Source organism: Stenotrophomonas sp. G106K1, assembly GCF_037969685.1.
Classification (GTDB): domain Bacteria; phylum Pseudomonadota; class Gammaproteobacteria; order Xanthomonadales; family Xanthomonadaceae; genus Stenotrophomonas; species Stenotrophomonas lactitubi.
Genome location: NZ_JBBPFR010000004.1, coordinates 115,343 through 171,022, shown reverse-complemented (window position 1 = coordinate 171,022; position 55,680 = coordinate 115,343). Strand labels below are relative to the sequence as shown.

54 protein-coding genes (2 of these 54 only partly in view) are annotated in these 55,680 nt (G+C 65.8%); 20 read left to right on the top strand and 34 right to left on the bottom strand.

The window, feature by feature from the left end; all coding sequences use genetic code 11:
• The 17 genes from WKB25_RS06055 to WKB25_RS05975 form a co-directional block, all read right to left on the bottom strand.
• Positions 1-149 carry the 5' portion of a cation diffusion facilitator family transporter gene (locus WKB25_RS06055; protein WP_340569364.1) on the bottom strand. 811 nt of this gene lie to the left of the window's left edge, so 149 of the gene's 960 nt are visible here — the first part of the coding sequence; the start codon lies at positions 147-149; its stop codon lies off the left edge, out of view.
• Positions 150-246: 97 nt separating this feature from the next.
• Positions 247-1,479 (bottom strand): hypothetical protein, encoded by a 1,233-nt coding sequence (locus WKB25_RS06050; protein WP_340569362.1) that lies wholly within the window; start codon positions 1,477-1,479, stop codon positions 247-249.
• Between the two features lie 128 nt (positions 1,480-1,607).
• Positions 1,608-2,267 carry an AprI/Inh family metalloprotease inhibitor gene (locus WKB25_RS06045; RefSeq protein ID WP_340569360.1) on the bottom strand — a complete coding sequence of 220 codons (660 nt, stop codon included), beginning with the start codon at positions 2,265-2,267 and terminating at the stop codon, positions 1,608-1,610.
• 177 nt (positions 2,268-2,444) lie between these two features.
• Entirely contained in the window at positions 2,445-4,103 is a 1,659-nt protein-coding gene (locus WKB25_RS06040) for a tyrosinase family protein (protein ID WP_340569358.1), read from the bottom strand.
• Positions 4,104-4,322: 219 nt separating this feature from the next.
• Positions 4,323-4,583 (bottom strand): hypothetical protein, encoded by a 261-nt coding sequence (locus tag WKB25_RS06035; RefSeq protein WP_165377239.1) that lies wholly within the window; start codon positions 4,581-4,583, stop codon positions 4,323-4,325.
• On the bottom strand, positions 4,580-5,929 hold the full coding sequence (locus tag WKB25_RS06030) for a TFIIB-type zinc ribbon-containing protein (protein WP_340569354.1): 1,350 nt from the start codon (positions 5,927-5,929) through the stop codon (positions 4,580-4,582). Before WKB25_RS06030 ends, WKB25_RS06035 begins: the two co-directional genes overlap by 4 nt.
• Positions 5,930-5,953: 24 nt before the next feature.
• The gene (locus tag WKB25_RS06025) at positions 5,954-7,102 is read right to left on the bottom strand and encodes an SPFH domain-containing protein (protein ID WP_340569353.1); all 1,149 of its coding nucleotides are present in this window, start codon (positions 7,100-7,102) and stop codon (positions 5,954-5,956) included.
• Positions 7,103-7,288: 186 nt separating this feature from the next.
• Positions 7,289-9,640: an aminotransferase class V-fold PLP-dependent enzyme gene (locus WKB25_RS06020; protein WP_340569352.1), complete on the bottom strand. Its 2,352-nt coding sequence runs from the start codon at positions 9,638-9,640 to the stop codon at positions 7,289-7,291.
• Positions 9,641-9,929: 289 nt separating this feature from the next.
• Positions 9,930-10,463: a lipocalin family protein gene (locus tag WKB25_RS06015; protein WP_340569349.1), complete on the bottom strand. Its 534-nt coding sequence runs from the start codon at positions 10,461-10,463 to the stop codon at positions 9,930-9,932.
• Positions 10,464-10,477: 14 nt separating this feature from the next.
• Positions 10,478-11,554, bottom strand: coding sequence for a class I SAM-dependent methyltransferase (locus WKB25_RS06010; protein ID WP_340569348.1), 1,077 nt, complete (start codon positions 11,552-11,554; stop codon positions 10,478-10,480).
• 5 nt (positions 11,555-11,559) lie between these two features.
• Positions 11,560-12,336 carry a DUF1295 domain-containing protein gene (locus tag WKB25_RS06005; RefSeq protein WP_340569346.1) on the bottom strand — a complete coding sequence of 259 codons (777 nt, stop codon included), beginning with the start codon at positions 12,334-12,336 and terminating at the stop codon, positions 11,560-11,562.
• Positions 12,336-12,878, bottom strand: a complete 543-nt coding sequence (locus WKB25_RS06000) for a DUF2878 domain-containing protein (protein ID WP_340569344.1) — start codon at positions 12,876-12,878, stop codon at positions 12,336-12,338. Before WKB25_RS06000 ends, WKB25_RS06005 begins: the two co-directional genes overlap by 1 nt.
• Before the next feature lies 1 nt (position 12,879).
• On the bottom strand, positions 12,880-14,145 hold the full coding sequence (locus WKB25_RS05995; protein WP_340569342.1) for a cyclopropane-fatty-acyl-phospholipid synthase family protein: 1,266 nt from the start codon (positions 14,143-14,145) through the stop codon (positions 12,880-12,882).
• Positions 14,142-14,909, bottom strand: a complete 768-nt coding sequence (locus WKB25_RS05990; RefSeq protein WP_340569340.1) for a DUF1365 domain-containing protein — start codon at positions 14,907-14,909, stop codon at positions 14,142-14,144. Before WKB25_RS05990 ends, WKB25_RS05995 begins: the two co-directional genes overlap by 4 nt.
• Positions 14,906-16,183 (bottom strand): FAD-dependent oxidoreductase, encoded by a 1,278-nt coding sequence (locus WKB25_RS05985; RefSeq protein WP_340569338.1) that lies wholly within the window; start codon positions 16,181-16,183, stop codon positions 14,906-14,908. The genes WKB25_RS05990 and WKB25_RS05985 overlap by 4 nt, the downstream gene beginning before the upstream one ends.
• Position 16,184: 1 nt before the next feature.
• The gene (locus WKB25_RS05980; RefSeq protein ID WP_340569336.1) at positions 16,185-17,141 is read right to left on the bottom strand and encodes an acyl-CoA desaturase; all 957 of its coding nucleotides are present in this window, start codon (positions 17,139-17,141) and stop codon (positions 16,185-16,187) included.
• An 84-nt stretch (positions 17,142-17,225) separates the two neighbouring features.
• Entirely contained in the window at positions 17,226-17,993 is a 768-nt protein-coding gene (locus WKB25_RS05975; RefSeq protein ID WP_340569335.1) for a hypothetical protein, read from the bottom strand.
• Between the two features lie 144 nt (positions 17,994-18,137).
• Between WKB25_RS05975 and WKB25_RS05970 the strand changes: the two genes are divergently transcribed.
• From WKB25_RS05970 to WKB25_RS05955, 4 genes are all read left to right on the top strand, one after another.
• The gene (locus WKB25_RS05970) at positions 18,138-18,761 is read left to right on the top strand and encodes a sigma-70 family RNA polymerase sigma factor (protein WP_180167174.1); all 624 of its coding nucleotides are present in this window, start codon (positions 18,138-18,140) and stop codon (positions 18,759-18,761) included.
• On the top strand, positions 18,758-19,432 hold the full coding sequence (locus tag WKB25_RS05965) for a ChrR family anti-sigma-E factor (RefSeq protein WP_340569333.1): 675 nt from the start codon (positions 18,758-18,760) through the stop codon (positions 19,430-19,432). Before WKB25_RS05970 ends, WKB25_RS05965 begins: the two co-directional genes overlap by 4 nt.
• A gap of 19 nt (positions 19,433-19,451) precedes the next feature.
• Positions 19,452-20,135 (top strand): NAD(P)H-binding protein, encoded by a 684-nt coding sequence (locus tag WKB25_RS05960; protein WP_340569330.1) that lies wholly within the window; start codon positions 19,452-19,454, stop codon positions 20,133-20,135.
• Between the two features lie 71 nt (positions 20,136-20,206).
• Positions 20,207-20,518, top strand: a complete 312-nt coding sequence (locus WKB25_RS05955; protein WP_340569329.1) for a hypothetical protein — start codon at positions 20,207-20,209, stop codon at positions 20,516-20,518.
• On the opposite strand, the gene WKB25_RS05950 is transcribed toward WKB25_RS05955, so the two are convergent.
• On the bottom strand, positions 20,515-21,000 hold the full coding sequence (locus WKB25_RS05950) for a TspO/MBR family protein (RefSeq protein ID WP_340569328.1): 486 nt from the start codon (positions 20,998-21,000) through the stop codon (positions 20,515-20,517). The genes WKB25_RS05955 and WKB25_RS05950 overlap by 4 nt on opposite strands.
• Positions 21,001-21,080: 80 nt before the next feature.
• The gene (locus tag WKB25_RS05945) at positions 21,081-23,276 is read right to left on the bottom strand and encodes a hypothetical protein (RefSeq protein WP_340569326.1); all 2,196 of its coding nucleotides are present in this window, start codon (positions 23,274-23,276) and stop codon (positions 21,081-21,083) included.
• A gap of 120 nt (positions 23,277-23,396) precedes the next feature.
• Here WKB25_RS05945 and WKB25_RS05940 point away from each other — a divergent pair, with 120 nt between their 5' ends.
• Positions 23,397-25,244, top strand: coding sequence for an XVIPCD domain-containing protein (locus WKB25_RS05940; protein WP_340569324.1), 1,848 nt, complete (start codon positions 23,397-23,399; stop codon positions 25,242-25,244).
• 34 nt (positions 25,245-25,278) lie between these two features.
• Here WKB25_RS05940 and WKB25_RS05935 read toward each other — a convergent pair whose 3' ends face one another.
• Positions 25,279-25,788, bottom strand: a complete 510-nt coding sequence (locus WKB25_RS05935; protein WP_340569322.1) for a hypothetical protein — start codon at positions 25,786-25,788, stop codon at positions 25,279-25,281.
• Positions 25,776-25,970 carry a hypothetical protein gene (locus WKB25_RS05930; RefSeq protein WP_340569320.1) on the bottom strand — a complete coding sequence of 65 codons (195 nt, stop codon included), beginning with the start codon at positions 25,968-25,970 and terminating at the stop codon, positions 25,776-25,778. The genes WKB25_RS05935 and WKB25_RS05930 overlap by 13 nt, the downstream gene beginning before the upstream one ends.
• A gap of 120 nt (positions 25,971-26,090) precedes the next feature.
• Here WKB25_RS05930 and WKB25_RS05925 point away from each other — a divergent pair, with 120 nt between their 5' ends.
• Genes WKB25_RS05925 through WKB25_RS05915 form a run of 3 tightly spaced genes read left to right on the top strand, consistent with a single transcriptional unit; the run spans position 26,091 to position 27,222 of the window.
• Positions 26,091-26,552, top strand: a complete 462-nt coding sequence (locus tag WKB25_RS05925; protein WP_340569319.1) for an AraC family transcriptional regulator — start codon at positions 26,091-26,093, stop codon at positions 26,550-26,552.
• 11 nt (positions 26,553-26,563) lie between these two features.
• The gene (locus WKB25_RS05920) at positions 26,564-26,995 is read left to right on the top strand and encodes a VOC family protein (protein WP_340569318.1); all 432 of its coding nucleotides are present in this window, start codon (positions 26,564-26,566) and stop codon (positions 26,993-26,995) included.
• Complete coding sequence (locus WKB25_RS05915) at positions 26,992-27,222, top strand: hypothetical protein (protein WP_340569317.1); 231 nt, start codon at positions 26,992-26,994, stop codon at positions 27,220-27,222. The genes WKB25_RS05920 and WKB25_RS05915 overlap by 4 nt, the downstream gene beginning before the upstream one ends.
• Positions 27,223-27,304: 82 nt before the next feature.
• On the opposite strand, the gene WKB25_RS05910 is transcribed toward WKB25_RS05915, so the two are convergent.
• Entirely contained in the window at positions 27,305-28,045 is a 741-nt protein-coding gene (locus tag WKB25_RS05910) for a DNA/RNA non-specific endonuclease (RefSeq protein ID WP_340569315.1), read from the bottom strand.
• Positions 28,046-28,576: 531 nt separating this feature from the next.
• Here WKB25_RS05910 and WKB25_RS05905 point away from each other — a divergent pair.
• From WKB25_RS05905 to WKB25_RS05895, 3 genes are all read left to right on the top strand, one after another.
• Entirely contained in the window at positions 28,577-28,933 is a 357-nt protein-coding gene (locus tag WKB25_RS05905) for a hypothetical protein (protein WP_340569313.1), read from the top strand.
• Positions 28,934-29,055: 122 nt separating this feature from the next.
• Complete coding sequence (locus tag WKB25_RS05900) at positions 29,056-29,820, top strand: DUF72 domain-containing protein (protein WP_340569311.1); 765 nt, start codon at positions 29,056-29,058, stop codon at positions 29,818-29,820.
• Positions 29,813-30,151, top strand: coding sequence for a hypothetical protein (locus WKB25_RS05895; protein ID WP_340569310.1), 339 nt, complete (start codon positions 29,813-29,815; stop codon positions 30,149-30,151). The genes WKB25_RS05900 and WKB25_RS05895 overlap by 8 nt, the downstream gene beginning before the upstream one ends.
• A 93-nt stretch (positions 30,152-30,244) precedes the next feature.
• Here WKB25_RS05895 and WKB25_RS05890 read toward each other — a convergent pair whose 3' ends face one another.
• The 3 genes from WKB25_RS05890 to WKB25_RS05880 form a co-directional block, all read right to left on the bottom strand.
• Positions 30,245-30,742, bottom strand: coding sequence for a ferritin-like domain-containing protein (locus WKB25_RS05890; RefSeq protein ID WP_340569308.1), 498 nt, complete (start codon positions 30,740-30,742; stop codon positions 30,245-30,247).
• Positions 30,743-30,888: 146 nt separating this feature from the next.
• Positions 30,889-31,188, bottom strand: a complete 300-nt coding sequence (locus tag WKB25_RS05885) for a hypothetical protein (protein ID WP_340569306.1) — start codon at positions 31,186-31,188, stop codon at positions 30,889-30,891.
• 183 nt (positions 31,189-31,371) lie between these two features.
• A complete protein-coding gene (locus tag WKB25_RS05880) occupies positions 31,372-31,611 on the bottom strand; it encodes a hypothetical protein (RefSeq protein ID WP_340569304.1) in 240 nt (79 codons plus the stop codon).
• Positions 31,612-31,858: 247 nt separating this feature from the next.
• Here WKB25_RS05880 and WKB25_RS05875 point away from each other — a divergent pair, with 247 nt between their 5' ends.
• From WKB25_RS05875 to WKB25_RS05855, 5 genes are all read left to right on the top strand, one after another.
• Positions 31,859-32,392 carry a sugar dehydrogenase complex small subunit gene (locus tag WKB25_RS05875; protein WP_340569302.1) on the top strand — a complete coding sequence of 178 codons (534 nt, stop codon included), beginning with the start codon at positions 31,859-31,861 and terminating at the stop codon, positions 32,390-32,392.
• A 43-nt stretch (positions 32,393-32,435) separates the two neighbouring features.
• A complete protein-coding gene (locus WKB25_RS05870) occupies positions 32,436-34,076 on the top strand; it encodes a GMC family oxidoreductase (protein ID WP_340569301.1) in 1,641 nt (546 codons plus the stop codon).
• Positions 34,073-35,470 carry a cytochrome c gene (locus WKB25_RS05865; RefSeq protein ID WP_340569300.1) on the top strand — a complete coding sequence of 466 codons (1,398 nt, stop codon included), beginning with the start codon at positions 34,073-34,075 and terminating at the stop codon, positions 35,468-35,470. Before WKB25_RS05870 ends, WKB25_RS05865 begins: the two co-directional genes overlap by 4 nt.
• Positions 35,467-36,738, top strand: coding sequence for a carbohydrate porin (locus WKB25_RS05860; protein ID WP_340569299.1), 1,272 nt, complete (start codon positions 35,467-35,469; stop codon positions 36,736-36,738). The genes WKB25_RS05865 and WKB25_RS05860 overlap by 4 nt, the downstream gene beginning before the upstream one ends.
• Positions 36,739-36,863: 125 nt before the next feature.
• A complete protein-coding gene (locus tag WKB25_RS05855) occupies positions 36,864-38,438 on the top strand; it encodes an alpha/beta fold hydrolase (protein ID WP_340569297.1) in 1,575 nt (524 codons plus the stop codon).
• Between the two features lie 126 nt (positions 38,439-38,564).
• On the opposite strand, the gene WKB25_RS05850 is transcribed toward WKB25_RS05855, so the two are convergent.
• Positions 38,565-40,226, bottom strand: a complete 1,662-nt coding sequence (locus tag WKB25_RS05850) for a fatty acid--CoA ligase (protein WP_340569296.1) — start codon at positions 40,224-40,226, stop codon at positions 38,565-38,567.
• Positions 40,227-40,252: 26 nt separating this feature from the next.
• Positions 40,253-42,106: a 3-hydroxybutyrate oligomer hydrolase family protein gene (locus WKB25_RS05845; protein ID WP_340569295.1), complete on the bottom strand. Its 1,854-nt coding sequence runs from the start codon at positions 42,104-42,106 to the stop codon at positions 40,253-40,255.
• A gap of 88 nt (positions 42,107-42,194) precedes the next feature.
• Here WKB25_RS05845 and WKB25_RS05840 point away from each other — a divergent pair, with 88 nt between their 5' ends.
• Entirely contained in the window at positions 42,195-42,869 is a 675-nt protein-coding gene (locus tag WKB25_RS05840) for a response regulator transcription factor (RefSeq protein ID WP_251474999.1), read from the top strand.
• 7 nt (positions 42,870-42,876) lie between these two features.
• Here the strand turns inward: WKB25_RS05840 and WKB25_RS05835 are convergent, their stop codons facing one another.
• From WKB25_RS05835 to WKB25_RS05820, 4 genes are read right to left on the bottom strand one after another with little or no spacing between them, the layout of a single operon-like run.
• On the bottom strand, positions 42,877-46,209 hold the full coding sequence (locus WKB25_RS05835; RefSeq protein WP_340569293.1) for a PAS-domain containing protein: 3,333 nt from the start codon (positions 46,207-46,209) through the stop codon (positions 42,877-42,879).
• Positions 46,210-46,255: 46 nt separating this feature from the next.
• Positions 46,256-46,741: a MaoC family dehydratase gene (locus tag WKB25_RS05830; protein WP_340569292.1), complete on the bottom strand. Its 486-nt coding sequence runs from the start codon at positions 46,739-46,741 to the stop codon at positions 46,256-46,258.
• Positions 46,738-47,616, bottom strand: a complete 879-nt coding sequence (locus WKB25_RS05825; protein ID WP_340569291.1) for an alpha/beta hydrolase — start codon at positions 47,614-47,616, stop codon at positions 46,738-46,740. The genes WKB25_RS05830 and WKB25_RS05825 overlap by 4 nt, the downstream gene beginning before the upstream one ends.
• An 11-nt stretch (positions 47,617-47,627) precedes the next feature.
• Positions 47,628-49,802 carry a TonB-dependent receptor gene (locus tag WKB25_RS05820; RefSeq protein ID WP_340569488.1) on the bottom strand — a complete coding sequence of 725 codons (2,175 nt, stop codon included), beginning with the start codon at positions 49,800-49,802 and terminating at the stop codon, positions 47,628-47,630.
• A gap of 170 nt (positions 49,803-49,972) precedes the next feature.
• Between WKB25_RS05820 and WKB25_RS05815 the strand changes: the two genes are divergently transcribed.
• Positions 49,973-51,376 carry a GntP family permease gene (locus tag WKB25_RS05815; RefSeq protein ID WP_340569289.1) on the top strand — a complete coding sequence of 468 codons (1,404 nt, stop codon included), beginning with the start codon at positions 49,973-49,975 and terminating at the stop codon, positions 51,374-51,376.
• A gap of 87 nt (positions 51,377-51,463) precedes the next feature.
• Complete coding sequence (locus WKB25_RS05810) at positions 51,464-52,468, top strand: PHB depolymerase family esterase (RefSeq protein WP_340569287.1); 1,005 nt, start codon at positions 51,464-51,466, stop codon at positions 52,466-52,468.
• A 116-nt stretch (positions 52,469-52,584) separates the two neighbouring features.
• On the opposite strand, the gene WKB25_RS05805 is transcribed toward WKB25_RS05810, so the two are convergent.
• From WKB25_RS05805 to msuE, 3 genes are read right to left on the bottom strand one after another with little or no spacing between them, the layout of a single operon-like run.
• Positions 52,585-53,625, bottom strand: coding sequence for a methionine synthase (locus WKB25_RS05805; protein ID WP_340569285.1), 1,041 nt, complete (start codon positions 53,623-53,625; stop codon positions 52,585-52,587).
• A gap of 40 nt (positions 53,626-53,665) precedes the next feature.
• Positions 53,666-54,643, bottom strand: a complete 978-nt coding sequence (locus WKB25_RS05800) for a DUF1852 domain-containing protein (RefSeq protein WP_340569284.1) — start codon at positions 54,641-54,643, stop codon at positions 53,666-53,668.
• A gap of 57 nt (positions 54,644-54,700) precedes the next feature.
• A complete protein-coding gene (msuE, locus tag WKB25_RS05795; RefSeq protein ID WP_340569282.1) occupies positions 54,701-55,282 on the bottom strand; it encodes an FMN reductase in 582 nt (193 codons plus the stop codon).
• A 176-nt stretch (positions 55,283-55,458) separates the two neighbouring features.
• Here msuE and WKB25_RS05790 point away from each other — a divergent pair, with 176 nt between their 5' ends.
• On the top strand, positions 55,459-55,680 hold the 5' portion of the coding sequence (locus WKB25_RS05790; protein WP_340569281.1) for a LysR family transcriptional regulator. It continues 693 nt past the right edge of the window; 222 of the gene's 915 nt are visible here — the first part of the coding sequence; its start codon is at positions 55,459-55,461; the stop codon falls past the right edge of the window.

The window sequence follows — 55,680 nt, the reverse complement described above, 5'->3', positions numbered from 1 at the left end:
TTTAGGGTATCGACCAGCGAGTGCACGCCCTCGCTGAGCATGGCCGAGCTGCCGGACAGGCCAGCGGCGATGAACTTGGCAATGGCGATGGCGAGATTGCCTGCCAGTGCAGCGTAGATGACGAGGCGGGAGCCGGTGGGCGAGGACATGGCAGAGAGAAGGCGGCGCGGAACACTGATGATCGCGTCCACCTTGTCCCCTGCGTGTGCAGGGCGAACGCCGTTCGCAGCCCTGCGCGCGGCCGGGTCAGCAGGCAGGAGCCCTTTGCCGCGGCCTTGATCTGCGCACCGCGCCGGAGGAAGGCTTTATCGGGGGTGGCGGTGTGAGGGACGCTGGCGCGGGAGGTTGCGGAGGCAGCGACAGGGGAGGTGCATGGGGAGGTTCAGGAGTCGTGTACCAGGTGAACACTTCGCTGCTGGGCAGGGGGATCGACCGGGCTCGGGTCTCCGGTGTCCAGCCCGGCTCGGCGATGACGGTGTGGCTGCCAAGGCGATTGAGCATGAAGACGTCCCGGATTTCGTACAGCTCCTTGCCGGGGCCGTCGATTCTGCGGCAGTTGCCTGACACCCCGGATGCCCGAACCATCCTGCAGCCCTCGCTCGATACCACCATGCTCTGGTGGGGCAGCATCCCCAGCTGGAACGTGCTGGCAGCGCGGTCGAGTGACTCGAACAGGGTGCCGGCAAAGAGCAGGATCTGGGCGACTACCAAGGCAAGTGCGACCACCCGGGACCAGAGCGGGAGTGTCCTGATGCCCAGGATGAACAAGTGAAAGAGCGGCAGCCCGAGCGACACCAGAAGCACTTCCCAGCCGCTCATCTTGGCGGCTGCGGAATGGGTGCCGAAGACCACCAGCGCGATCAAGGGGAGCGTGAACAGGTAGAGGCAAGCGGACAGCGCAGTCAGCCTCAGTGCCCACCAGATCTTCTTCTTCCGCAGAACGCTGCCGACGGGTTCATCAATGGGTTTGAGTTTCATGCCCATCGGTGCGAAGGCGCCGGCGGCACCGATCAGGATGGCGACTGCGAACACGATGGGTGCTGCGTCGCCGAGCGGAGTGAAAAGCCAGACATACATCCAGCCTGTTGCCAGGCCCGCGCCCAGCATGGCCATGACCATGCTGAGGCCTGCGGATGCCAGCCACTGGGTCTGAGATGCGCGGACGCTGCTTCTGTCGGTGATGAATCCTGACTTCTGCCACTCGACCAGCACAGCGGCGGGGAGCATGAGCGTAAGGATGACCACGATGACCATCACGACCGAAAAGAAGACGATGGCCGCCGCCACCAGAGCGATATCAGTCAATGCAAGGCTGGGCAGGTAGTGGATCCGCCAGAAGAAGACGACCATCGCAAGGGTCCCCGCCAGCGCGAACAACGCCTTGTGAGCGTAGAGGTCGGTCAGGACTTTGGACACCGCCGGCCAAGGCGAGGCGGAAGGAGGCGACAGGCTGTCGGGTCGGGGGTCTTGCAACGGCATCGCGCATCTTCCATGAGTCGGGCTTCACCTCCGGGTATCGGCCGTTCGCGAAAGCGCTTGAATCGAAATCCGGATCCACACGTATGCTTGCGTGGACAAAACGCGGCCCTTCAGGGCAGCATCAGGTCTCAGCGACCGTCTGGATTCAGATACAGCCGCGCGCCATCCGATTCGCGCCGCCCTGACCAGCGCCCGCCATCCGTCTGTCGGAATCTCCCGATTACCCTGTTGTCGCCATTGGTAATCAGCAGGTGGTTGCCTGAAAGCAGCCAGCGATTGGCCGAGAAGAAATCGTCCGGGCACCCGGCCGGCACCCATGCACCATAGCCACCAAACCAGGGGTTGTCCTTCAGTTCGATGGTGCAGCTCTTGCCGTTCTCCTGGCCCAGCGTCCAACGGCCGAACATATCGCTGTCGATCACCCTGCTGCCACCGCGACGGCGGTCGTTGCTTCCGCCATCGTTGTTGCTGTCATCAAAGCTGATATCGATCCCGACGTCCTTGCTCTCGCTGCGGGATTGGGAATGCGCGCTGCTGTTGCTGTTGGACTGCATCGTTATCGACCCGAAGTTGCCGAAGGCCGAATCGCCATTGTTGTTCCCGGCCGTGTCATCGCTGGTTGACCCGGAGGTCGAACGGGTGGTTTCCGTGGTCTGCGATGCGCTGGACGACTGCGTACTGCTGGAGTGCTGGCCGAAGCCGATGGACGCGTTCTGGGCAAGGGTGGTAGCGGGGGCGGCGAGGCTGCACAGCGCCAGCAGCCCGAAGCGGGGAAGCACGGTTGCCATCGTCGAATCCTCGTTGGGAACAACGGAAACAGCGGGTGTGTGCGCGCGAGCATAGGCCCGGCAGGGCAGGGGCGGTGTGACGAGGCCCCGACGCTGGCGTTGCCTTGGTGTGCAGTCACATTTCCCGGGTGCCCCGGCTGGCATCGCCGCGTGGCGACGCCAGCCGCCGAGGGTGCGCTAGTTCGGGGACACCAGGATCGCAGCGTCGAGCACCGGGAACGATTGCGGTTCCTGGCCCGACGAAGCGACCAGGCGGATCTCAAGCGTTGTCGAGCCGCCGCCGGCAGCATCCGCGCGCAGCGCCCCCAGCGTCTGCGGCAATGGCACGGCGAACGTCGTTGGATGATCGTGACCCATGGCCGCCATGCTCGGCCCGAAGAACGAGACCGTGCCGGCGTAGTACGGACTGTCCGCGCTCACCGAGGTGACACCTGCCGGTGCATTGATCAGTACGTCGAACTCGCGCGTGTTGTGCAGCCCACGGGGACGCTCGAGGGTAACCTCCGCGATCAGCACGCGCGGGCCGGTAGCTGCCAGATGCGCACGAACCGCATCGTTGGGCACAGCCACACGCACGGCGCCGTCAGTCCGCTTGCCGCGCACCAGTCGCGCGGCCTTGGCGGTGGTTGGAGCCGTTGCGGCCTGCTCCGCGGCACGGACACCGCGGCCATAGACGTAGTCATAGTCGAACGCGGTGGTGGAGAAGAATTCCGCGGCCGGGCGCGTGCCGACGTAGCGGCCCTGGCCATTGACGAAGAAGCGGAACGGTTCGTCCATGAACTGCCGGCGCTCGGCGGCGTCGGTCGGCATGATCGGGCGGCCGAAGGCCTGTTGCCTGCGGGTCCACACATCCCACAGACGGTCCATGTTGGCGTGGTGCAGGTAGAAGATCGGATCCAGCGGCGACAGGAAGTTGGTCATGTTGCCGTAGGGGCCGGGATCGACGGCGCCGACGCCGCCAATGCAGTTGTGCACCTTGTTGTGCGGGAAGCCTTCCAGCACCGAGAACTTGGTGGCCCCGTCAGGCTGCAGCACGTGCGAGGTGGTGCGCGAGCTGGTGAAGCTGCGGCTGATGTCGGGGTTGTTGAACTCCACCGGTGACAGGCCTGCACGGATGGTGTCGGCAGACACGGCGGAGGCCGTCTTCGGGTCGAAGCCCAGATGCTCGCGCCAGAGATAGCGGGCGCCACAGGTAACCGCGTACGCCGCATTGCCGGAAATGCCGGTCTGTTCCTTGGCGTTGTAGCCGGTGACGTCGTTCCAGACGTCTTCGGCGCTGTTGTAACCACGCAGCGACAGCTGCTGCCGCTGCCCACTGTCCAGAGTGTTCCAGTGGCGCTGCAACGCAGGCTTCATGAACTGGGTGAACACGGCCAGGTTGCGGGTGTAGGGCGTATAGGCCTTGTCGGTCGGGTTCAACAGACCGTCGAACATCGCAACCGGAATCTGCGGAAGTTCAGTCCAGTCCCAGTACGGCATGGCGAACTGGCGGTCGCCGCTGAGCTCGCGGATGGTCTGCTCGAAGTAGCCGACGTAGCCGCGGTGCCAGACATAGAACCACCAGTTGCCGTGTGGGCAATCCATCAGGTGCACGAACGCATTGCGGAACCAGTTGCGCGGGTCGTCAGCCGGCAGCGCCAGCATTGCCTGGATGCCGCGCGCATAACTGGCCAGCATTCGCTGGCCTTCCGGGCTGGTGACGTTGTAACGGTGGAAGCGCGCCACTGCGGTACCGTCGGTCGCGCTCTGGCCGCTGGCCAGGGCACTGGGCGCGAACAGCGATGCCAATGAGGCTGTGGCAGTGGTTGCTAGGAAATCACGGCGTGTGTAACGCATAGCGTCCTCCCTGGTGATTGGTTCAACCGCGTCGGGTTACGAATCACTGCAAGGGCCCGCGGCGGCTGCCACGGGCCGGACGGGGACATCCAGCCCCGCCGCCCGGATCGACGGGCGCGAACGCGCCGCCGCACCAGGCGGCAGCAGTATAGGCACGGCATTGCGCCCTGATCTGGGCAGTACGCCACACTCATGGCCGGCCCTGGCCGGCCGGATCGACTATTCCGGGCCGGTCTTCACCCGCGCCACACGCTTTCGGTACTCATACACGTTGTCACCGCGGATCCGCTTTTCCTGCGTCCCGCTGATGCTGTCCACGCGACGATCCGAGCCGGTCACCGGCTGCGCATCGACAGCGGTTTCATGTTCGAACGAATGCGATTTGTCGGTGTTGCGGTAGAACCGGTACAGCGCCCAGTACAACGCGGTTGCGCCGGCCGGGCCTGCAGCCAACAACCAAAGACCACTGTCATCACTCATGTGCTGGCCACCAGGAAGGCAATTGCGAGGGCTTCGATGATCGTGCCGGCGGTCAGCGCGGCCAGCAGCATCTTCCACTGCTGCACGGGTACGCTGCCCATGGTTTCACCGGTCCGGCCGTTCACCGCGATGTAGTGCAGCATGCCGCCGTTCTTTCCGGGCTGGTGGTACGAATAAAGCCATACCGGCAGGTACATGGCCACCCAGCGGGTGCCGTGCACCTCCAGCTGCTCCTGCTCCCAGCGCACGCCACGGTCGTAACGGCGCACCGTGCCTTCCACCTGCGCGCGGGCGATCGACAGCAGCTGGTCTTCCAGCCGCGGCCGCAGCTTTTCGACGTCCAGGTTGCGCTTTTCCGAGGTAAAGCCTGCCAGGTAGGAGGCGTTCCACTTCACCGCATTCTTGGTGTCGAACGGCAGGATGGTGTTGATGATGTTGTTGGTGTTGGCGCGCGTGTCCAGATTCCCGCGCTCGGCCGACGATTCCAGCGGCAGGTCGTCCACGGTGAAATCGACCTGGCGTTCCACCTGGTAGACATCGGCGTCGTAGTAGGTCTGCTTGTTCTTCTCGCTGCCACGGGTGTACTCGCGCGTCTTGATCTCGCCCTTGCCGGCCACGGCCGCGCTGACATTGCCGTCGACGATCATATAGGGCAGGTACACACCCACCACGTTTTCCGGGGTGAACTGCTCCTTGAACGCCTTGAGCGCGAACATCCGGCGCTTGTCGACGAACTGGCGGATGCGCGCGACCGCATCCTCCTTCTTGATATGGAACGGCAGCACTGCGTCGGGCACCGCGCCGTTGGCGATCTGTTCGTTCACGCCGAACACGTGCCGGCACCAGTGGCAGCGCGCCGTCATCGTGCTTTCGGTGTTGACCGTGACTTCGGCGCCGCAACCGGTGCACTTGAAGGTCATCAGTGCAGAGGTGTCGGCGTCGATATCGCGTGCGCCCGATGCGATGACGGTGCCACGCAGCTGGTCGATGGCTTCACCCAGCGCGAATTCCTCCTCCACCCGTGCGCCATGCCATTCGTGACGGCAGTACAGGCAGACCAGGATATCGGTGCCCAGCTTGGGCCGGATATCGGTAGCGCCGCACTTGGGGCAGCGGTTGAGGCCGTCTTTCAGTTCGGCCGCAGAGGTATCGATGGCGACCGGGTCGGGCGCCTCGATCTCATTGCGGATGGCCTCAGGCAGCTTGGACGTATCGAGCGGGAAGCTGCCGGGCAGGGGAGGGACGTCCTGCGGCGAACCCGGCCCGTCCAGCACCGCCGCCGGCAGGGGCGGCGGTGCTGAAGCAGATCGAGGCAGCGGCGGAGGCGTGTTTCTGGGATCGGACATGGTGGTTGCGCGTCCTGCGTCTGCTTACAGTCCCAGCGCCTTGGCCTTCAGCGCGTCGTAGTCGGTCTGGGTGATCAGGCCCAGATCCAGCATTTCCTTTGCCTTCTTCAGCTTGGCCACCGGGTCGTCGGCAGCCGGAGCGGCCGGGGTTGCAGGCTGCTGCAGATTGCCCGCGCCGAACATGCCCGATGCCATGCCCACGCCGACAAGGCCGGCGGCACCGCCGTTCTCACCTGCGGACTGGATGCCCTGGGCAACGCTGGCCTGCAGGTTGGAATTGCCGCGCGAGCCGGACAGGGCATCGGCGCGCTGCACGGTCTTCAGCAGTTCGCGGGTGTTGGCGTCGTACTCGATCGAAACAATGGCGGTCTTGACGATGGCCAGGCCACGGTCGGACTTCCACTGGTAGCCCTGCTCGACGGCGGCCGACAGGCTCTGCGCAAAACCCAGCGAATCCTGCTGCAGCTTGGTGATGCGGTTGCCCTTGCCCGGATCGTTGGTGTACAGGCTGAACGCCGGCGCCAGCGAACCCACCACTTCATTGAACAGCTGGCTGGCAGCGGCGTTGTCCAGATCGGTGAAGTCGAACACCTGGCCCGGCCGCAGGTAGCTGGCCGGAACGAAGTTCTTCACGAACAGGATCGGGTCGATGATCTTCAGCGTGTACGAACCACGGGTGACCGCGCCGACCTGGGTGTTGAGGAAGCCGTCGTCCCAGTAGATTTCCGACTGGGTGCCGAAGCGGTTGTCCGGCAGTTCCTTCAGCGAAACGAAGAAGGCGGCCTGCTGCGAGCCCGGCTGGCCGCCGAACTTGAAGCGCTCCCAGCTCTGCTTGATGAAGGTGCTGACCAGGCCGTCGCCGGCGAAGATCGACTGTGAGTTCAGATCATCCGAGCGCCACTCGTAGCCACCCGGCTCGGCGACGAAGGCGGTGATCGCGCCATCCTGGAACAGCAGCAGGCCGTAGCCTTCCGGCACGACGATCTTCGAGCCGTTGCTGATGATGTTGGAGGAGCCACTGGTGTTCGAACCGCGCCCGGCATTGGTGCCCTGCGGCACTGCCGCGAACAGGGCTGCCGTGGACGGCAGGCCGGTCGGCACGGTGTAGAAGTCCTTCCATTGGTCAGCCAGCACGCCGCCGACTGCACCCTTCACCGCTTGTACCAGACCCATGACCCACTCCCTGTAGTTGCCGGACAGGCACCACGCCTGTCGTGCCCGGCTGACTATAGAGGAGGCAGGCTACGCGCCGCTAGCGGGCGGGCGAGCCCCCATTCATGTCGCGTCCCAGGCAAGGTGCGGTTGATCAGGCCGTGGCCGATCAGCGGCACCCGTTCCGTCGCAAGGCCCCGCAGCGGCTCAAGCCTGCATGGTGCTGGCAACCGGTGTTTCCTTGGCTGGTGCCGACGATTGCTCCATCGCACGTTCCAGGCCTGATGCGTCCGTATCCAGCAGGCAGGTGGCGAACAGCAGGAAGCGATAGGCATCGGTGAAATTCGATCCCAGCCCGAACGAAATCCTGACCGCACCGCAATCACCCTTTTCCAGGATCTTCTCGTCGAATGCCGTGCAGTCGAGAATCTTCCCGGTCTTGTCCAGTTCACAGTGCTCGGCGCCTGCGGTAGCGTAGGTCGCCTGCTGGACGGCGCCCAGGTTGCAGAAGCAGCCATTGCGCAGGGTGATGCCGAAGCGGTCTGCGGCGCGCTTGATGCGCGCGTGCGGCAGGATGGAGCCATGGCAGTCGAAGAAATTCAGCATCAGCGTTGCGCCCCGCTGCGCAGCGGGCGGGCCATAGATCCGGCACAGCGGCAACTCGCCACCGATGTGGTGGCGAAGCGAAGACAGCTGCGCCTGCAGCCACTCGGCCAACGCACGCGAGCGCAATGCAACCGCCTCCACGCCGCCCAGCGCGGCCACGAATTCAAAGCCTCTGGCGATGGCCGGGAAGGCCGCGTAGTTGGGCGTACCGACTTCGAATCGCTGGCCCGCATCGCGGTACAGCAGTCGATCGGTGGGTGACCACGGCCCGGAGTAGTAGCACACGCCACCACCGGCAAACGACGGCGGTTTCAGCAGGTCGAGTGCGGCCCGCCGGGCGAGCAGGCAACCCGCGCCGGTGGGATAGCCGAATATCTTGTAGAACGACGCCACCACGAAATCGGGGTGATGAAGGCCGCAGTCAAGCCGGAATTGTGGCACCAGGGCCGCAGCGTCACACAGCACCGTCGCGCCGTGCGCCTGGGCCCGCGCGATCCAGGCAAGATCGTGGCGGGCGCCGGTCGCATTGGATTGCGCGGGAAAGGCGAGCAGATGCGGCGCGCCGGGCTGCAGCCGCTGCAACGCGCGCCACATCAGCCCTTCATGCAACAGCAGCTCGTCATCCAGCGGAATGTACTTGACCTGTGCACCCTTCGCCGTGGCGTACTCGCGCAAGCCGTGTACCGAGGTGTGATTGTCCTTGGTCAGCAGTGCCTGCGACCCGGCCTGGAACGGGAATGACTCGGCCACCAAGCGGATTGCGCTGCTTGCATTGGCGGTGAACAGTATCTCGTACTCCTCCGGTGTGGTTCCGAAGAAGGCGTGGATCTGCTCGCACGCCCCATGAAGTGCGTCCTGGGATGCTTTCGATCCGCTGTGCGGATTGCCGAGAATGGTCCGCTTGAGTGCCTGGTAATCCTGCTCGAGCAGGCTGTCGGGGGGCAATGCTCCGCCCACGTGATCCAGATAGGTCACGTGTTGCTCATCCAGTCGCGCATATTCCTGCTGGCGCATGGCCTCGACCTGGTCATGGGGATAATCGGGGTGGTCGGCGAGGAACTGTGCGCGAGCGCTTTCGAAGTCGCGCATCGCCCGCGCATCCTGCTGCAGCGGCAGGTGGAACGACAGCAGGGGGGAGAAATCCGGCGCCCGGATGGCGGCCTGCGCGGGGGTGTGTGCAGCATCCACACGGCCGCGCAGCAACCAGGCTTCCACCTGGTAGCGCCGGTCTGGCACTGCTGCATGGACTGCGTCCATCATCGCGTCCAGATAGCGCTCCCTGCTGGGGGCGTCGCACTGGTTGAACTCCTCCAGAAGGATGCAGGCGTTGAACAGGAACTCGCGCGCATCGGCGTCCGCCATGGCAAACGCAAGGGGCCGCAGCTCAGCCATGCCGCCCTCGCGCGGGGAAAGTCCTTCGATCGCGAACGCGCGTGTGATCGGCGACGGGTCGGTCAGGCTCAGGGCCGCATCCATCAGCCGGGAGGGCATGCCGAAGTGCTGCCGTGACTGCTCGCGGGCCAGCTCGAACAGCTGGTTGTAGTGGAATGCCGTGGCATACACCCGTCCGCCAGGGCGGAGCACGCGCCTGAACTCGCGGGCGACGCGCGCCTTGTCCGGCGGGAACATCAGGCCGAACCCGCATACGATGACGTCGAAGCTGGCGTCGGCGAAGGGCAGCTCCGCCATGTCCACGTCGGCAAGCAGGGGCACGTTGCGCTGCAGCTCATCGCTCAGCACGCTGCGTGCCACGCTCACGGCGATCGCCGACAAATCGGTGGCGACCAACCGCAGGCCGAGGGGCCTGGTCAGGTGCTGGTAAAGGTTCGCGGTGATGACCCCGGTACCGCAGGCGACCTCCAGGACGTCGGACGCGCTGAAACCGGCCTGGATGTCGCCAGCGATCTCCTCGGCCAGCAGCTTTCCGTAGGGACCGAAAATGCGCTGGCTCAATACGCGCTCATAGAACTCCATGAACGTACTGAGGGACCATTTCCGTTCGGATACAACCTTGCACTGATGTGGCGAGACATCCTGCATGGCACGCTCCATGTGGCCGGAGGCCGGTGAATCTTCGCCGCCTTTATTGCATGGGAGTAAATGTCTTTAAGTGATATTAATCACATAAAGCAGGATTGATAATCCGTGAAGGGACGGGCAGCCATCCCTTCCCCCATTCATGGGGCAACAGCGCCATTTGGCCCTTGCATCATTCTGTTCTGGACCCTCGCTTCGCGCAGGCTCAGCGCACCGACTGCGGCACACGGCGCAGCTTGCCGGTGTCGTATCCCATTGCCTTGATGCGGGCGACCGCTTGCTGGTAATCGGCCTCGCTCACCTGCGGAGTACGCGCCATGTACCAGACGTAGTCACGCTTGCTGCGGGCCACGATGGTCTGGGTGTAGCCCTCATCCAGCCAGGCAATGAGGTACTCGGCCTGGATGGGCCAGATGAACTGCATGCCCCAGACCGCGCCATTGCCGTGTTTTTCCACCCGACCTACCGGGTGCATCGACTTCTGTGGAGACTGGAAGCTGCCCTTGCGGTAAGTGAAGGTGGTCTGGATGCGCCCATCGGCCTGCAGCGTGTAGCTTTCCACGGCATCGAAGGCTTCGCGCTCGGGCCGCGACGGAATATGGGCGATGACATACCAGTCGCCCATGAAACGGGGCACGTCGACCTTCGGCGGCAGCGGGATGGGGCGGGTGTCGTGGCTGCTGCAGCCTGCACCGAACAGGGCCACGGCCAGCAGCGTGAACAGTGGGGCGATACGCATGGTGGCAGTCTCCTTCAGCGCGGGCGGAACAGGTAGTGGGCGACCAGCCATTGCTGGCCGTCGTCGTAGCCGAACAGCTCGGCGCAGGCCATCCAGAACATGCGCCAGCGCTGCCACCAGATGCGTGCAGCGGCTTCGTCGCCATAGGTCTGCGCCAGGATCGGCAGCAGCTGCTCGCGGGCGGCATCCTGGTTGGCCAGCCAATGGTTGGCGGTACGCTGGTAGTGGGTGCCGTCCAGCAGCCAGCGCTGGTCCAGCACCAGGTCGCGCTGGAAGTGCAGCAGTGTGTCCGCTGCGGGCATCAGGCCGCCGGTGAAGAAGTGCCGGCCCATCCAGTTGTCGTCGCCCTCGGTCTCGAACGGATACATCAGCGTGCGATGGGCGAAGATGTGCACGAACAGGGCACCGTCCGGCTTCAGCCAGCGGGCAATGCGGCCCAGCAGGCGGTCGTAGTTGCGGACATGCTCGAACATCTCCACCGACACGCAGCGGTCAAATGCAGCGGCAGGGAGGTCCAGCTGGTTGACGTCGCGGGTGAGCACCTCGACGTTGCCGAATCCGCGCGCATCGCACTGCGCCAGGATATGGCTGCGCTGGCTGTGCGAGTTGGAGACGGCGGTGATGCGCGCATCCGGGTAGCGCTCGGCCATCCACAGCGTCAGCGAGCCCCAGCCGCAGCCCAGCTCAAGAATGTCCTGGCCGTCGGCCAATCCGGCGCGCTGCCCATACAGCTCCAGCATGGCCTCCTCTGCCTGGTCCAGCGTCTCGTGGCCGGTGTGGTAGTAGCAGCTGCTGTACTTCAGGCGGCGCCCCAGGCAGCCATGGAAAAAGGCGGCGGGAACCTCGTAGTGCTGGCGGTTGGCCGCATCCACATGCAGGGCCAGCGGGCTGCTGGCCAGTTCGGCGATGCGGCGGCTGAAGCGCTGCGACTGCTCCTCCATGCTGCCGGCCAACTCTTCGGCCAGGCGTTGTGCGCACAGGCGACGGATGCCCGCGCGCAGCGCCGCATCAGGCAGCCAGCCACGCTCGGCCCAGCCGGTGAGTCCGCCCTCGGTATCGGCAACCGGAGCAAGGGACGGGGTGCTGTTCATCGGAATCACTCCTTGGGGCTGCGCGGAAACCACGGGAAGAACATCGAGGTGCTGCGCTGGTAGTCACGGTAGTCATCACCGCGACTGCGCAGCGCCTGCTTCTCGGTGAAGGGAACGCCACTGAGGTAGCGCAGGAATACATACATCAGCACCGGCCCGGACCAGGCCAGCCACCACAGGGGCGACCCTGCCGCCAGCAGCACATAGGTGAACCAGTGCAGCCACTCGAAGAAGTAGTTGGGGTGGCGCGTATACCGCCACAGCCCTTCGCGGCAGGTGCGGCCCTTGTTGGCCGGGTCGGCTCGGAAGTGGGCCAGCTGGCGGTCGGCGAGTGCCTCGCCACCCACGCTGAGCAGCCACACCACAACTGCCGCTGCGATCCAGCCAGGCATGTCGCTGCGTGGGTTGCTGGCCACGGCCACGAACGGCAGTGCAAACAGCACCACCAACGCTGCCTGTGCCATGAAAAAGCCGAAGATCTTTCCCTGGTGGCCGTGCCAGTGCTCACGTAGATAGCGGTAGCGACCGTCTTCCGCCTCGCTGCGCACGCGGCGCCACAGATGCAGGGCAAGTCGGCTTCCCCACAGGCCACCCAGCAGCGCCAGCGCGATGCGGGGCTGCAGCGCGCCATCGCCCAGCCATGCAAGCAGCAGCGCGCCTGCCGCCACACCCTTTGCCCAGAGGACATCGACGATACCGATGTTCTGGTGCCTGCGCTGCCACGCCCAGCCCCACGCCATGATCAGCACGGCGTACATCAGTACCCACCACGAGCTGCTCATCAGGTTGCTCCGATCAATGGGGTGTCTTGGTTGCCCGGCGTTCCGCGACGGGCAACCGCGCACAACAGCGACAGCGCCACGCACCAGCCCAGCGCCAGTGTTGCCACGCCCTGCCAGACCGGGGGCGTGAAATGCACCGCCTGGAATCCGCGCGCTGCAGATAGATACGCCAGAGGCGCCAGCAAGCCGAGTGCCACCGGAAGCAGCCAGTGCCGCTGCAGGAATGCCATCGACGCAGTCAGCGTCATCGCAAAGGCAGCCCACAGGGCGAAAATCCACGGTGGCGGCATCCAACCCAGCGGTGCGGCGGCGTAGTGCACGCCACCGCTGGCGGCCGCGCTGCCATCCACCAGGCATGCGCATGCCAGCGCGAGCAGCAACAAGCGCAGATCCAGACGGGGCTGCGATGAGGTGAGCAGCTGGCTGCCGATGTACACAGTGGCTGACAGCATTGCCGGCCATTGCCAGCCTCGGCCGGCGCCGGAAACGGCGCACAGCCATACCAGCTGGTTGCCGATCACGTTGACCCAGGTGCGGCGCATGTCAGCCGGTCCGTTCGCCATGGGCATGCGCTTCAGGGCGGTAGCCAGGGCGTGCCAGCAGCAGGTGGGAAACGCCGATGGAGCGCTCCAGGAAGCCGCCCTCGCAGTAGGCCAGGTAGAATTCCCACAGCCTGCAGAAGCGCTCATCGAAGCCCTGCGCGCGCACCGCGGGCAACTGTGCGAGGAAGCGCTGCCGCCACGTGCGCAGAGTCAATGCATAGGAATGGCCGAAGTCCTGCTGTGCGATCAGCTGCAGGTCGCAGGCCCGGGTCTTGGCGGTCAGGATGGCGTTGATCGAGGGAATGAAGCTGCCCGGAAACACGAAGCGCTTGATGTAGTCCACGCTGCGCCGCGCCTGTTCATAGCGCTGGTCCTCGATGGTGATGGCCTGCAGCAGGGCTGCCCCATCAGGCTTCAGCAGCCGCTGCAGGGTGGCCATGTAGGTGTCCAGGTATTCGGCACCGATGGCCTCGATCATCTCGATGGACACCAGTTTGTCGAACTGTCCCTGCAGATCGCGATAGTCCTGCATCAGCAACGTCACCCGATCCTGCAGGCCCGCATCGACCACGCGCTGTGCGGCCAACGCATGCTGTTCGGCGGAGATGGTGGTGGTGGTGACATGGCAGCCGTAGTGCTGCGCGGCATGCACGGCGAAACCACCCCAGCCGGTGCCGATCTCGACCACGCGATCGCCCGGCTGCAGTCGCAGCTGCTGGCAGATGCGGTCCAGCTTGCGTCGTGACGCGCTTTCCAGCGAGTCACCGGCATCGGTGAACAGCGCCGAGGAGTACATCAGGTCCGGCGACAGGAACAGGGCGAAGAAATCATTGCCCAGGTCATAGTGGGCGGCGATGTTGCGACGGCTGCCTTCGCGGCTGTTGCGCCGCAGCCGGTTCCAGCCGCGCAGCAGCCAGCCGCCGATGCGCGCCGGCCCGCGTTCCATGCCGTCCAGCAGGTCACGGTTGCGTACCAGCAGCCGCACCAGCGCCACCAGGTCATCGCAGCGCCAATCACCGTTGATGTAGCTCTCGCCAGCGCCAACGCTGCCGTTCGCCGCCACCTTGCGGTAGAACGCCGGGTCATCGATGGTCACGGTGACCTGCAGGTCGCTTCCTGCGTTGCCCAGCTGCACTTCTCCAAACGCATCGCGCACGCACAGACGCCCGTTGTGCAGCGGCGCAAGCTGGGCCAGCAGGCGTCGGCGCAGGAACGCGTCCAGGGTGCCGGGCAGGGGCAGGGCGGCCGAGGGAGTCATTTCGTTCATCGTGGTTTCTCGGCAAGGGAAGGATGGTCGTGCACGGGGTTGCGCTTGAGCCAGAGCCGCAATGCCTGCCAGTGGATGGCGGTGACCACCTGCGCGCTCATCAGCGGGTAGCAGGCCAGTACCCGGGAAAGCCCACGGCCATCGATGGGCCGCCGCTGCATGCTCTGGGTCGCATCGAACTGGCGCTGGCCGTTGCGCCAGACCTGCATGTGCACGCGCAGGTCGTCCGCGGGCGCGGTGAAGCGCCAGTCATACGCACAATCCATCGGCATGAAGGGTGAAACGTGAAAGGCCTTGTCGAACTGCCAGCGCAGGGCGCGACCCTGCTGCACCGCGGTTGCGACCGGCAGCACGTAGGCGTGCCGCTCCTTCCAGGGGGTATTGGTGATCTCGGCGACGATGCAGTCCAGGGTTTCCCCGTCAGCCTGGTAGCAGTAGTAGAAGCTGACCGGGTTGAACACGTGGCCGCCGAAACGCAGGTGGGTCAGCAGGCGCACCGGGCCGTCGGGGCGCCGCCCGAGTACCGTGGCGGCATGATCACGCACTGCGTCGGCCAGGGAGAGGGCGGGATCACCGAAGTAGTCGCTGCGGCGGAACTCTGCCAGGTTGCGGCGCCCGACCGACCACAGCCAGCGCCCGGCAAATACCTGGTCCAGCTCGTCGAGGTCCAGCAGCAGCTGCGCGATCGGGTAGCGGAACGCGTGCGCATGCGGGTGGTACCGGCGATGCTCGACATGGCCGAAGTAGATGGCGCTGGCGCTCACGCAGGCACCTCCATCTGCTGCGCCATGCCGCTGTGGAACGAGCGCGCCTGCAGCGCGTCGACCACGCGGCGGGCACTGCGGATGCCGTCCTCGTGAAAGCCCCAGCCCCAGTAGGCACCGGCAAACCAGGTGTGCCGATGGCCCTGCACCTCGCCCCAGCGCTGCTGTGCCTGTACCGCAACATGGTCATGTATCGGATGTGCGTACTGCAGGCGGCGCAGTACCTTGGCCGGATCGATGGCCTCGCTGCGGTTGAGGGTCACCACCAACGGAGTGTCGCCGGGCAGCCCCTGCAGCAGATTCATGCAGTAGCTGACCGTGCAGGGCGCGGCGGGATCGCGCGGCACATGCGCGTTCCAGGCCGCCCAGGCCTTGCGGTTGGCGGGCAGCAGCGAGGCATCGGTGTGCAGCACCGCCTCGTTGGGCTGGTAGCGGATCGCACCGAGCACCGCCTGCTCAACCGGATCGGCGTCGGCCAGCAGCGCCAGGGCCTGGTCGCTGTGGCAGGCCAGGATCACTTCATCGAAGCCTTCAATGCCGTTGGCCGTGTGCACGCGCGCCCCCCAGGGCATGCGCTCGACTGCGTGCACGGGGCATTCCAGCCGCTCGTGTACCCGCCAGCGCGCACGCAGCGCATCGACGTAGCGGGCCGAGCCACCCTTGACAACGCGCCAGGACGCGCGTCCGGTCATCTGCAGCATCTGGTGGTTGGCCATGAACTGCACCAGGTAGCGCGCCGGAAAGTCCAGCACCTGTGCGGTCGGTGATGACCACAGCGCTGAGGCCATCGGCAGCAGATGCTCCTGCACGAACGCCTCGCCATAGCGCTGGCCGTGCAGGTACTGGCCCAGCGTAGGTCCCTGCTCCTGGCCGAGCAGCAGGGGGGCGTCACGATAGAAGCGCCGCAGGTCGGCCAGCATGCCCCAGAAGCGCGGGGACACCAGGTTTCTTCGTTGGCAGAACAGGCCGTCCAGCGAAGTGGCGTTGTACTCCACGCCGCTGCGTTCGCTGTGCATCGAGAAGCTCATCGTGGTGGGCTGCGAGGCTACGCCAAGTTCATCGAACAGGGCCGACAACAGCGGGTAGTGGTGCGGATTGAAGACGATGAATCCGGTGTCGACCGCCATCCTGCGTCTGTCCACCGTCACGTCGTGGGTGTGGGTGTGGCCGCCCAGGTAGTCGTTGGCCTCGAACAGGGTGACGTCATGCTCGCCGTCCAGCCACCACGCGCTGGCCAGGCCGGCGATGCCGGAACCGATGATCGCGATGCGCATGTCAGTGCCTCGCCTTGGCCAGCACCCAGGCCGGGATCGGCTTGAGGCCCTTCACCAGGCCCAGCGCGGCCATCACCCGCAGGCCATACCAGCTGATGTCGATCTCCCACCAGCGGAAGCCCTGGCGCGCGGTGCCGGGGAAGAAGTGATGGTTGTTGTGCCAGCCCTCGCCGAAGGTCAGCAGGGCCAGCCACAGGTTGTTGCGGCTGTCATCGCGGGTCTCGAAGCGGCGCCGGCCGAAGCGGTGCGCCAGCGAATTGATGGTGACCGTGGCATGGAACAGCACAACGGTGGAGATGAAGAAGCCCCATACCAGCAGCTGCGGGCCGCTGGTGTGCAGCGCCGGGGCCACGCGCTCCAGTACCGCACCGAGGCCGTACAGCGCAGCGGCCAGCAACACGGGCACCACGGTGTCGAACCGGTCCAGCCAGCGCAGCTCGGGGTACCGGGCCAGATCGGGAATACGCTGCAGATCGGTGGCAAAGGCGCCGCGGGTGAGGAACCATCCCATGTGGCTGCGCCAGAATCCGCCCTGGCGTGGGGAATGCGGGTCCTGCGGTTGATCCGCGTGGCGGTGGTGATGGCGGTGGTGGGCTGCCCACCAGAGGGGGCCACGCTGCACGCTGGCGGCACCGATGACGGCGAACACGAACTGCACGGTGCGCGATGCCTCGAAGGTGCGGTGAGAGAAGTAGCGGTGATAGAACGCAGTGATGGCGAACATCCTGATTGCGTACAGGAACACTGCGATCGCAACCGCCGTCCAGGACACACCCACCCAGATCACCCCGAGGCAGGCCACATGCAGCAGCGCGAAGGGCAGGGCGCGCAGCCAGTCGATGCGGTCACCCTGACCGCCGTCGGCCGCCACTTCGCTTCCGGCATCGGTATCGAACCAGCGCTGGAAGGTGCGCAACAGGCGCGAACGTCTGCGGAGTGGAGGCGCTGCGGATGCCATGGACGGAAGCCCGAGGGAGTCGATTGCCTACCTCTACGTGTTGTGGTGCCGGTTGGATGCAGACAATTGCACTCGACTACGTTTTCACTTGGCCGTAACAACGCAGCTCGATACCAGCGGTCGCTGCAGCTCGTTGCGCCAGCGCTGCTCCGGTTGTTCCGTTGCGGGTGCCGAGAAACGCACGGTCACCTGCGGATAATCGCCACGTGCATCGCGCAGATTGCTTGTACCTCGGAACTCCAGTAGACGGCGATCGGCATCGGCGTAGACGAGCGAAAGACGCGGCGCCACCGCCCCGAACCAGGTGTCAAGGCGGACATCCACCGCATGGGCGGCAAGCCCTTGCCAGCGCATCGGGCCGCGGTACTGCACCTGCACGGGATAGAAGCGCTGCCGCCCGGGCACCAGAAAAGGCAGGCTGACCGGCGTACCACCCATCAGCGTCCGCCAGTGGGCCCGTACGGCGGCATCGAAACCGGCATCTATCACGGCATCCGGCGGTAGAGGCAGCTGCTTCGTTCGTGAAGGCGCGGACCTGTCTTCTTTCCAGTCGACCTGGACACCGTCGCGGCTGACCACCACGCGGGCCGCTTGACCGCTGCGGGCGTCCTGCAGCACATAGCCCCGCGCCTGGGCCCGCACGGCGGCGGGCATCTGCTTGCGGGCGAAAGGCTGCCCAGCAGGGCACAGGTATTCCACCCAGCGCTCGCTGCCATCGCCGGCCCCGCGCTGCCAATGCACTTCGCGGTAGGCGGTGGTTCCATTGGGCAGGGTGGCAACGCCCTCCGAACGCAACAGCGGCGCCGCACCGACGGCGCAGGGGGCGACCATCAACAACCAGGCAGCACGCATCGGGACGATCCATGGGAGACTTGCCCGCCTGTACGGGCGCCGGCACCGACTGGATGCACGCTGGCGCCCATCCCGGGTGCATCCAACTGGCGCTGCTGTGCGTAGAGACAAACACTCCTCTTCACTCAACGGCTGCCCCCGCCGATGTACCGTCCACCCGCCAGCCCCTCTCTTTCCTTCGACACCGCGCGGATCGTGTCCAGTTCACAGCAGCCCAGCAACGAGCCGACGAACTGGAATGGCGAGATGGACGGTGTCGCCCGGCTGCGCGACCGTGACTGTTTCATGCGCATCTACGACCATTTCATGCCGCGCCTGTGCATCTACCTGCGCGGCCTTGGCGCACCTGCAGCGGTGGCCGAAGAGCTGGCCCAGGAGTGCCTGCTGCGCCTTTGGCTGCGTGCGTCAGAATTCGACCCTGCGCAGGGCGCGCTGAGCACCTGGCTGTACCGCATCGGCCGCAACCTGCACATCGACCGCGTGCGCCGTGAGCGCAGCTGGATGCAGGTGCAGGAGGCGGTGGAGGATGCTGCCGCTGGAGATGTCAGCGAACGCAGCAGCGCCGAGCAGTTTGCCGACCATGCCCGCCTGCGCCAGCGCATCAATGAACTGCCAGCCACGCAGGCGCGCCTGGTGCGGATGTCCTATTTCGAGGCCAAGAGCCACAGCGAGATCGCACAGGCGCTGGGCATGCCGCTGGGTACGGTCAAATCGCACCTGCGACGAGCGTTCCTGCAGTTGCAGTCGAAGGTCGGGGGTGCACCATGAATCCGCGCCACCATCTGCATGAGTCGACACTGATGAGCTACGCCGCCGGCGCCCTGCCGACGCCCTTGAGCATCGTCGCCGGTACGCATCTGGAACAGTGCCCGCACTGCCGCCAGCGCCTGCGTGAGGCCGAGGCCATCGGTGCTGCACTGCTGGAGCAGACCCAGCCGCCGGCAGCTGAGGCGCGGAGGGCAGGGCTGCGCGAGGCAATGCTTGCGCAGCTCGGTGGGGACCACGCAGGCATCGTACCGAGCCCGCCGCGATCGATGCCGCCGGAACGGCCCGAGGCCGACCCGGACCATCTGCCGAAGTCGCTGCATCCTTACTTTGGCAATTCGCTGGGTCGGCTGCACTGGCGCTGGATGGCCCCCGGTGTGCATTGCATCCGTGCCGAGCAGATGCCTTCGCTGATCATGCTGAAGATCGCGCCGGGCAAATGCCTGCCGATGCACAGCCATGGCCGCAGCGAACTCACCCAGATCCTGCGAGGTTCCTACAATGATGCGCTGGGGTTGTTCGCGCCCGGCGATGTTGCCGACCTGGATGAGGACGTCGAACACCAGCCGGTAACGGCGCCAGGCGTATCGTGCATCTGCGTGTCCGCGCTGGATGCGCCGCTGGTGTTCAGTGGTTGGCTGGCACGGAAGATCCAGCGCTTCGTGAAACTCTAGGCTTCTTCAAGGTCAACGCATGCACCAGACACGTCCGCTGCGGATTCTGCTGACCGGTGCGACCGGACTGGTCGGGCAGGGTGTTGCCCGTGCCTGCCTCGCTTCGCCACAGGTGGCGCGGACCGCAGCCCTGGTCCGCAGCCAGGCCGGGCTGGACGCGCGGATCGAGCAGATCGTGCTGGCGGATTTCCAGCATGCCCGTGATGTGCGCCCGCAGCTGGACGGATTCGACGCGTGTTTCTATTGTGCCGGCGCACCGCCGGTCGGCACCGCCGAGGACGAGTATCGGAAGGTGACGCTCGATGCCACCCTCGCCGTGGCTGCAGCATGGGCCGAAGCGAATCCGGATGGCCGGTTCCTGTATGTCTCCGGCGCCCATGCCAATCCCCACAGCCGGATCGTGCCCCTGCGCATCAAGGGTGAGACCGAGGCCGCGTTGGCGCAGCTCGCGGTGCGCACTGTCATGCTGCGTCCTGCCGGGGTGCGCCCGGTGGCGGGAACCGGCACCCGTCATGCGGCGTTGAAGCCGCTGTATCGCTTTGGCGGCCCCTTGATGGCGGTGGCGGGCCGCGTCCTTCCTTCGCTGGTGACCAGCAACGAGGCCATCGGCCGCGCGATGATCGTGCTGACGACGATGCCTGAGCCGCCAGCAGTGCTGGAATGCGCGCAGATCAATCGGCTGGGTGCCGCCGCTGCAGCCTGATGGGGGCGGTGCACATCTGCTGCACATCGCGCGCACTACAGTCGTGGCTCATCCTTCTGTGACGCATCGACGTGAACCTGCAGCCATCGTCCTCTCCGCTTCGCCCATCGCGCCCCGCGCCTGACAACGGCCGCTTTGATCTGCTGGATGTCAACGCACTGCAGGATCCCGGCAGCGGCCGCATCGTCCATCTGTATTCGCTGGTGGCGCGCTGCCTGTCCTGCGAGCTGGTGTTCAAGGCGGAGGAAGGCGATGGGCTTGTGAGCACCTCTGCCGCACGTGTGCTGCGCTGCCCCACCGGCTGCGGTGAGCAGGCCTTCAGGGGCAGCGCCCTGCGTCAGTGGCGGCCTGCGGCGCAGGGCCTTGAGGCATCGCTCGGTTAAAGCACGGCCGGATTGGCCTGCCACACTGCGTAGTTGAGCGCGCTGGCGAACGCCACCCATGCCAGGTAGGGCAGCAGCAGCCACGCCGCTGCCGGGCGCACGCGATGGAAGGCGACTGCCGTGGCCACGATCAGCACCAGCAACACCAGGATGTCAGCAAACGCCAGCGCCCCCTGTTTCCAGCCGAAGAACAGCCAGCTCCACAGCACATTGAGCGCCAGCTGCAGCAGGTAGAGCACCAGCGCAGGCGCGGCCGCACGCCATCCGCCCTGGCGCCAGACCAGCCACGCGGCCAGCGCCATCAGCGCGTACAGCAGCGTCCACACCGGGCCAAACACGCTGGCAGGCGGCGCCCATGCCGGCAACGTGAGGCCTGCGTAGAACTCCGCTGCAGAAATGGAGGCGCGCGCGCCCAGCGCGGCGGCAAGAAAAGTAACGATGGCCCAGCCCAGAAGACCAACTGCCTGCCTTCGGACGTTCATGGTGTATCTCCTCCAGCATCTGTGCGGACTGCGATAGTGCGTTGTACGCAGATGCGTCGCGACTGGATGCAGCCTTCCGGTCAGTCGGCCGCGCCACCGGCGCTGGACTGCGCAGGGGCTGGCAACAACGCAGGGCGACCGTCGAACCACTCCCGCGCGCCGGCCAGATGCCATTGCCGGCGCTGGCCATCCAGTTCGATGCCGGCGCCCAGCAGGCCCCAGCGCAGGTAGAGGTCGCCGCGCTTGCGCTGCTTCAGTAGATCCAATCGCGCACGCAGCGAAAGCCGCTCGTTTTCCGCCTGCAGTCCATCCAGCACCAAGTGCCCGGACCGCCAGCGCAGTCGGGTGTGCGCGTCGACCTGGCCGGAATCGAGCAGGGACAACGCCCAGCGTGGGTAATCGCTGCGCTCGGCGAACAGCGCCAGCAGAGGGCCCGCATCACGCATGGCGAGATCCGCACGCGCGTCCACCTGGAAGGGGGACTGCGCATCGATGTCGCCGCGGGCGATGGTGACCCGACCCCACCATGGTTGTGGTCGCTGCTGGTCACCCACCTGGACATTGCGCAGCTCGATCACGCTCCCGCCCAGATCGAACCGGCGCTGGCTGAAATCGCCGCGTCGCAGCCTGCCATCCACGCGCGCGTCGCCCTGCAGGTCGAGCCCCGCCATCTGCAGGCGTGCGCGTTGACTGCGCAGGCGGACGATGCCGTTGCCGACCCGTCCCAGGGTATCAAGTTCAACGTCGCCGCTGACCTCGCCAGCGCCTCCCTGCAGCCGGACCTGGCCGTTGCCCAGGTAGCGGTTGTAGGCGGTGAGGTCTGGAATGCTCGCATCGTCGAAGCGCAGCTGCGCGCGCACCCCCTTGCGCAGTTCGCGCAGACGGCCGTCACCGGTGAGTGTCAGCGCCAGATCGCGACCATCGAACAAGGTGGCACCTTTGGCGCCGCCCGCACGGGCGCTGAACGTAGGAAGCGTCACCGCCAGTACGGCGCGCGTCGGCGTTCCGGCCTGCAGTTGTCCATGGGCGCTGGCCGTTCCCTGCATGTGCACGCCGGCCACCTCGGCCACCGCCCGCGCCGCCGGAATATCGACGCTGCTGCCGGCGACCAGCTCGCCGTTCTGCAGGCGCAGGTCCGCGCGCAGCACGCCGCCGCCCTGCAGCTGGAACCAGGGCTTCTGCACGAACAGCGCGGGAATCCAGTTGAGCGAGGTGAAGGTCCATTCGCCCTTGACCGTGCCAGAGGTGCGTTCCAGCACCTCGCTGGGTTCGGCAAATGGAATGTGTCGCCCGGCGATGATCAGATCCGCATCCAGTGCAGCACCGGTGCCACCGCGCTGCGGCAATCGCGCCTGCAGACGGATATCGCGAGCGGCATCCAGCTGTATCGCCAGCGTTCCACGGTCCGGTGCGCCGGCCCCTACCTGCAATGGAACCCGCCAGACGGCATGGCTGCCCGGCTGCAGCGCGCCCTGGTCCATGGTGATCAAGGCCTGCAGCTGCCCCGGTACGGCCGCGCTGGCAACCGCAGGTCGTTGCGCGTCCGTATCCAGGCGCAACCCCTGGCTGCGCGCCTGCATCTCCAGCACCGCATGCAGCAGGCCCAGTTTTTCCAGGCCTGGCGCCTGGTCGCGGTAGTGCCGTGGATAGGAGAACTGCGACTTCAACTGCATGTCGCCAAGCAGCTGGGTGCCGTCGAGGTTGACATCGGCATCAGTGAAAGCCACCTCCGAGTCCAGCAGCTCCGATGGCCCGCCGCGCAGCTGCTTGACGAAGCCGACAGTGCCGCTGCCCTGGCCGACGATCAGCAGCTTGCCGGCGCGGAAGCTGCGGATGCTGTCGCTGTGAATGGCATCGAATCGCAACGTCCAGCCGCGATCACTGCGCGGTGGTGAGGGAATGGCCTCATCCACCCGCGAGATCTCGGCGGCTACACCGGTCGCGTGCAGCGACGGCACGCGCACTTCACGCTGGAACAGTGGCAGCAACGCCAGGCGCGCACCGGCCCGGTCTGCGCGCAGCACATACACCGTGTGATTGACGTGGCCGCGCATCTGTACGTTCCAGGCGATGACATGTCCAGGCAGCAGCGTGATCGCGGGCCCGGTGGTCATCACGAACTTGTGCGGCTTGCGATTGGTGGCCTGATCGAACAGCGGCGTATTGAGAAAGACATTGCCCGCGAGCAGGTACAACAGATACAGGCCCAGCAGGACGGTCAGCAGCTTGCGGCCGTGACGGAACCATCGCTGCGGCAGGGCGAGGGAGCGGGGCATGGACCCTCGGCGTGGAATGAGATGACCATCACTATCGTGGATGCCGCTGTGGCGCGATGTGAACGTGCTGCGCACGCTGCGCCCTATAATCAGCGTGTCTCTGTTCAAGGAGGTCACGGCATGAATGCCCAGACCAGCAAGGAAGGCGCAACCCCGGATGCGCTGCGCGATGCCGCCACGGCGTCGTTCGATCCGGCTTATACCTCGGCCAACAGCGAGATCCGCGCTGCCGCCGGCGGTTACTCGGTTACGTTGAACCAGGGTGACGGCGCGTTGAAGGTGGGCGCCGAGCAGAAGCGCGCAGCGTCCAGTCTTGCATCGCAGTTCCAGGGCACGTCGCTGAACATGGCCGGCAGCCCGACAGCCGACGGTGGCAGGGACTACCTGCTGACGATGGAGTCGGTGGTCGGTGCAAGCGTGAAGGGCGCCGGCTTCCAGGACACCAGCAGCACGGGTGTACGCGGGCGCTACAGGGTCACCCTGCCCAGCGACGCGGTGGACGTCGATCCCACCCGCATCAATCCTTTCGATCCACAGACCATTCCCAACGGCGGCAGCGTCACCCTGGATGGCCAGCAGTTCACCGGCACTGCACTGGAAGGCAGTTTCCGCAACATCGCCATGCAAAGCCAGACGACCGAGGCGAGCGGTGCCAGCTACCGCGTGGATCGCCTGGATGATGGCCGGGTGCGCGTCACCACCGGGCCGAACGAGGCAGTTGAAGCCTTCAACGGCATGGGATTCAACGCAGGCAGGTTCAGCGCGATTGCCGGTCGCCAGGATGCGCTCGGTCATTCGGCTGTTCGCACTGCGACCTTCGACATCAATCAACCCGAGGGCCGCCAAGCCTATGAACAGTTCATCGACAACGGCACGCTGAACAGCCAGACCGCAGGCGTGCAGGATCTGGCCACGGTCGAGCGGCTGGGCATGAGTTCGCAGACGCGGCTGAAGGTCGGCTACGGCGACACGTTTGGTGTCGACCTGGCCGGTGCACGCAACAGCGGCGACGTGGTGCAGGTCAGCCGCGAAGACGGCAGCCGCACCGAACTGCGCAGCGTGCAGTACAACGGCAACCTGCCGGCAACCCGGGTCAGCGCTTACGGCGCCGATGGCCAAGAGGATACGGCGCAGCGCCGCTACGAATTCACCTTCGACCTGCGCGGGCATGCGCAGGGCGGGCAGATTGCCGGGATGGTCAACGCGGCGCTGTCCGGCGACCCCGCCGGCGATCGCGGGCCGATGAAGGCCGGCGAGCTGAACACCCTGAGCTTCAGCGAGGCCCAGATGCGCACGCTGATGGAGCGCACCCAGTCGATGGTCAAGGACAACCCGATGCTGGGGTCATCGTGGCAGGTGCTTGCCGAGGACGGCAGCGGCAAGCCGCAGCAGGATGTGGATGCCTTTGCCTTGGGGCTGGCGCGCAACCAGGGGCAATCCACCTACGGCATGGCCGAGCGCATGTTCCACATTGCCGCGGCGGGCGGCAAGGATCTGCAGAAGATCGACGCGGCGGTGCAGGGCGAGCACCTGCAGTCACTGGCGCCGCCGTCACCGCTGCTGCCGCGGCAGGATCCGCGGCACGCCGCCAATCCGGACCATGGCCTGTGGCTGCAGAGCCAAGGCGCGGTCAGCAGCCTCGACCAGGCGATGGGGCGCCAGCCCGATGAGATGAGTGAACGGCTGGGGATGGCGCTGCTGGTCGCGGCCAAGGACAAGGGCATGCAGCGGATCGACGAGGCCGTGCTCAGTGACGATGGCCGCTATGCATTTGCAGTGCAGGGCCAGCCGCACGCCGCGGATCGCCAGATCGCCCGCACCGAGACCGCGCAGGCGGTGGCTATGCCGGTCGAGGACCAGATACGTAAGCTGCAGGACGTACCCGGGCGGACCGACGCCACCCAGCAGGATGCGCAGCAACAGGAGCAGGCCGTACAGGAACAGACCGCGCGGGCCATGGCGCGCTGACGCGCGCACGGGGCCAGCCGCCTGCCGGGCACGGTCACCGCGCGAAGGAGCCCTGTGGCGGGCACTGGCGCTCGGCCGAATCGACGACCATGCCCAGGTAGGGTTCGCCGATGCCCTGTGCGGCCAGCAGCCGGCGTTGCCACGCTTTCGTGGCGGGCACGTCGCTGCTGAGGCAGGCATGGCGGGCTGCCGCCTCCAGGTTCCATGCAGTGGGGTACTCGGCCAGGATGTCTTCCCAGCCCTGCCGCATCAGCGGCCAGTCGACTGCCGAGTTCTGGAACAGCTGCTGCCCCGACACGCTTTCGCTGACCGAGGCGTACAGGCGTGCATACAGGCTGGCGCGGCGGCGCTTGGATGTTCGTGCGATGGCATGCCGGGCGAAGGCTTCCATCTGCTGCGCATCGCCCTGCCAGTGCGGGGTGAAACGCTGCATTGCGATCAGATACAGCGGGTCATAGTCGGGAAACAGCCTGCTGCCTTCGTCGACCAGCGCCATGAAGGCTGCTTCGTCCACCCCTTGCCGCAACGCGATCAGGAGGGACATTTCGTACCAGTCTTGCGGAAGCGCTCGGCCATGGCATCCAGGGCCTTGAAGTCGTCGGCGTCCATCAGCGGCGCTACCTGCTCGCACAGGGCCAGTGAATCGGGATCTTCCGCAGCCCGGGCGGGCGAAACGGAAAGACAGGCCACGCTCAACAGCGTGCCGACGAAGTGCATCCTGCGCATCGGGGTCATCCTTGAAGTTGGGGGGGCCGGGAGCGGCTTCAGGCTGGCTGCGGCAGGCGCAGTATCCCACTGCCCGCTATCCATCGGAAGCGCCGCCGCCTTCTGCGCTACGCTGGGCGCATGTCCCAGAGCCCCGAACTGCTGCGCCGCCTGTTGCGCGCCAAGGACCACATCGACCGGGCCAGCCACGAAGACTGGCCGGTGGCACGGCTGGCGCAGGTCAGCGCGGTCTCTACAGCCCATTTCGCGCGTTCCTTCAAGGACGCCTTCGGGATGCCGCCGCACCGCTATCTGCTCAGTCGGCGCATCGAGCGCGCGGTGGCTCTGCTGCGCGATACCGACCTGCCGATCACCGGGATCGCACTGCAGACCGGCTGGACCAGCCTGGGCACCTTCGGCCGGGTCTTCCGCGATATCACCGGCGACAGCCCCGGCGTCGTCCGCGACCGTGAGCGCGCCCATGCTCCGGTGCAGGGCCCGGTACCGGAGTGTCATGCGCGTGCTGCACAGCGCCCGGACCTGAAGATCGCAGTTTCGGAGAAGCGCCGCCGCAGCGGCCTTGTTAGCGTAGATCCCACCTGAGGGAGGATCCTATGACTGGCATGGTGAATGTGGTCGGCCTGTATGTGCACGACCAGGACGCAGCGCTCGATTTCTACGTCAACGCGCTCGGCTTCAAGGTGCACACCGACGTGGGCAACGGCGACTATCGCTGGCTTACCGTGCATTCGGGCGACGAGGGTGGCTTCCAGCTCGGGCTGTTCAAGCCGGGACCGCCGGTGCACGACGCGGCCACTGCGCTGACCCTGCAGCAGATGGTGGCCAAGGGCGCGATGCCACCGCTGGTGCTGGCGGTGGACGACTGCCGCGCCAGCTACGAACAACTGCTGGCCCGTGGCGTGGAATTCACCCAGGAGCCGGTGGAGCGTTACGGTGCGGTGGATGCCGGGCTCCGTGACCCTTCCGGCAATGGCTGGAAGATGATCGAGCGTCCCGTGAAGCCTGCCGCGAGTAAGTCTCGATGAGGGCCGGTGGCTGGGCGCGTCCCGTGCATCGCTGGACCTCGATCATCTTCACCCTGGCCGTGATCGCCAACTTCGTGGCGCGCGGGATGGGGCAGGGCGAGCCGCCGGCGTGGATCACGTACTCGCCGCTGCCGCCGTTGTTCCTGCAGCTGTTCACCGGGCTGTATCTGTTTGCGCTGCATTGCCGGTGCGGAGTGCCAGGGGCGCGCGCCGGGGCTGCGCCTTGAGATGCGCCAGCAGAGATCATCCAGGCCGAGCTGCCAGACGCGATAGGCCCGGCGGAGCGCACTCCGTCGGGCCATCGGGGGCTCAGCTCAGATCGCATCCGCTCGGCAGCGGCCAGCTGGCGCTGGGCAGCATGTTCTTCAGCGACGCCGGCGCGTTGATCGCCACATAGCTGGCGCCCAGCAGTTCTTCCAGGTCGGCGATGGTGACCAGATAGCTGTCCAGGCTGCCCAGTCCCGTTTCATTGGGAATGATCCAGCTGATGGCCTTGGCGGTACCGGTGTTCGGATCCTTGGTGATGATCGTTTTCCAGAAGAATTCCGGGGTTGGAATGCCGTGGCTGGTCAGGAAATGGTCATTGGATGCATCGCCGTAGACAACGCCGCCATAGACGTCGACCGGGGCGATGTCCCGATAGCATTCGGCCACGTTCTCGGCCTTGACCCAGATGCCTTGGTTGAAGCTGGAAACCTGCGGCACGATGTTGGTCATGTAGTTGGCGCGACGGATGTAAGTGGCGTCGGAGTCCATGTGATTGGACGTCACCAGGTGGCCGCGGTCATAGCCGGACTGCACGCTGGCATAGGAGGCCGTGCTGGTCTGGCCGAGGCACCCGGCCGGCAGCTCCGGGTCCTTGTAGAAGCTGGACGGGCGGGCAGCCGAGCCGGTGTCCGCCACCAGCGTGTATTCGTAGCGGGTCGCACTGTGGATGCTGCAGTCATAGGTCAATACAAACCCGCCCTTGTTGAGGGTCACGACCTGGGCATGTGCGACCCCGGCAAAGGTGCTGAAGACAAGGGCAAGGAAGAACGTGGCAAGGCGCATTGCGGATCTCCATGGGTATGGGCAAGGCGCAGCCGTCCACCACGGCAGGCCAGGCCTTTCCGTGTGAAGGACGATGCGGTGACAGGGACTGGGGACGCGATCCGGCCGTGGCCGGTACTGCCTGGGGTCTCGACCGCTCAAGGGCGTTACGAACGCTGTCGCGGTGTCGTTAGCGTCATTTGTTGACGCCAGCAGGTCAACGAGCAACGTGCGAAGGTGTGACTGCGCGCAAGCACTGGGCCCCTGTCAGACCAGGGCGCCCATGCATGAAAAGAAGACCTGCTAATGGCGTGGCCGTTGCGTGGGCGCTGCCCGGTTACAGGGCGTTGGCCGAGGGCAAGCGTGGCCCATGATGGGCAGCGCTGCCGCAGGGAGTGGAAGAGGCCGGGCAGGAGCGGGCTGCCTTGAGATCAACCGCCCACCCGGGAAAGCAGGCAGTGGCCGATCCGCACGCAATGGCCATCCATTCTTGACGCCGCCTTGGCGCCGGGCGTGGATACTGCCGCCGTCGTTTGCCGAGGAGGATCGAGAATGGGTAGCGCCGAGACCGTCAAGACACCACGCATCCTGCGTGTGGAGGTGATGCCGCTGGACTGCGGGGAAACCGCAGTGGTGGTGGAGCTGGCATCGGCTCCGGGCAGAGCCTGGGAGAAGGCGCTGAAACGCGTTCTCTCCGAGACCGAGGGGCTCGAATCGGCGCAGTCGCGCTGCGATGGCCGCTTCGTCTACATCATCGGTATCGAGCCCGGTGGCCGCGGCACACTTCATCGCGTGAACCAGGTGCTGGCCGCCATCCACGAACGCGTTGCGCCACGCAATGGACATTCCATGCCAGCCATGCCAGCGCGGCAGCCGCCGAACGGTGGAATGGTCAGCGCCAGCCTCTGAGCAGCAAGGGGCGATGCCGAGCAGCGCCCCCTCGGTAGGCCGGCCATGGCCGGTTGCGTGCTTCACGCCGCGGCCGACGTGTATTCACCGCACCGCTACGGTCCCGCCATCACCGTAGCGCAATGGCACTTGAATCTCATGCCCCATACTCGGGGCACCGCGTCGCCGTCGGCTGCGCAGGATGGTCGCTGCCCACCGATGTCGCCCACACGTTCGGCACGGGCGACAGCGCGCTGCAGCGTTACGCATCGCGCTTTCCGATCGTGGAGATCAACTCGTCGTTCTACCGACCACATCAGCCTGCCACCTACGCTCGCTGGGCGGCGAGCGTGCCGGACGATTTCCGCTTCTCGGTGAAAATGCCGCAGGCGATCTCCCATGTCGCACGCCTGCGCGGCGCTGCGCCGTTGCTGGACCCCTTCCTTCACGCGGTGGCGCATCTCGGTGATCGGCTGGGCGCGTTGTTGCTGCAGCTGCCACCCAGTCTGGCCTACGACGGCCGCACCGCGTCAGCCTTCTTCCGGGCCTTGCGTCGGCGTACCGCGACGCCCATGGCGTGCGAGCCCCGCCACCCCAGCTGGTTCGACGCAAAGGCCGATGCGCTGCTGGAAGAGCATGACATTGCACGGGTCGCGGCCGATCCCGCGCGGGTTGCAGGGGCTGACCAGCCGGGCGGAGCCAGGCACTGGAGCTACTGGCGTTGGCACGGGCAACCGCGGATCTACTACAGCGGGTACCAGCAGCCGGAGCTGTGCAGGCTGGCCGGCGCAGCAACACAGGCCGCCGGGTCGGGTGGGGCCTGGGTCATCCTCGACAACACGGCACACGGCCATGCCGTTCCCAACGCACTGCAACTGCAGGCCGTGCTGGAGCACGCCAATGCCTGAAGGTCCCTCCATCGTGCTGCTGCGCGAGGCCGCCGCCAGGTTCAAAGGGAAGACGGTCCGCGAGGTCAGCGGCAACAGCACGCCCTACCTGGCCTGCCTGCAGGGTCGCCGCGTACGGGCGGTGCGCAGTTGGGGTAGGGACTTCCTGCTGGAATTCAGCCACGTCACGCTGCGCTTCGACAATGGCGAACTGAATTTCTACACCTGCCCGGTAGAACTGATCGATCAGCCGCTGGACGAGGTCTACGACTGGCGCGCCGACGTGATGAGCCACCTATGGAATCCCGGGCTCGCACGTCGTCGCCTGAAGTCGATGACCGATGACCGATGACCGATGACCGATGACCGATGACCGATGACCGATGTCCTGGTCTGCGATGCCCTGCTGGACCAGACGCTGTTCTGATGTGCAGTGCACCTGCGCTTACCCGGCCTTCGTGGCTTTGGCGTTGCCGCCGCCACTGGCCAGCAGGGTCAGCTTCTGGTCGGTGGCCTTTTCTTCCTCCAGGGTTTCCAGAAGCAGGGGCACGGCGTCCTTGTATCCCAGCTGCCTGGCCAGCGCGGCAATGGTGCCGTAGGAGGCGATTTCGTAGTGCTCCACTTTCTGTGCGCCGCCGATCAGTGCCGCATCGCGCACGGGGCCCTTGTCGATGCTGTCGATGGCCTCCTTGCCTTCTTCCACCAGCCCCTCCATTGCCGCACACTTGATGCGCTTCAGGCGGATCCCCAACAGCTCGACCACCTGGTCGATACGTTCGATCTGCCCCTGAGTCTCTTCCAGGTGGGTCTCGAACGCAGCGGAGAGGTCAGGATTGTCAGCGGCGCGCGCCAGGCGGGGCAGTGCCTTGGTCAACTGCTTCTCGGCACTGTATATGTCGGAAAGTTCGTGGATGAACAGATCTTCAGCGGTCTTGATGGCCATGGTGTGCTCCGGAACGAAGTGAACCTTCACCGTAGCCGGGATGCCGTTGGGATACGGGGTAGATGCAGTGAACGGCAGATGCCCAACGGGCGTGTGGTGCATGCATCCTGCTCACATCGCCGTGCCCCATCACGGCCAGCGCTGCGTCAGCGCTCACCTGCGGCGACTGCGGGCCGCTCGGCTGCTGCGACATGCGCGCCATCGGCAAAACGCGCGTTGCTGACCGCTTGGTGGGTCCCGCATCTTCCACAGGTGAGAAGCGTGCCACCCGCCACCCGCTTCAGGTCCGCGTCGGCGCGGGACACGTGGTGGCATTGGTTGCAGCGGAAGGTGATCGAGGTGATCCGGTCGAGGCCGTCGCGTGCGTCGGCCGCGTAATCCACTGAAAAGACGTAGAAGAGTCCGGTGTCGGGCATATGGCAATCCTCTTGGGCCACCTCGAACATGCCACCGCACAGGCGTTGTTGGCGTGAATCCTGTCGGGGTCAAGTTTTCACGTCGCGGTGGATCATTCGGTCCAGGACAGTCGCGGCAGAGGCGCCTGAATCGGTGTTCTGGCAGAGGGTCGTTGGCCTATCGCAGGGACGTCCGGCGTGCCCATCTGAGCCAGGCCGGCGACCCATCTGGGTTCAGCGCTTTGCAGGAGACTCCGGCGGGGCATCGTTGCCGCTGCTGGCGCCGGTTCCTGATGCCTGGTCTTCAGAAGCGGCGGTCCCGCTGCCACCGCCGGGCACGTTGCGTGTCGGCTCGCTGCCCGTTGGTGCGGTTTGCCGAACCGCATCGGCATGCTGTGCCTTATCGGTCGGTTCACTTTGATCGCAGGCCGATAATGACATCGTCGCCACGGCACAGAGCAGCAGTAGCCGCATGGCTGGACTCCAGAGTGGGAAAGCCCATGTTTCTAGCGCTGAGGGCGTCGTTCGGGCGTGACGGAGGCGCCCGCTTGCCGGCGGAAATCTACCTCGGTTGATGCTGAAAAGCAGAGCGCTTTGCGGTTCCGCTCCCTCTCCCGCTCACCCCGCGAAGACGAGCAGGTGCGCTACAGTTTCACCCGTAGGTGCCCCCCGCGTCGCGGTCAGGGGCAGCCGAAGACGTGACGCATCAGGAGTCCACATCATGAGTGTTCCCGAGGGATTGGAAGGGAGTGGGCAAGGCCTGACGCGCAGAACCTTCCTGTTGGCGGTCGGCTCGGCTTCGCTGCTGGTTGCCTGCAGTGGCAAGGCGCCAGCGCCCGCTGCCAGTGCCGCCCCTGCGAAGCAGGCGGGCGAGCGCTTTCTGCAGCTCTCGCAGGCGCTGACGGGCAAGACCGATCTCGATCCGGTGACTGCCGGGCGTATCGAAGCCGCATTCGCCAAGCTGTATCCCGAGATGCACGCCCAGTTCCCGGCACTCGCGGCGAAGGCACAACAGGTACAAGGCCCTGAAGCACTGCTGGCGGCGGCGGGCGATGCACGGCCAGCAGCGCTGGCCGTCATCACCGCCTGGTACACCGGCAGCGTCGGCAAGGGCCCGCAGGCCATCACCGTTTCCTATCGCGATGCGCTGATGCAGCGCCCCGTGGACGACGGCCTGTTCCCGCCGACCTACGCACAAGGCGGCCCTGCATGGTGGACGGCTGAACCGCCGGCGGCGGTACGTGCGCACGGCTGAGCCTGCGCTTTCAACTTTTCCGTAATTGATCTGGATTCCCCTCATGAAAGCTCCGGTTTTCCGTGATGGCGACGCCGATGCCGATGTTGTGATCGTCGGCTCGGGCGTCGTCGGCGCATTGATCGCCCATCAGTTGGTTCGTGCCGGAAAATCGGTTCTGGTTCTTGAAGCGGGTCCGCGCCTGCATCGCTCCGACGTCGTCGAAAACTGGCGCAACGTCAGCTTCGAGCGACGCATCGGCAGCGACTTCCAGGGGCCGTATCCGCAGTCGCCGCTGGCTACCGCGCCGCTGTATTTCCCGGCCAACGATTACGTGGGCCTCACCGGCCCTGACGCCAGCAGCTTCCACCAGGGCTTCATCAAGGCCGTGGGTGGCACCACCTGGCACTGGGCCGCCTCCTGCTGGCGCCACCTGCCGGTGGATTTCAAGATGCAGTCCACCTATGGGGTAGGGCGCGACTGGCCGATCAGCTACGACGACATCGAGCCGTACTACTGCCGCGCCGAAGAAGCCATGGGCGTCTCCGGGCCGAACGACCCGGGCAAGCAGAGCCCCACCGAGCGATCCAGGCCCTACCTTGCAGACATGATCCCCTGGGGCAACGGCGACAAGGTATTCGCCGAGGTGGTCAATCCGCACGGCTACAACCTGGTGCCCATTCCGCAGGGCCGCATGGTCACGCCGTGGAATGATCGGCCGGCCTGCTGCGGCAACAACAACTGCCAGCCGATCTGCCCGATCGGCGCGATGTACAACGGCATCCATACCATCGAAGCGGCCGAGAAACTGGGTGCGCAGGTGCTGGCCGAAGCGGTGGCCTACAGGATCGACACCGACGCGCAGAACCGGGTCACGGCCATCCACTGGTATGACAACAACAAGGTCAGCCACAAGGCCACCGGGCGCAGTTTCGTGATCGCCTGCAACGCACTGGAGACGCCGCGCCTGCTGCTGCTTGCGGCCAACGAGCAGAACCCGAACGGCATCGCCAACAGTTCCGATCAGGTCGGGCGCAACATGCTCGACCATTCCGGTTTCCACTGCTCGTTCATCGCCGATCGCCCGATCTGGCTGGGACGCGGACCGGCGCAGTCCAGCTGCATGGTTGGTCCGCGCGACGGCGCCTTCCGTTCGCAGTACTCGGCCACCAAGATCATCCTCAACAACATCAGTCGCGTGGCAATCGCCACCGACCAGGCGCTGCAGAAGGGGCTTGTGGGCGACGCGCTGGATGCAGAAATCCGCCGCCGTGCGGTCTTCGGCGTCGATCTTTCGATCAGCCTGGAGCCGCTGCCGGACCCAAGCAATCGGCTGACGTTGTCGAAGACGCGAGTGGATGGCCACGGCCTGGCCTGCCCGGATATCCACTACTCGCTGGGCGACTATGCCCGCAAGGGCTATGACGAGTCCTGCAAACAGTTGCGTCACATCGGCTCGCTGTTCAACGCTGAGGAGTTCGTCATCACCACGGCACTCAACGCCAACAACCACATCATGGGCTCGACCATCATGGGCGCTGACCCGCGCGATTCGGTGGTCGATGGAGATTGCCGCGCGCACGATCATCCGAACCTGTGGCTGCCAGGCGGCGGACCGATGGTGTCGGCCAGCGTGGTCAACAGCACCCTGACCATGGCCGCGCTGGCATTGCGTGCGGCAGACGCCATCGAGCGTGCGGCATGAAGGCCGTCATTGCCGCTCTGCTGATGCTGCTGGCTGCAGCCAGCCATTCCGCGCGCGCAGACGAAGTCGCCGAACGTGGGCGCTACCTCTCGATCGCCGCCGATTGCGTGGCGTGCCACACCAGCCCCAAGCAGGGAAAGCCCTATGCCGGCGGCTACGCCATTGCGTCCCCGCTGGGTGAGATATGGGCCAGCAACATCACGCCCTCCAGAAGCCATGGCATCGGCCTCTACAGCGAAGATGACTTCGCAAAAGCAGTGCGCGAAGGCGTGCGCAAGGATGGCGCCCATCTGTATCCGGCGATGCCCTATACCTCGTATGCCAAGCTGACCGACGAGGACATCCACGCGCTGTATACCTACTTCATGAAGGAGGTGGCACCGGTCGACGAGGAAGCACACGCGACCGAGCTGCCGTTCCCCTTCAGCATCCGCCAGTCCATGGCGGTGTGGAACCTGCTGTTCCTGGACAAGGAAACGTTCAAGCCCGATGCGGGCAAGAGTGCGCAATGGAATCGCGGCGCCTATCTGGTGGAAAGCTTGGCGCATTGCTCCAGCTGCCACAGTCCGCGCGGGTTGATGATGCAGGAAGTGGGCGGCAAGGCCTTCGCCGGCGGCTCGTTGGGTGACTGGTATGCACCCAACATCACCTCCCATCCCATCAGCGGTATTGGCGGTTGGAGCGACGCCGAGCTGGCGCAGTACCTGAAGACCGGCCGCGTTGCCGGCAAGGCGCAGGCCGGTGGCGGCATGGCCGAAGCGGTGAGCAACAGCCTGTCCAAGCTGCAGGACGAGGACATCGCCGCCATCGTCGCCTACCTGCGCACGGTGCCGGCCGTGGCAGATCCTGAGGCCACCCGGCCAGCCTTCGCGTGGGGAGACGCCGCCACGGCGCCGGGCGAGCAGCCGGTACGCGGTACGGGTGCCGCATTGGCATCGGGCGGAGTGCTGTACTCGGGTCTGTGCGCAAGCTGCCATGGATCGCGGGGCGAAGGCAGCCGGAACGGCTACTACCCCTCCCTGGTGCACAACACCACCGTCGGCATGACCCGCCCACAGAACCTGATTGCCACCATCATCGGCGGCGTTGACCGCGACGTACAGGGCGAACACGCGTTGATGCCGCACTTCTCGAAAGGTTCGTTCGTACAGGACCTGAGTGACGCCGATATCGCAGCGGTGGCGACCTACGTGCGCACGCAGTTCGGGCCGGGCGACCAGGTCACCGAGGCACAGGTGGCACTGACCCGCGCCGGCGGCGAGAAGCCACTGCTGGCGAAGATCGCACGCTTGTGGCTGCCGATGCTGATCGTTGCCGTGCTGGCACTGGTCGGCGTCGTGTTGCTGGTGCGTCGTGCCTGCAAGAAGCGCGGGAACAGGAGGGCTGCAGCATGAAGCTGCTCTCCTTGAACGGCATCGGGCTGCTCCTGCTCGCGGTCAATGGCCCGGTGTCGGCCGCCGAAGCGAGTGGCACCGCCAAGCCCAAACCGGTCGACAGCATCGTGCAGACGCCGTTGAGTGCCGATTGGGCCGCGCGCGTCTGGCTGCAGGATCACGGCGTAACCCCCAGCGCACGCATCGTGATCGGCAGCGGCGTCAACAGCGATGGTTACAAGGGCAGTGGCTGGTCCACCGCCGAGCACATCGACCTGGGCGCGACGATCGATACCGGCAAAGCACTCGGCTTCGACGGTACGCTGCGCGTGGTGTTTTCCGATCGCTTCGGCAACGCCATCAACGAGCGGTCCACGGGCTCCTATATCCAGAACCAGGCCTTCTATGGCCAGGGCCAGAACCTGCGTTTCAACGAGCTCTCCTACGAGCGGCTGCTGCTGGACAAGCGGCTGAGCCTGAAGGGGGGCTTCTACTCGATGGGCAACGACTTCGGTGGTTTGCCCTACACCTGCAACTTCAACAACAACGGCCAATGCGGGCATCCGCTGGGCCCGATCTACAGCTCCGGGTGGCTGGACAACCCGACGGGCCAGTGGGGCCTGCGGGTCAAGTGGAACGATCCCTCGGGCTGGTACGCGCAGACCGGCATCTACGACGTCAACCCGACGCGCAAGCAGGCCAACAGTGGCTTCCGTGTGTCGACGAAGGGAAAGACCGGCCTGTTCCTGCCCGTCGAAGTGGGCTACAGCCATGGCAGGTCCGGCGAGGACTATGGCGGCACCTACAAGATCGGCTACTACCTGGACACCTCCAACGCCGATGACATCGGCGATCCAGCCGCACCTCGCGCCTCGCATCGCAGCGGTTCGTACGTGCAGGCTGCGCAGCGGGTGTGGAAGCCCGAGGGCGATACGGTGCGCGGCATCTCGGTGTTCGGCGTTGCCACCCGTGCCGACGCAAAGACAGGGCTGATGCGCTACTCGTGGGAAGCGGGCGTGAGCTGGCGCGGCGTGATCGCGTCGCGCGAGGATGATGTGCTCAGCCTCGCCTGGAACCGGCTCGATATCTCCGACCGGCTCGCCCGCCATCAGCGGCTGACCGGAAAGGATGTGCAGAGCAACGAGCAGTTCGTCGAGCTGAACTACGGCATGCAGGTCGCCCCGTGGCTGGTGCTGCGGCCGGCGGTGCAGTACGTGGCACGGCCCGGCGCCTATGCCAGCCGACCCGACAGCTGGGTGTTCACCCTGCAGGCGCAGGCAACGCTGTAGGCGCATTCAGGCATGCGGCGTGGGATGGCGGGCCTGCCGCCCCATGTTGCGGCGCAAGGTGTCAGCCACCATTCGCACTGGTACGGTCCAACCCGTTGCACCACCAACAACGGGGAGAGACGACGATGCGCAAGGTATTGCTGCTGTTGATCCTGCTGACCGGACTGGCGCCCACCGCCTGGGCCGCCACGGTCAAGACCACCCACCGCACCCTTCCCAGTTGGGATGGCACGGCCCTCGGGGTCTTTGTCATCGAGCCGCAGGACGCAGGTGACGGCAAGTACCCGCTGCTGGTGATGCCCAGCAGCTGGGCGGTGCCGAGCGTGGAGTACGTGGGGGTGGCACAGTCGCTGGCCAGGCGCGGCTACGTCGTCATCAGCTACAGCTCGCGAGGCTTCTGGGAGTCCGGCGGGGCGATCGATATTGCCGGGCCGGCCACGGTTGAGGATGTCAGCGCAGTGATCGACTGGGCGCTGGACAACACCCAGGCCGACCCGGCGCGGATCGGCGTCTCGGGCATCTCCTACGGCGCCGGCACCAGCCTGCTGGCGGCCGCACGCGATCCGCGCATCAAGGCGGTGGCCGCCCTCAGCGGATGGGCCGACCTGCAGGCGTCGCTGTACGCCAACGACACCCCCAGCGCACAGGGAATCGCGCTGCTGGTGGCGGCCGGGCTGATCACCGGCCGCCCCGGGTCCGAGCTGGCCACGATCAATCGCAACGTGGTGATCGGCAACTATCAGGGCGCCGTGGAATCACTGCTGCCGGTGGCCGCGATCCGCAGCCCCGCTGCGAGCATCAACGAGATCAATGCCAACCAGCCGGCAGTGTTCCTCGCCAACGCCTTCAACGACAGCCTGTTCCCGCCGGGTCAGCTGGTGGAGTTCTTCAACCAGCTGAAAGGCCCCAAGCAGCTGCAGCTGCGCCACGGCGACCACGCCCTCAACGAGGCCTTGGGCGCACTGGGCATTCCAAACGAGGTCTACGACTCGGTGGGCGACTGGTTCGACCACTACCTCAAGGGCGTGGCCAACGGCATCGACCGCGAGCCGGCGGTGCAGCTGAAGTCACAGAAGGGAAGCTGGAGCACCTACCCGAACTGGCAGGCCACCAGCAGCGGTGCAGTCAGCTACACGTTGACCGCACCCGGTGGCCTGCTTCTGCCCACCGGGGGGCTGGTTGAAAATGGGCGCAGCAATGGCTGGAACTACCGGATCGGCAGTGGCCTGGCTAGCGCCGCCAATTCCGGCGTGGCGATGGTGTCCGGCTCGCTGCAGATGATCAACCTTCCGCCGGGTGCGTACGTGCCTTTCGTCGGGCGCAACGCCGCCGGCGTCTGGCAGGGGCCGATCTACTGGAACGCACGCCGCCTGGACGGCGCGCCGGAAGTGCGTGTGACCGTCACTCCCAGCCGCGCCAACACCACGCTGTATGCCTACCTGTATGCGGAAGATATGCTGGGCAATGGCCAGCTGATCAGCCACAAACCGTACACCCTGCGCGGCGTTGCACCGGGCCAGGCGACTACCCTCGATCTGCGCCTGGAAGCGAGCAGCTGGAACATTCCAGCGGGCAGCCGGCTGACGCTGGTGGTCGATACGGTGGACCTGCGCTATGCAGGCATCAGCCAGTTGGGCGGGGCGGTGACGTTCAGTTCGCCCACGTCCGCGCCATCGGTGCTGAAGGTGCCGTTGCATTGAATCCATGCCGCGCCAGCCACCGCGGGCGCGGTGCGTGGCGCGGAATCAGTGCGGACGTGAGGCCAGCAGCTCGCCCTGCATCCGCCCGCAACGCTTGCGTGTTCTGCTTGCAGAAGAGCTTCCGCGTCAGCGGCGCTCATCAACCGGCGTCATGTCATGCAGCCCACGCAGCTTCTTCTTGTTGATCTTGCCCACGCTGGTGCGTTCCAGCGAATCAACGAAGCTGACGCGGTCGGGGATCGCGTAGCGGGAGATGTCGCCTGAGCGGCTGCGTGCTGCGACCAGTTCGATGATCTCTGCCTCGGTCACATCGCTGCCGTGCTGCAGGACCACCAACGGCAGCGGTCGCTCGCCCCATTTCGTATCGCTGATGCCGATCACGGCGACCTCGCTGACCGCCGGATGCTGGGCGATGATGTCTTCCAGGGCGAGCGAGGAGATCCACTCGCCGCCGGTCTTGATCACATCCTTGATGCGGTCGGCCACCCGCAGGTAGCCGCCGCCATCGATGTTGCCGATGTCGCCGGTATGCAGGTAACCGCCTGCCCACAAGGCCGTCGAAGCGTCCGGATTGTGCAGATAACCCTGGGTGAGCCAGGGCGTGCGTACCACCACTTCGCCGGTAGCGACGCCATCGTGGGCAACGTCGTTCATGTCTTCGTCCACGATGCGCAGGTCCACCAAGGGCACCGGGATGCCGGCCTTGGTACGCAGTGACAGCTCCTCATCCGGGTCGTCCAGAGCATGGGCATCGATCTGCGCGACGGTGAGCAGAGGGCAGGTTTCGGACATGCCGTAGCCGCCGAAGATGTCGATGCCGCGGGCCAGCGCCTGCTGTGCCAGTGCCCGCGGCAGTGCCGCACCGCCGATGATCACTTTCCAGCTGCGCAGATCGGTATCGGCGGCCGTGGCATGACCCAGCAGCATATGCAGGATGGTCGGCACGCAGTGCGAGAACGTCACCTGCTCGCGGGCGATCAGCGCCAGCAGCTTGCCCGGCAGATAGCGCCCGGGGTAGACCTGCTTGATGCCCAGCAGCGTGGCCACGTACGGCATGCCCCAGGCGTGGACATGGAACATCGGAGTGATCGGCATGTAGACATCGTCGCGGTGCAGGCGCCCCTGACTGGACGCGCTGCCGAGTGCGGCCATCGCCGCAAGCGAGTGCAGCACCAGTTGCCGATGGCTGAAATACACCCCTTTGGGCAGGCCCGTGGTGCCGGTCGTATAGAACGTCGTGGCGCGGGCGTTCTCGTCGAAATCCGGGAAGCACGTGATGGGCGTGGCCTCGCGCAGCCCGGCTTCATACTCGGTCACAAAACCCGTTGGCAGCGTGCCATCCTCATCGTCCAGCAAAATGCGCGTGCGCAGATCCGGCAACTGTTCGTCGATGGCTTCCAGCACCGGCAGGAACTCGCGGTTGGCCAGGATCACCCGCGCACCGCTGTGATTGAGCGTATAGGCAATCTGCTCGGGCGCCAGCCGGATGTTCACCGTCATCAGTACCGCTCCGATCATCGGCACGGCAAAGTAGCTCTCCAGGTAGCGGTTGCTGTCCCAGTCCATCATTGCCACGGTATCGCCGGGCTTTACCCCCAGCGAGGTCAACAGCCCGGCCAACTGGCCGATGCGCACCTGCAGGGTGCGGTAGTCGAAGCGGACCTTGTCGCCGTAGACGATTTCCTGCCGTGGACGCACGGCCAGCGGCGTCAGCAGCAACTGCTTGATCAGCAGGGGAAAGGCGTTGGCCTCGGCAGCGGGCGCGTCGGTAGTGGTGGCGGACGACATGTGGGGCTTCCTGGGGGGGCGGCGTGTCAGCGGTTGGAGATCGTCGTGACCGCGGGAATGGACAGCTGCTCGCGCAGCAGCGGGGCTTCCGCCCGTGGCGTTGGCTGGATGAGCGCGTCGTGCGGCGGTGCGTGTGCGGGATCCTCAAGGTGATCCCATACCTGGTCCATCGCCGCGAACATGTAGGGCAGCAGCGGCACGTAGCGCTTGCGGTAGTCCGGGAAGGCCAGCAGCGAGTCGAAGTGCTGTGCGTTGTTCACGCGCCAATAGGTGATCTGCGCCCCCGCCTTGCGTGCAAGTGGCACGTAGCGATCGCTGGTCATGCTGATCGGCACCAGCCCATCGTCGATGCCATGGATCACCACGATCGGCAGGCGGCGATGCGGGGCCTTGGCGGTGGCCGCGGCGATGCCGGCGCGTACCCGCCGGGCATGGCCGCTATCGCCATTGCCGAGTGCACGCAGGCAGCTCAGACCGCGCAGTGGATCAGCTTCCGCCCCGGCTGCATTGCCATCCACCAGCACCACGCCGTTGCCCGGCGGAATGCCGCTGCCCTCGCTCCACCAGGTTGCCCGAGCCTCGGCGGTGGCCGCGCCGGGCCTGCCATCTGCCCCAGCGGCGGAGAAGCTGTACGCGCAGGGATGTTCGCCAGCACCGTAGCGTCCATAGGCTGACGAATAAGTGACCGCGATGGCGCGCCACAGATCGAACCCGGTCGAGAACGCGCCGGCACGAAGTGCGTCGGCACTCAAGCCAGCGTCGAGCAGTTGCTGCCGTGCCGACCGTGCCTGTGCCGTAGTGTCATCACCTTGCACCAACCCGGCGGATTTCAGCGTGGCACATCGCTGGGTCCACACCGGCACGGCCTGCGCCCGCATCGGCGGTTGCGGCAGTTTGTCTTCTGCCAGCAGGGCACAGGGCATCAGCAACGCGGCCTGGGTGACGAAGTCGTACAGCGGCGGTGCGCCTGCCACCGACACATTCGGTTCGCCGGCCACCATCGCATCGAACCAGTCGCCTTCGATCTCCGCCGCGCGCAGCACGGCGCCACCGCCATTGGATACACCCACGCCCAGCGTACGGGTGTTGGCCGCCGTGAACGGGGCGGATTCGGGGTAGGCGCGGTCCAGTACCTGCAGGCCGAACTGCAGCGCCTGCAGCAGATGGCGGCCCCAGTCTGCTTCCGGGTTGTCACCCGAATGGGCATGCTTGAAGGCAATTCCCTGTGTGGCTGCCGCACCCGCAGGAACGAAGGCCAACGCCCCTTGTGAGGCGGGCGTGCCGTCTGCCTGGAAGCCGGCCTTGGCGGCCAGGTCGTAGTAGTCACTGCCGGCGCCCTTGTCGGTGTAGGCGATGGCGCAGCCGTGGGCCAGGCCCCAGCTGCCGGCAACCGCAATCGCGCCATAGATGCCACGCGAGCCGGAAGACGCGGCGACGACCAGGCAGCGTCGCGAAGCGTCGAAGGTGTCGGGCACCTGCACCAGTACGCGGTGGGGTTGGCGTGCGCCATCGATGCGCGCATAGGCCGAGAATTCGCGGCCGGGCACTGCCTGCAGGCTGCCGTAGACATCGCCGAAACCACCACCGGGAGTCAGGTCGGCAATACCACGCCAACTGCTCCAGATCGCACGGCGTCGGGCCTCGTCTGCGGTGGGCCGGGCCGGGTTGGCGAACTGGGGCGCGCTGGTCGAGCGCAGGGCGTCGATGTCCAGTCCCGCCGTCAGCAGTTCATCGTTGCCGCGATGCAGGGTTTCCCGCCACTGCTCGAACACCGGAACAGCGGTGCTGGGGCGTGGCGTGGCGGCATCGGCGACGGAGATGCCGCCCGGCAACAGGGCCAGCGCGGCGCACAGCGGAGCAAGGGAGCGATGGATGTTCATTGCTCCACCCTAACGATCCGGGCGGCGCACGCCAGCGTACCTTGGTACCCGTGCCCAACCGCAGGCGATTTGCTAACCTCGGCTGGACATGCCGACCCTGCTCATCGCCGATGACCACCCCTTGTTCCGCGCCGCGCTGCATCGCGCGGCCGAGGAGGCAGTGGCTGATCTGCAGATCAGCGAGGCCGATTCGCTGCACAGCGTGCTGGAAGCGATCGAGAGCCAGCAGATCGACCTGATGCTGCTGGACCTGCATATGCCAGGCAACCATGGTCTTGCCGGGCTGGCGACCATCCGTGCACTGCAACCGGGGCTGGCGATCATCATCGTCTCGGCCAATGAAGAGCCGCACGTGATCCGCCGTGCCATCGATCTGGGCGCGGCCGGCTATCTGCCCAAGAGTTCAGGGCTGACCGACCTGCAGTCCGCGCTGCAGACCGTGCTGGAAGGTGAACGCTGGATTCCGGCGTTGCTGCGCGAGCCGGTGGCGCGGGTCGCGCCCTTCAACAAGGACGCCGATCTTGCCGCGCGCTTGTCCAGCCTGTCCGCACATCAGTACAGGGTGCTGAGCCTGGTGGCGGAAGGACTCCTCAACAAGCAGATCGCCGACCGGCTGGGCGTGCAGTTGCGTACGGTCAAGGCGCACATGACCCGCATCATGGGCCGGCTGGGCGTGCGCAATCGTGCGCAGGCCATCCGTGTGCTGCACGAGATGGGGTTGACCGATCCCTCGCGGCAGATCGAAGAGACGCAGGACGCCTGACCCTTGGTCAGGGCGTTGCCGTAGCGGCCGTTGCCAGCAGATGGTTGATCGCCCAGCGCAGTGCCAGCGGTTTGAACGGTTTGTTGAGCAGCGACAGGCCCACGCTGCGCACCGCCTCGCGGGTTTCGCTGCCGGTGTCGGCGCTGAGAATCACCGTCGGCCGCGTCCCGTGGACGGCGACAAGGCGCTTCCACAGCGCGACACCGGTATCGCCATCATCAAGGTGGTAGTCGAACAACCACAGTGCCGCCTCCTGTGCTGAAGCACCCAGCGCATTGACATCGCGCGCCGCGATGACATCGCAGCCCCAGGAAAGCAGCATCTGTCGCATTGCCTCCAGCGCCTGCGGATCGTTGTCGACCACCAGCACGCGGATACCCTTGATGCTGCTGTTGCCAGCGACGGGTTCAGTGCGCGGGGCTGCAGGGGGTGCTGCCCGCGCCACGGTGATGGAGAAGGTCGAGCCGCGATCGAGCGCGCTCTGCAGTTGCAGCGGCGCGTGCAGCAGGTCGGCAATGCGGCTCGCAATGGTCAGGCCCAGACCAAGGCCCTGGCCGTTGCTGCGATCACCACGATGGAATTCCTCGAACACAACCGCCTGCTGCTCCGGCGCGATGCCGGGTCCGCTGTCATGCACGCTGATGGACAGCGCCTGGCCATGTCGACGCACGCCCAGCAGCACGCCGCCATGGCGGGTGTAGCGGATGGCATTGGCCAGGAAGTTCTGCAGCACCCGGCGCAGCAGCAACGGATCGCTGTGCACCCACGCGCGGGTCCGCACATGGCGGAACTGCAGGCCGCGCGCCGCTGCCAGCACAGCGAACTCCTGTGCAAGCGGGTCCAGTACGGTCGACAGCGCGAACGGGCGCGGATCGGCCACCAGTCCACCGGCTTCCAGCCGCGAAATATCGAGCAGGCCCGACAGCAGGTCATCGGTGGAATCCAGCGCACCACGAATCTGCCGCAGGAAGCTGTCCAGGAACTCCGATTCGATGTGCTGCGACATGGCATCGGTCAGCAGCTGCGCCGCATGCAGGGGCTGGATCAGGTCGTGGCCGACGGCGGTGAGGAAGCGTGTCTTGGCCACGTTGGCCCGCTCGGCTTCATGCACGGCCTGCTCCAGCCGGGCGGTGCGGTCCTGCACCCGGCGCTCCAGGGTTTCGTTGCTGCGCTTGAGCGCGTCCTCTGCCCGCCGGAAAGCGGTGACATCGGTGAAGGTGGCCACGTAGCCGCCACCGGGCATCGGGTTGCCGCGGATTTCAACGATGGTGTTGTCCGGGAAGATCCGCTCCGACAGATGCGGAGTGCCGCGCCGCATATGTACCACCCGCCGTTGCAACGCCTTGTCGCGCGAGTCGCCGGGGGTGTCGCCGATCTTCAGCTGACCCAACGCCCACGCCGTCAGGTTCGACACCGGCTGTCCCACCTGCAGCAGCTCCGGCGGGAACTTGAACAGTGCGGCATAACGGCTGTTCCAGGCCACCAGCTGCAGCTGCGCATCGACCACGCTGATGCCCTGGCTCATGTTTTCCAAGGCGGCTTCCAGCAGGCGCTGGTTGAAGCGCAGCACCTGGGTGGCTTCGCCGACCGCACGGGTAACCGCGTCCAGCGGTGCAGCGCCACCATCGCGGGCCGCCTCCACCAGCAGGCGTGCCATGCCCGCACCGACCACGGCAGTCAGCTCCCGCTCGATGGCGGTGACCCGCTCGTCATCCAGCATCTGCCCGGCATGCCCGTCCATCAGCTGGCGTGCCCGTTCCTGGCCGAGGAAGCGGCCGGCGGTCTTGCGCAACGATGCCGCGGCCACCGCGTCGCGCTGCCGTGGCAGCGAGGGACGCACCGCACGCGACACCAGCACAACGGTCGCCAGGTTGGCCGCCAGGCTCGCACCCATGCTGATGGCGATATGGCCCGGCTGCATGCGTAGCGAGAACATCGCCAGCCAGTGCAATCCGTCGGGGCTGGCTGCCGCTGGCGGGGCGGGGATCACCATCGGCAGCAGCACCAGCCACAGCCAGACCAGTGAACCCAGCACGATCCCGGCGATGATGGCCGGGGAGGGCGTGCGCGGGCGGTACACCGCCAGCAGTACCGCCGGTGCCAGTTGGGAGAGCGCGGTGAACGACATCAGGCCGAAATCGCTGAGCGCCTCGGTGCCGCTCATCGCGCGGCTGTACAGCCACGACATCAGGAACACGGCGAGGATGCCAGCGCGACGGAAGGCCAGCACGCGCGGTCGCAGATCGGCGCCACTGCTGAAGCCATTGACCCCGCTCAGCAGGCGTGAACCCACGCCGTGGTTGCCGAGCATGATCGACAGGGTCAGCCCGGACAGGATCATCATGCCGGTGGCCGCGCTCAGACTGCCCAGGTAGGCCAGCAGCGCCAGCAGGTGGTGGCCGCGCTCCTGCGGCAGCGCCAGTACATACAGGTCGGGCGACACCGAAGACGGCAACTGTGCGGCACCGGCCAGTGCCATCGGCACCGACGGCAGGCCGATCAACAGCAGGTACACCGGGAACAGCCAGCGCGCCGTCTTCAGGTCCGACGACTGCCGCAGTTCAACCACGCCCACGTGGAACTGATGGGGCAGGGTGAACGCGGCCATCGCACCGAGCGCCACCATGGTCAGGTAATCCGGCACCACTGCCGGCGGTGGCAGGTGCGCCATCTTCTCAAGCAGCGGCACGCCAGCCTTGTGCACCGAGAGCGCGGCGTACAGACCAATGGCCAGCAGTGCCGTCAGCTTCAACAGCGACTCCAGGCCCAGCGCGACCACGATGCCGCGGTTGTGTTCGGTGGCCGACGCCTTGCGTGCACCGAACAGCGTGGTGAACGCCGCCATCGTCAGCGCGAACCAGAACGACATGTCCAGTTGCCAGCCAACGGGCGCGAACTGATCACCGAGCAGGGCAGCAAGCCCCTGGCTGACCGCTTTCAGCTGCAGTGCGATGTAGGGAATGATGCCGAACAGCGCGACCAGGGTAATGGTGATGCCCAGCCCTTGATCGGCACGCAGGCGCGCCACCACCAGGTCGGCGATGGTGGCACTGTTGTGCTGCTTGGCCAGTCGCCCCAGCCGCACCAGGAAGGGCAGGCCGAAGGCAAAAATGAGGGCCATGCCGACCAGTGTCGGCGGGATCGGGAAGCCCCACTGCACGCCCTGCGAGGCGGCCCCGTAATAGGTCCACGCCGTGCAGTGCACACCCAGCGACAGCGCGTAGATGGCCGGCCAGACCTTCGACAGCCGGTGCCCCTGGCGTTCCCCCCACAGGGCGACGCCGAACAGCAGCACGGTCCACGCGATGCAGGCGAACAGGACGATGGCGGGCGTCAACATCGCTCCAGTGTAGAGAGAACCGCGGCCGGCGGGCAGCCGGCCGGCGCTAGTCGGCGAGCACGATCAGCGACAGCTGTTCGGCGACCACGGCCACGTCACCGGTGGGGATTACTTCCACCGTCTTGTGCTGGGTCAGCAGCCACTGCCCGGGCCTGCGCTCCTCCAGTGACAGCAGCTGCGAGCGCACCCGCACTTCGGATCCGCTGGGTACCGGCGCCAGGAAGCGGACCTTGTTCAAACCGTAGTTGAGTACGTGGGCGATGCCGGGAAAACCGGCCAGGGCCGCCACATCGTCTTCGACGGTGAGCGAGAGCAGAAGAAAACCATGCGCGATGGTCTGCCCGCCCTGCAGGCCGGTCTGCGCGCGGGCCGGATCGGTGTGGATCCAGTTGTGGTCGCCAGTGGCGTCGGCGAAGGCATCGATGCGCGATTGCGTGATGCGCGTGCTGCCGCTCAGTCGCTCGCCTGCCGCCCATTGCCGCAGGGCATGCAGGGCGGGGGGCAGCTCATCGATCGAGACGTTGCAACTCATCGCACGCGCTCCAACAGGGCCAGGATCGCATCGCGCGCCTCGGGCTCGGACAGCATCGGCGCATGGCCCACCTCCGGCACTTCAACGAGGCGGGCGTTGGGCGATGTGGCCGCCATCTGCCGCGCGACGTCGGCAGGCAGGATGTCCGACAGCGCCCCGCGCACCACCAGCACCGGTACCCGCGAGGTAAGGCCACGCACCGCACGCCACAGCACCGGGCGCAGCAGCCACAGCAGCCACGGCCGCGTGGTACGGATCACCGCCGGGTCGTAATCCAGCACCATCAGGCCATCGCTGCGCTGGCGGAAGGTGCGCACGGCCATCGCCCGCCAATCGTCGATGGTAAAGCGCGGGAACGCGGCCTTGCCGATGGATTCCACATAGGTCGTGGCCTTTGCCAGGTCCATCGGTGGCACCGGCTTGCCGGCGTACTTGCCAATCCGTGCCAGGGCTTCGCGCGGCACCTTGGGGCCGGCATCGTTCAGGACCGCCGCGGCGATCAGCCCGGGTGCACGCGAGGCGAGGGTGATGGTGACCAGCACCCCCAGCGAGGTGCCGACGAACACCGCCTTGTCGACGTTCTGTGACCGCAGCAGCGCCACCATGTCATCGGCATAGGCGCGCGGGTTGTAACTGGACGGGTCCGGCGCACGTTCAGAACCCGCACGTCCACGCAGGTCTACCGCGATCACCCGCCAGCCGACGGCAGTCAGTGACTGCGCAAGGGCATCGAAGTCGGCACCGTTGCGGGTCAAGCCCGGGATGCAGACCACCGTGCCGCGGGGTGGTTGTCCCGCGCCCGGTGCATGATCGCGCGCATGCAGGCGCAGGCCATCGTCACTTTTCCAGTACAGATCATCGTAAGACGGTGTCATGCAGACGTTTCCTAGAAATCGTAACGGACGCTGAGGCTATATTGGCGCGGCGGCCCATAGAAACCAATCAGCGTGCCGACCGCCGGAATGTTGTAACCGGTGGTGCGGTATTCCTTGTCGGCCAGGTTGGTGCCTTGCAACGAGAAGGTCCAGGCATCGTCGAGCTTCCAGATCACGCCGGCATTGACCAGCCCGTAGCCATCCTGGCGGATCACCGGGCTCAGGTCGGTGGTTGGCCACACTTCGCTCTGGTAGCTGTAGCTCACCCGAGCGGACAGGTTGCTGCCATTGGCCAGGTCGGTGCGGTACTCCACGTTCAGTGCACCCGAGAAGTCCGGTGCGTTGGTGAACTTCATCTGCTTGGCCACGTTGACGCCCCGGTCCATGTACTCGTCATACTTGGCATCCAGCCAGGCCAGGTTGCCGGAGATCAGCCAGTGCTGGCTGGGCAGGTACTGGTACTCGATCTCCAGGCCGTTGATGGTGCCGGCGCCGGCATTGGTGAAGTCGCCGAAGAAGGAATCGTCGACGCCGTCGCCGTTGGTATCGATGCCGGTGAACACGGAAAGCTGGATGTCCTTGTACTTGTTGTGGAACGCCGACAGGTTCAGGAACAGGCGCTGGTCGAGGAAAGCCATCTTGCTGCCGATCTCGAAGCTGTCCACGGTCTCGTCATCGAACGGCTCAGCCGAGCGTGGCACCGCCACGGCATTGGCGCGGATGTTGTAGCCCCCGGACTTGAAGCCTCGCGTGGCCAGGCCGTAGACCATGATGTCCGGGGTGATCTGGTAGTCCAGCGACACCTTGGGCGAGACGTTCTTGAAGTTGGTCTTCTTGTCGAAATCGGCGGCGATGGCGATCGGGCGCGTGAACGTCGCATCCAAGTAGAAGCGGTTCAACACGATCGCGCGCTTGTCCTCGTCGGTGTAGCGGGCGCCGACGTCCAGCTTCAGCTTGCTGGTCAAGTCGAAGGTCCAATCGGCATACAGCGCGATGCTGTCGGTCAGTACCTTGCCGCGGGTATCGCCGAACTGCAGGTTGAAGAAGTTGTTGCGGATCTGGCCGCCGGCTTCGCCACTGAACTGGTACAGGCCAACCACGCCGCGCACGCGTCCGCCGGCATCGTAGTTCAGCTGCACCTCGTTGCTGACCTGGTCGTCGTGGTAAGTGCCACCCACATCGGCCAGTTTGACCGGCGTGCTGTCGAAATCGATGTTCGCATCGCTGTCCGATTCGCGCTTGGCCACCACGTACTTCAGTGCAACATCCTCGCTGGGCCGCCAGTTCACCGTGGCCGAGGCGCCCTTGGTCTCCACGCTGTTGAGGTTGCGCATGCCCGAGCGGATATCGTAGCGGTCATCCATCGGCGGGTAGGCGCGCACGAACGGGTTGGGCGCCAGCATCTTCGAACCGCGCATGCCTGACTGGTCATCGATCCAGTCCAGGGCGAACTGCACGTCGAAATCATCGCCCGCATACGCACCCAGGTTGAAGCGCGCCGCATTGATCTGCTTGTCACTCACCGGTTGGTCGGTGAAGGTGTTCTCGCCGAAGCCGTCACGATTCATGCTGGCCACCGCCAGGCGCGCGCGCAGACCGCTGTCGGCGCCGCCGATCGGGCCGCCGATCGCCGCCTTGGCATCCAGTTGGCTGTAGTTGCCCACGGTGATCTGGGCGAAGCCTTCGGTCTGGGTCGGCAGGCCGCGCGAGACGTACTTGATCGCACCGCCGATGGTGTTCTTGCCGTACAGCGTGCCCTGCGGGCCGCGCAGCACCTCGATGCGCGAGACGTCGAACACATCCAGCAACGCGCCCTGCGGGCGGGCAATATAGACGTCGTCCAGGTAGATGCCTACGCCCGGGTCAGCGCCCCAGGTGGGGTCGGACTGGCCAACGCCGCGGATGTAGGCCGTGACCGTGCTGCTGGCCCCTCGCGCCGCGTAGATGGTCAGGTTGGGCACCTGTCCATCCAGGTCGCTGATGTCCTGGACGTTCATCTTGTCCAGGGCTTCGGAGGTAAAGGCAGTGACGGCAACCGGCACTTCCTGCAGGGTCTCCTCGCGCTTGCGTGCGGTCACCGTGATGCTGTCCAGGTTTGTGGCCGAAGCGGTCCTGCCTGCCGTCGGCGTGCCCTGCGGTACTTCCTGCGCCAGAACCGGCCCGGTGGCCAACAGCGTGCCGATCATCAGGCTCAAGCAATTCCGTTTCATTCGGTCCTCCCCCAAGGCAGATGGCCCATTGCCACCCATGCTGCCTAGGCTAGCGGCCGCAAGGGGCACCGGCGAGTGGACCTAGGTCCAGTCGGCAGCGATCGCCAGATCCGGATACTGGGCGCGTCCCCACCTGGAAGCGCCGTATGTCGTTACTGATCGTACTTGCAGCGCTGGCCTTCCTGATCCTGGTGGCCTACCGCGGTTACAGCGTGATCCTGTTCGCGCCCATCGCCGCTCTCGGCGCTGTGCTGCTGACCGATCCCTCGCTGGTGGCGCCGATGTTCACCGGTTTGTTCATGGACAAGATGGTCGGCTTCCTCAAGCTCTACTTTCCGGTGTTCCTGCTGGGCGCAGTGTTCGGCAAGCTGATCGAACTGTCCGGCTTCTCCCGATCCATCGTGGGTGCTGCGATCCGGTTGTTCGGACCACAGCGGGCAATGCTGTCGATCGTGCTGGTGTCGGGCCTGCTCACCTATGGCGGCGTGTCATTGTTCGTGGTGGTGTTCGCGGTGTATCCGTTCGCGGCCGAAATGTTCCGCCAGAGCAACATCCCCAAGCGCCTGATTCCGGCCACGCTGGGGGTGGGCGGCTTCAGCTTCACCATGGACGCGTTGCCGGGTACACCGCAGATCCAGAACATCATTCCAACCACGTTCTTCGGCACCGATACCTGGGCGGCACCCGTGCTGGGCACGCTTGGCGGCATTTTCGTGTTGGCGGTTGGCATGGCCTACCTCGAGTGGCGCCGTCGCGTTGCGCTGCGCAACGGCGAAGGCTACGGCGATCCGGCCACCTTGGTGAACGAACCCACACCGTTCGCCGGCACTCATCTGGCACATGCGGGCATTGCCGTGCTGCCGCTGCTGCTGGTGTTTGTGTCCAACAAGCTGTTCACCCTGGGCATGCCGCACTGGTACGGCGCCGAGCACAGCTTCGTACCGTCGATCATGGGCAGCGCCGCACCGGTGGTGCAGGACGTGGCGAAGATCACCGCGATCTGGGCCGTGTTGGGGGCGCTGCTGGTTGGCATTCTGTCGGTGCTGGCGCTGGCCTGGCGCCCGGTGCTCACCCGCTTTGCCGAGGGCAGCAAGGCGGCGATCGGCGGTGCGGTGCTGGCCGCCATGAACACCGCTTCGGAATATGGCTTCGGCGCGGTCATCGCCGCGTTGCCGGGCTTCATGGTGGTGGCCAATGCGCTGGGGGCGATCAAGGACCCCCTGCTGCACGAAGCGGTCACCGTAACCGGTCTGGCTGGGGTTACCGGCTCTGCATCGGGCGGCATGAGCATCGCCCTGGCGGCAATGTCGGAAACCTTCATCGCCAACGCGCAGGCCGCCGGCATCCCGATGGAGGTGCTGCACCGTGTTGCGGCGATGGCATCGGGCGGCATGGACAGCCTGCCGCACAACGGTGCGGTCATCACCCTGCTGATGGTCACCGGGCTGACCCATCGCCAGGCCTACAGGGACATCTTCGCAGTGACCATCATCAAGACCCTCGCGGTGTTCGTGGTGATCGGCATTTACTACGCCACCGGCTGGGTTTGACAGCGGCGTCGCAGCACCCTCTGGAAGGTCGGTCCATGGGGATTTCCGGTACCACTTCATCCACGACTCACGCATGAGGATCTGGTCATGAAATCTGGAATCGATTCAATCAAGGCGCTGGTGCTGCTGCTGTGCACCTGGCTGGCCACGACGGGTACCGCAGTTGCGGCAGACCCACCCGGGCATTGGGATGTTGGCCTGTACGGCAATCTGTTCGGCGCGCGCGAGTACCAGGTGTGGGTGCCGGCGGGTTACGACGAAACGCAGCCGCTGCCCCTGTTGCTGGTGCTGCACGGCTGCGTGACCGGGCCGAACCTGATGGGCGAGGCCTCCGGCTTCAACGAGGTGGCCGACACTGAAGGCTTCATCGTGGTCTACCCGCGGCAGAACGTAACCTCCAATCCGGCACGCTGCTGGAACTGGCAGTTGCCGATCAACCAGGCGCGCGACAGTGGCGAGGCCTCGATCCTGGCGGGCATCGTTGACAAGGTGAAGGCGGGCTACAGCATCGATCCGCATCGTGTGTACGTCACCGGTATTTCCGCCGGCGGGGCGATGACCTCGATCATGCTGGCCTGTTATTCGGACGTGTTCGCTGCGGGCGCGATCCATTCCGGTGGCATGTACAAGGGCGCGACCACGATCTCCGGCAGCGCCTACGCGCTGTTGGCCGGCAGCATCTACTCGCCGGACAGCAACGGGCGGCTGGCCTGGCAGTGCTCGGGCTCGCCGTCGCCGCGACCGATCCCGGTGCTGGTGTTCCATGGCACCGCCGACGCCACGGTGAACCCGGTGAACGGACAGCAGGCCGTGCGCCAGTTCCTGCAGACCAATGACCTGGCCGACGATGGCCTGGACAACGACTCGGTGAAGTATGTGCCTACCAACACTTTCCACGGACAGGTGCCGGGTGGGCGCGCCTACACAGTCGACAGCTACACCTACGGTGGCAGGACGCTGGTCCGGCATTACGTGGTGCAGGGGATGGGGCATGCCTGGAGCGGCAGCCAGACCGGATTGCCGTTCACCGATCCCGAGGGGCCGGACGCCACGCTGATCACGTGGCTGTTCCTGAAGGATCAGCAGCGCTGAGTATCGGGGCACCCGGGTAGGGGGGCGGCGCCAGTGCGGGAGTGGAGGGCTCCCGCACTGGCGCGCGGCCTTTGCTTCGCGGAGCGGAGCGTGTTCGACAGGATGCCCCGGCCTGCTCAGCCCTGGCCCAGAAGCTCCTCGCGGATGATCTGTGCGCCTGCGCTGAGCGCGCGCAGCTTGCCTCTTGCCACCTCACGCGCCAGCGGTGCCATGCCGCAGTTGGTGCTGGGGTAGAGCTTGTCGGCATCCACGAACTGCAGCGCCTTGCGCAGGGTGTTGGCCACTTCTTCCGGCGTCTCCACTACGCTGGACGCCACATCGATGGCACCGACCATCACCTTCTTGCCGCGCACCAGCTCGATCAGGTCAATCGGCACGTGCGAGTTGTGGCACTCCAGCGAGATGATGTCGATGCTGGAGGTCTGCAGCTTCGGGAACGATTCTTCATATTGGCGCCATTCCGAACCCAGCGTCTGCTTCCAGTCGGTGTTGGCCTTGATGCCATAGCCATAGCAGATATGCACCGCCGTTTCGCACTTGAGCCCTTCGACCGCGCGCTCCAGCGCGGCCACGCCCCAGTCGTTCACTTCGTCGAAGAACACGTTGAACGCCGGCTCATCGAACTGGATGATGTCCACGCCAGCCGCCTCCAGCTGCTTGGCTTCCTCATTGAGGATCTTCGCAAACTCCCATGCCAGGTTCTCGCGGCTCTTGTAGTGCGCGTCATACAGCGTGTCGATCATGGTCATCGGGCCCGGCAGCGCCCATTTGATCGGCTGCGTGGTTTGCCTGCGCAGGAACTTCGCGTCTTCCACAAACACCGGCTTCGGGCGGCTGACAGCGCTCACCACGGTGGGCACACTGGCGTCGTAGCGGTCGCGGATGCGGATGGTTTCACGCTTCTGGAAATCGACGCCACTGAGGTGTTCGATGAAGGTAGTGACGAAATGCTGCCGCGTCTGTTCGCCGTCGCTGACGATGTCGATACCGGCGTGCTGCTGTTCCTGCAGGGACAGGCGCAGGGCATCCTGCTTGCCTTCAATCAGGCCGTCATCCTGCAGCCTCCAGGGCGACCAGAGCTTTTCCGGCTCGGCCAACCAGGAGGGCTTGGGCAGGCTGCCTGCGGTGGAGGTGGGGAGCAGTTTCTTCGTCGACATTGCGTCTTGTGTCCTGGGGGGCGAATGGAAAAGCGGTGGATCAGCGGGCGGCCCACTGCTCAAGCACGGCGCGGTACGGCTTGATGAAGTGTTCTTCGGTGAACTTGCCCTGCTTGACGGCCAGCTGGCTGCGCTCCTCGCGGTCGTAGACGATGCGGGTGGAGGAGTAGTCCTGGTGCTTCAGGCTGGGCTGGTAGACCTTGCCGGCCACGGAATTGGCGTTGTAGATCTCCGGGCGGTAGATCTTCTGGAAGGCTTCCATCGTGCTGATGGTGCCGATCAGTTCCAGGTTCGAGTAGTCGCCCAGCAGGTCGCCCTGGAAGTAGAACGCCAGCGGCGCAACGCTGCCTGGCGGCATGAAATAGCGCACCCGCAGCCCCATCTTGTCGAAATACTGGTCGGTGGGGGAGAACTCGCCTTGCCGGTATTCCACGCCGAGGATGGGGTGGTGGTTCTCGGTGCGGTGGTAGGTCCTGCTGCTGGAAACGCTGATGCAGATCACAGGCCCCTTGCTGAAATTGGCGTGGTAGGCGTCCGACTCCAGGAAGTGCTTGAACAGCTTGCCGTGCAGGTCACCGAAGCCTTCGGGAATGCCGAACGTGGCCTTGCCTTCGTTGCTGGCCGGCAGTACGACGCTGAAATCGTAGTCGCGCACATACGACGAGAAGTTGTTGCCGACAATGCCTTCGATGCGCGCACCGGTGAGGGTGTCGACGATGGTCGGCCGCAGCACCTCGATCAACGGGAACGCATCCTCGCCGTCGCCGCCGGCGATGTGCATCTCCACCGAGATGATGTCCAGCTCGACCGCGTAGCGATCCGCGCTCGGGTTGTCCCAGTGCGCGAGGTCATTGAAGCGGTTGTTGATCATGCTGATAGTGTTGCGCAGGTTTTCCCGGCGGGATTCGCCGCGGGCCAGGTTGGCGAAGTTGGTGGTGATGCGCGTGCCGTCAGCGGGCTGGTAATCCTCGTTGAAAGGAATACGGGTGATGCTGAAGGTGAAGGTGTTGGTCGTCATGGGCGGCGTTCCGGTTTGCGGGGTGACATCCGAATGCAGGTCGATGGCATTCGGCTTTCAGAAAGCGGTAGCGGCCACAAGCGGAGCAGGGGCTGCGCGAGGGGAGAGGACAAGCAACGGCATGGCCCGCTGTACCGCCAGGCGCGCCCGCTGGATCAGCGCTTCGTCGTGTACACGGCCGTCGGCGAAATCACGGTCGGTCGCGTAGACGCCCAAGGGCAGGGTGCGGGCCTGGAAGAAGCTGAAGAGCGGTCGCAGCTGGTGGTCGATCACCAGCGCGTGGCGCTCGCTGCCGCCGGTGGCGGCCAGCAGGATCGGGGTATCGACCAGCGCGTCCTGGTCGATGAAATCGAAGAAGTGCTTGAACAGGCCGGTGTACGAACCGCGGTAGACCGGCGTGGCCACCACCAGTACATCGGCCTGCTCGACAGCGGCCAACTGCCGCTCCACGGTCTCGGGCAACTGCGAGCGCCAGAGCGCACCGGCCAACTGCGGCGCCAGTTCACCCAGTTCAATCAGGTGCTGATCGCAGGGCAGGCCTTCGCCGATCAGGTCCAGCAGGTGCTCGGCCAGGGCCGCGGCCCTTGAGGGTCGTTGCAGCCCGCCGGAAACGGCGACGATACGGAGGGGGCGGGTCATCTCTTCGCTTTCAGCAGGGGAGGGGCTCCTTCGGGATGATCTGCAGAGGCGCAGTCCTGCAGGCCGGCGGGGTGACCGGGCTGGCAGGTAACCGAAGGCATGAGCCGATGCTAGCCAGCGCTTCCCATGACGTAAAATGGTATTACTTCACCAATCCATGAGTGAGATTCATCGTCATGTTGGAGCGGATCCATCTCAGCATCGTGCAGCAGGTCGAACAGCAGGGGTCACTCACTGCCGCTGCCGGCGTGCTCAACCTGACCCAGTCGGCCCTGAGCCACAGCATGAAGAAGCTGGAGCTGCAGCTCGGCACCGATGTCTGGCTGCGCGAAGGCCGCAGCCTGCGGCTGACCCAGGCCGGGCAATACCTGCTTGCGGTCGCCAACCGGGTGCTGCCG

What these genes read in the sequence shown, in the direction of transcription:
- WKB25_RS06050 (WP_340569362.1), bottom strand. Translation starts at nt 1,479, where the DNA reads ATGCCGTTGCAAGACCCCCGACCCGACAGCCTGTCGCCTCCTTCCGCC.
- WKB25_RS06045 (WP_340569360.1), bottom strand. Translation starts at nt 2,267, where the DNA reads ATGGCAACCGTGCTTCCCCGCTTCGGGCTGCTGGCGCTGTGCAGCCTC.
- WKB25_RS06040 (WP_340569358.1), bottom strand. Translation starts at nt 4,103, where the DNA reads ATGCGTTACACACGCCGTGATTTCCTAGCAACCACTGCCACAGCCTCA.
- WKB25_RS06035 (WP_165377239.1), bottom strand. Translation starts at nt 4,583, where the DNA reads ATGAGTGATGACAGTGGTCTTTGGTTGTTGGCTGCAGGCCCGGCCGGC.
- WKB25_RS06030 (WP_340569354.1), bottom strand. Translation starts at nt 5,929, where the DNA reads ATGTCCGATCCCAGAAACACGCCTCCGCCGCTGCCTCGATCTGCTTCA.
- WKB25_RS06025 (WP_340569353.1), bottom strand. Translation starts at nt 7,102, where the DNA reads ATGGGTCTGGTACAAGCGGTGAAGGGTGCAGTCGGCGGCGTGCTGGCT.
- WKB25_RS06015 (WP_340569349.1), bottom strand. Translation starts at nt 10,463, where the DNA reads ATGCGTATCGCCCCACTGTTCACGCTGCTGGCCGTGGCCCTGTTCGGT.
- WKB25_RS06010 (WP_340569348.1), bottom strand. Translation starts at nt 11,554, where the DNA reads ATGAACAGCACCCCGTCCCTTGCTCCGGTTGCCGATACCGAGGGCGGA.
- WKB25_RS06005 (WP_340569346.1), bottom strand. Translation starts at nt 12,336, where the DNA reads ATGAGCAGCTCGTGGTGGGTACTGATGTACGCCGTGCTGATCATGGCG.
- WKB25_RS06000 (WP_340569344.1), bottom strand. Translation starts at nt 12,878, where the DNA reads ATGCGCCGCACCTGGGTCAACGTGATCGGCAACCAGCTGGTATGGCTG.
- WKB25_RS05995 (WP_340569342.1), bottom strand. Translation starts at nt 14,145, where the DNA reads ATGAACGAAATGACTCCCTCGGCCGCCCTGCCCCTGCCCGGCACCCTG.
- WKB25_RS05985 (WP_340569338.1), bottom strand. Translation starts at nt 16,183, where the DNA reads ATGCGCATCGCGATCATCGGTTCCGGCATCGCCGGCCTGGCCAGCGCG.
- WKB25_RS05980 (WP_340569336.1), bottom strand. Translation starts at nt 17,141, where the DNA reads ATGGCATCCGCAGCGCCTCCACTCCGCAGACGTTCGCGCCTGTTGCGC.
- WKB25_RS05975 (WP_340569335.1), bottom strand. Translation starts at nt 17,993, where the DNA reads ATGCGTGCTGCCTGGTTGTTGATGGTCGCCCCCTGCGCCGTCGGTGCG.
- WKB25_RS05970 (WP_180167174.1), top strand. Translation starts at nt 18,138, where the DNA reads ATGTACCGTCCACCCGCCAGCCCCTCTCTTTCCTTCGACACCGCGCGG.
- WKB25_RS05965 (WP_340569333.1), top strand. Translation starts at nt 18,758, where the DNA reads ATGAATCCGCGCCACCATCTGCATGAGTCGACACTGATGAGCTACGCC.
- WKB25_RS05960 (WP_340569330.1), top strand. Translation starts at nt 19,452, where the DNA reads ATGCACCAGACACGTCCGCTGCGGATTCTGCTGACCGGTGCGACCGGA.
- WKB25_RS05950 (WP_340569328.1), bottom strand. Translation starts at nt 21,000, where the DNA reads ATGAACGTCCGAAGGCAGGCAGTTGGTCTTCTGGGCTGGGCCATCGTT.
- WKB25_RS05945 (WP_340569326.1), bottom strand. Translation starts at nt 23,276, where the DNA reads ATGCCCCGCTCCCTCGCCCTGCCGCAGCGATGGTTCCGTCACGGCCGC.
- WKB25_RS05940 (WP_340569324.1), top strand. Translation starts at nt 23,397, where the DNA reads ATGAATGCCCAGACCAGCAAGGAAGGCGCAACCCCGGATGCGCTGCGC.
- WKB25_RS05935 (WP_340569322.1), bottom strand. Translation starts at nt 25,788, where the DNA reads ATGTCCCTCCTGATCGCGTTGCGGCAAGGGGTGGACGAAGCAGCCTTC.
- WKB25_RS05930 (WP_340569320.1), bottom strand. Translation starts at nt 25,970, where the DNA reads ATGCGCAGGATGCACTTCGTCGGCACGCTGTTGAGCGTGGCCTGTCTT.
- WKB25_RS05925 (WP_340569319.1), top strand. Translation starts at nt 26,091, where the DNA reads ATGTCCCAGAGCCCCGAACTGCTGCGCCGCCTGTTGCGCGCCAAGGAC.
- WKB25_RS05920 (WP_340569318.1), top strand. Translation starts at nt 26,564, where the DNA reads ATGACTGGCATGGTGAATGTGGTCGGCCTGTATGTGCACGACCAGGAC.
- WKB25_RS05915 (WP_340569317.1), top strand. Translation starts at nt 26,992, where the DNA reads ATGAGGGCCGGTGGCTGGGCGCGTCCCGTGCATCGCTGGACCTCGATC.
- WKB25_RS05910 (WP_340569315.1), bottom strand. Translation starts at nt 28,045, where the DNA reads ATGCGCCTTGCCACGTTCTTCCTTGCCCTTGTCTTCAGCACCTTTGCC.
- WKB25_RS05905 (WP_340569313.1), top strand. Translation starts at nt 28,577, where the DNA reads ATGGGTAGCGCCGAGACCGTCAAGACACCACGCATCCTGCGTGTGGAG.
- WKB25_RS05900 (WP_340569311.1), top strand. Translation starts at nt 29,056, where the DNA reads ATGGCACTTGAATCTCATGCCCCATACTCGGGGCACCGCGTCGCCGTC.
- WKB25_RS05895 (WP_340569310.1), top strand. Translation starts at nt 29,813, where the DNA reads ATGCCTGAAGGTCCCTCCATCGTGCTGCTGCGCGAGGCCGCCGCCAGG.
- WKB25_RS05890 (WP_340569308.1), bottom strand. Translation starts at nt 30,742, where the DNA reads ATGGCCATCAAGACCGCTGAAGATCTGTTCATCCACGAACTTTCCGAC.
- WKB25_RS05885 (WP_340569306.1), bottom strand. Translation starts at nt 31,188, where the DNA reads ATGTTCGAGGTGGCCCAAGAGGATTGCCATATGCCCGACACCGGACTC.
- WKB25_RS05880 (WP_340569304.1), bottom strand. Translation starts at nt 31,611, where the DNA reads ATGCGGCTACTGCTGCTCTGTGCCGTGGCGACGATGTCATTATCGGCC.
- WKB25_RS05875 (WP_340569302.1), top strand. Translation starts at nt 31,859, where the DNA reads ATGAGTGTTCCCGAGGGATTGGAAGGGAGTGGGCAAGGCCTGACGCGC.
- WKB25_RS05870 (WP_340569301.1), top strand. Translation starts at nt 32,436, where the DNA reads ATGAAAGCTCCGGTTTTCCGTGATGGCGACGCCGATGCCGATGTTGTG.
- WKB25_RS05865 (WP_340569300.1), top strand. Translation starts at nt 34,073, where the DNA reads ATGAAGGCCGTCATTGCCGCTCTGCTGATGCTGCTGGCTGCAGCCAGC.
- WKB25_RS05860 (WP_340569299.1), top strand. Translation starts at nt 35,467, where the DNA reads ATGAAGCTGCTCTCCTTGAACGGCATCGGGCTGCTCCTGCTCGCGGTC.
- WKB25_RS05855 (WP_340569297.1), top strand. Translation starts at nt 36,864, where the DNA reads ATGCGCAAGGTATTGCTGCTGTTGATCCTGCTGACCGGACTGGCGCCC.
- WKB25_RS05850 (WP_340569296.1), bottom strand. Translation starts at nt 40,226, where the DNA reads ATGTCGTCCGCCACCACTACCGACGCGCCCGCTGCCGAGGCCAACGCC.
- WKB25_RS05845 (WP_340569295.1), bottom strand. Translation starts at nt 42,106, where the DNA reads ATGAACATCCATCGCTCCCTTGCTCCGCTGTGCGCCGCGCTGGCCCTG.
- WKB25_RS05840 (WP_251474999.1), top strand. Translation starts at nt 42,195, where the DNA reads ATGCCGACCCTGCTCATCGCCGATGACCACCCCTTGTTCCGCGCCGCG.
- WKB25_RS05835 (WP_340569293.1), bottom strand. Translation starts at nt 46,209, where the DNA reads ATGTTGACGCCCGCCATCGTCCTGTTCGCCTGCATCGCGTGGACCGTG.
- WKB25_RS05830 (WP_340569292.1), bottom strand. Translation starts at nt 46,741, where the DNA reads ATGAGTTGCAACGTCTCGATCGATGAGCTGCCCCCCGCCCTGCATGCC.
- WKB25_RS05825 (WP_340569291.1), bottom strand. Translation starts at nt 47,616, where the DNA reads ATGACACCGTCTTACGATGATCTGTACTGGAAAAGTGACGATGGCCTG.
- WKB25_RS05820 (WP_340569488.1), bottom strand. Translation starts at nt 49,802, where the DNA reads ATGATCGGCACGCTGTTGGCCACCGGGCCGGTTCTGGCGCAGGAAGTA.
- WKB25_RS05815 (WP_340569289.1), top strand. Translation starts at nt 49,973, where the DNA reads ATGTCGTTACTGATCGTACTTGCAGCGCTGGCCTTCCTGATCCTGGTG.
- WKB25_RS05810 (WP_340569287.1), top strand. Translation starts at nt 51,464, where the DNA reads ATGAAATCTGGAATCGATTCAATCAAGGCGCTGGTGCTGCTGCTGTGC.
- WKB25_RS05805 (WP_340569285.1), bottom strand. Translation starts at nt 53,625, where the DNA reads ATGTCGACGAAGAAACTGCTCCCCACCTCCACCGCAGGCAGCCTGCCC.
- WKB25_RS05800 (WP_340569284.1), bottom strand. Translation starts at nt 54,643, where the DNA reads ATGACGACCAACACCTTCACCTTCAGCATCACCCGTATTCCTTTCAAC.
- msuE (WP_340569282.1), bottom strand. Translation starts at nt 55,282, where the DNA reads ATGACCCGCCCCCTCCGTATCGTCGCCGTTTCCGGCGGGCTGCAACGA.